Source organism: Candidatus Hydrogenedentota bacterium (genome assembly GCA_012730045.1).
Taxonomy (GTDB): Bacteria; Hydrogenedentota; Hydrogenedentia; order Hydrogenedentales; family CAITNO01; genus JAAYBR01.
The window spans coordinates 1-44746 of record JAAYBR010000147.1 but is presented as its reverse complement, the minus strand read 5'-3'; the positions used below and the strand labels follow the sequence as shown (position 1 = coordinate 44746).

Sequence of the window (44746 nt, the reverse complement as noted above, 5' to 3'; positions counted from 1 at the left end):
GCGAACGGGTACGCTGACACCATTCGAGCTCCGGCCACTCTGTGGGACCCGCGACATCATCATGCAGGGAGCCAACTTTCTTATGCGAATTCCCGCCTCACGGCGGTCAGGGGCTCGCAATGACGTGCCTGACGTGGGCCTCCTCGCAGTGACGTGCCTGGCGTGGGCCTCCTCGCAGTGACGTGCCTGACGTGGGCCTCCTCGCAGCGACAGGTCAGGCGGCGGTCTCCTCGCAGTGACGTGCCTGGCGTGGGCCTCCCAGCGGCGAGGCGCCCCCCCCGTCATTGCGAACGCGCGGAGCGCGTGAAGCAATCTCGTGCAGGCAGGGCTACGGCGGGCACGAGATGGCTTCGCGGCGCTGCTGATGAAGTAAGTCGGCGAGAACGCCCGCAATGTAGACGCGCCTTCCAGGCGCGTTCTTTGGGCCAACGAAAATCACAAGAACGCGCCAAGATGGCGCGTCTACGTTTCCGGCGGGGACGCAACCCGCCGTCAGCGGTTGAGGACGGCGTGGACCTCTTCGGGGGTGTGGCAGGAGAGGAGCGAGGCGTAGAGGTTGCGGTTGCGCAGGACGAGCATGACCTTGGCGAGCATGGCGAGGTAGGTCTTCTCGGAGCCGACGGGGGTGGCGAAGAGGACCAGGATGTGGGCGGGCCGGTTGTCGAGGGCCTGGAAGTCCACGCCCTCCGCGGAGACGGCCAGCCCGAGGGTGGGCACGGTCACCTCGGCGATGCGGACATGGGGCACGGCGACGCCGTTGCCGATGCCGGTGCTCATGACGGCTTCGCGCTCGAAGACGGCCCTGCGGAAGGCCGCGCCGTCCGTGATGACCGGGTTTCCGGCCATGGCGTCCACGAGCCGGTCAAGGGCGGCGCTCTTGTCCAGGCCGGGGGGCAGGATCACGATCTGCTCTTTGGGGATGACGATGTCGAGTTGGGCCATGGTGTCCTTGGGCTCAGTCGAACTTCAGACCGGTGAGGTTTTTCCGCATCCGCGCGAGGGCCTCGTCGAGGCGGTCGTCGGCGACGGTGAGGGAGAAGCGGACAAAGCCCTCGCCGTTCACACCGTAGGCGGCGCCCGGCGCCAGCACGACGGCGCAGGTCTCCAGCATGTGGTCGCAGAAGGAGGCGGATGTGTGGCCGGCGGGCACGGGCACCCACAGGTAGAAGGTGCCCCTGGGCGGGTCGTAGGTCCAGCCCAGGCCGCGGAGGGCGGCCAGCACCTTGTCGCGCCGCGCGCCGTAGATTTCCAGCATCCGGGCGGTGCAGGCGTCGCCGTTGTCCAGCGCCTCGATGCCCGCGTACTGGACGGCGTTGAAAACGCCGCTGTCCGTGTTGGCCTTCACCGTGGCGATGGCCTTCACGATGTCCGGGTTGCCGCAGGCCATGCCGATGCGCCAGCCGGTCATGTTGAAGGGCTTCGACAGGGAGTTCAGCTCGACGCCCACGTCCTTCGCGCCGGGGGCGTTCAGGAAGCTCAGGCGCTCCACGCCGAAAACCATCTCGCTGTACGGGTTGTCGTAGCAGACGGCGATGTCGTAGGTCTTGGCGAACTCCACCAGCTCCGCGAGGAACGCGCGCGTGGCCACGGCGCCCGTGGGGTTGTTCGGATAGTTGAGGTAAAAGGCACGGGCTTTCCGGGCCACGTCCGACGGGATGTCCGCCAGCCGGGGGAGGAACCCGTCCTCGGGGCGCATGGCGACGGGGACCGGCTCGCCGCCGGCGAACCAGATGCTGGGCTTGTAGCCGGGGTAGCCGGGGTCGGTGACAAGGACGGTTTCGCCGGGGTTGACCATGCCGAGGGCGAAGTGGTGGCAGCCCTCCTTCGAGCCGATGAGGGCGACGATCTCGCGGGCGGGGTCCAGGGCGGCGTCGTAGCGGCGGGCGTACCAGCGGGCGACGGCCTCGCGGAAGGCACGCATGCCCCACTCCTCGTCCGTGGGGTAGCGGTGGTTCTCGGGGTCCTTCGCCGCCGTGTACAGGGCCTCAATGACCGGGTCGGGCGTCGGCTCGACGGGGTCGCCGATGGCGAGACTGATGACGTCCACGCCGCGCGCGCGCGCCTCGGCGATCCTGTTGCGCAGGGTCATGAAGAGGTACGGCGGTATTTTCCCGAGCCTTTCGGCGGTGTCCATGCGTCAGCCCTCAAAACAGAGAATGAAGCCCCGAAAACAATGCGGATAGTGTACCTGTTGCGGGCCCCTTCCCGCAACCGGAGCGGGACTCCCCAAAGGGGTAAGACGGTCATGCCGTGGAGGAAGAGGGCGCGGCAAGCGGCGCCCCTACGGCTCCGTGCGCCGTGCTTCTGCGAAAGCCCCGGATTCTCGCCCGTAGGGGCGCCGCTTGCCGCGCCCCGGTGCGAACGCGAAGACGCCAGGGCGGGGGGAAGCGGCAAAAAGAAGGCGGCCGCCGGGGGATCCCGGCGGCCGCCGAAACGGTCGGAGAGGGGCTACTTGCGGCGGCGCAGGGCGCCGACGCCGGTCAGGGCCGCGGCCACAGCCGCCAGGGCCAGGCCCAGGCCGCCCGCGGCCGGCACGCCTGACGCCACGGTGACGTTGATCTCGGGCGACTGCACGGCGTACATGTCGTCGGAGACCTCGCACACGTAGACGCCGGAGTCGGCCGGGGTCACGTCCGTGAGGGTCAGGACCGGGTCATCGGCCGCACTGGGCAGGGAGACGAGGGCCTTGCTGCCGTCGTCCTTCTTCCAGTCGTAGTGGATGTCGCCAATGGCGCAGTTGGCGGCGCCGAGGGTGACTTCCAGAACAACCGTGTCGCCCGGGGAGGCGTCAATGTCCGTCGCGACGGCGTTGACCACGAGGGCGCAGGCCACGCGCTGGACGGTGACGGTGCGGGTGGCGACCGCCTCGTTGCCCGCGGCGTCGGACACGGTGTAGGTCACCGTGTAGACGCCGGGGGCGCGGTCATTGACCGTGTCGCCGCCGATGACCAGGGCACCGGTCAGGTCGCCGTCGCACCCGTCAAGCGCCGTGGCACTCAGCTCGGTGTACGTTTCGCCGTTGTCCAGCACCACCGCCGCGTCGCCGGTGAGCGTGATCTCCGGGGCGGTCCCGTCCACCACCGTGACGGTGGCGGAGCAGGTGTCGCTGTTGCCGTTGGCGTCCAGCACCGTCAGGGTGACCGTGTGGTCGCCCAGGTCGGCGCAGGTGTAGGTCACCGATGCCGCGCCGTCAATCAGACGGTCGAACACCACGCAGTTGTCCGTGCTGCCGCCGTCAATGTCGGCACCCGTCACGATGCCGTCGGCCGCGTCCACGGTGAAGTCCTGGCAGGCCGCGACCGGGGCCTCGGTGTCCACCAAGCTCACGAGGGTCTCGCAGGTGCCCGTGTTGCCGGAGTTGTCCGTGGCCGTGAAGACCACCGTGACCGCACCGGTGAAGGACGTGCCCGCGATCGGATCCTGGACGATGCCGACCACCGTGCCGCCGCACGGGTCATCAATCGCGGTCACCTCGGACAGCATGTCGGGCACCGTGCCCGTGCAGCCGGGGCCGGGGGTCAGCGCGCGGTCGGGCGCGCAGACCGAGAAGGTCGGGCCGGTCAGGTCGGCGACCGTCACGATGGTGTCGCAGGTGTTTGTGTTGCCGGCCAGGTCGGTCACGGTGAGCGTCACCGTGTGGTCACCCATCGCAACGACCGTGCCCGCAGGCGGGCTCTGCGTCACGCCCAGCGTGCCGGGCACGTTGTCCGCCGCAACCACGTCGCCCGTCAGGTCCGGAATCGCGCCCTGGCAGGTGCCGTCGGCGGCGACTTCGCGGTCCGCCGCGCAGGCCGTGATCGTCGGCGGCGTCTGGTCCACGATCACGATGCGCTCTGAGGACCACGCGCTCGGGGTGCCGCAGTTGTTCACGGTCTGGAAGACCAGGTAGTACGTGGCCGGGTCAATGTCCGTCAGCGGCACGGCGAAGAGGCCGCCCGCCGTCGGGATGTTCTCCCACTGGGCCATGAAGGTGTCCGGCAGCAGGCCCGAAAGCCCATGAACGCGGATGTTCAGCAGCGTGCCGGGCTCGGCCGATCCGACCGTGCCCTGGAACTGGAAGTCCGAGGCGCTGGTGATGAAGTCGCCGGCCACGCCCGTGTCCGGAAGCATCTGGACCAGCGCCGGGGCCGCCGGGGGCGCGTCCACGACCGTCACGGTCGCGGCGCAGGTGTTCGTGTTGCCCGCCACATCGGTCACCGTCATGGTCACCGTGGTGTCACCCAGGCCGACCGGGGTGCCCGCGACCGGGTCCTGGGTCACGGCGAGGGTGCCGGCCACGTTGTCCGTGGCGGTTACATCGCCCGTCAGGTCCGGAATCACGCCCAGGCAGGCCGTGTCCGCGGCCACCTCGACCGGGGCCGGGCAGGCCGCCGTCGGCGCGGTCCGGTCCACGATCACCGTGTACTCGGACGACCAGGCGCCCTGCGTGCCGCAGGCGGTCTCGGTCTGGAACACCAGGTAGTAGGTCGCCGCGGCCACACCGTTGACCGGCACCGCGAAGTCGCCGCCCAACGTGGGCAGGCCGCTGGCGAGGGGACCGTACGGGCCGCCGGAGGCAGTACTCACCTCCACGTTCAACTTCGTGCCCGGGAGGGCCGAGCCGACCGTGCCCTGAAGCACGATGTCGTCCGCGTTGGTGATGAAGTCGCTGTCCGACACGCCGGTGTCGGGGGTCACAGACAGCAGCGCCGTGGCGCCCGCGTCCGGATCCGCGTCCGTCACCGTCACGCTTGCCGTGCAGGTGTCGCTGTTGCCGGCCGTGTCGAAGACCACCAGGGTCACCGTCACCGGGCTCGCCGCGAGGTCCGCGCAGGTGAAGGTCTTGTCCGCCGCGCCGTCAATGGTCATCAAGGCGATGCCGCCGGAGTTGTCCGTGCTGCCGCCGTCAATGGCCGCCGCCAGGATGGTCGGGCTCGCCAGGTTCACCGCGATGTCCTGGCAGACCGCCACGGGGTTCTCGATGTCCGCGAAGTTCGCCGTCACCGACTTGTCGCCGTCCACCAGCAGGGAGAGCGGGTCGTCCGTGCCGGACGCGTCGCCGCTCCAGCCGGTGAAGCCGAAGCCGGCATTCGCCGTCGGGTCCAGGATGGCCGTCGCGCCGGCATTATAGACGCCGCCGCCGGTGATGCTGCCGCCCGCCGCCGGGTCGGCCGACACCGACACGGTCCACACCTTCTGGAACGACGCCGCAATGGTGTGATCCACCGTCACGTTGGTGAAGGTGTAGTTCGCCACCGCGCCGACGCTCGAACCGTCCACCAGCACGTCCAGGATCCGGTAGCCCGGGTCCGCCGCGATGCCAAAGGTCTGGTCGTCGCCGTAGGTCACCACCACCACGCCCGAAGGCGTGATGGTGCCGCCGACGCCCGCAGACGCCGTGATCGTCTTGTCCAGGGAGATGAAGTTCGCCGTCACCGACTTGTCACCGTCCACCAGCAGAGAGAGCGGGTCGTCGGAGCCCGACGCGTCGCCGCTCCAACTGTCAAAGCCGTAGCCCGCGTTTGCCGTCGGGTCCAGCACGGCCGTCGCGCCGTCGTCATAGACGCCGCCGCCGGTAACGCTGCCGGCCCCCGCCGGATTGACGGACACCGACACGGTCCACGTCTTCTGGAACGACGCCGCGATGGTGTTGCCGTTCCCCGTCACGTTGGTGAAGGTGTAGTCGGACACCGGGCCCTGGGCCACGCCGTTCACCAGCACCTCCAGAATCCGGTAGCCCGCATTCGCCGCGATGGTGAAAGCCTGGTCCGAGCCGTGGTTGACCGGCACCGCGCCCGAGGGCGTGATGCTGCCGCCGACGCCCGCCGACGCCGTGATCGTGTACGTGTTGATGGCGAAGTTCGCCGTCGCGGTGATATTCGCCGTCACATTTGTGTCCGTGCGCGCCGCCGTCAGCACGCCGTCGCTCCAGTCAACGAAGTGGTACCCCGTGTTCGGGACCGCCGTCACCGGCGCGCCGTTCGCGCCGTTGTCCACGGTCTGCGGCGATGTGCCGCTGACGGTGCCACCCGCGCCCGGCGTATAGGTCAGCGTCCACGTCTTGATGAAGTTCGCCGTGACCGCGACGTTCGCCGTCACATTCGTGTCCGTGCGCGCCGCCGTCATCACGCCGTCGCTCCAGCTGCCGAAGCGGTACCCCGCGCTCGCAACCGCCGTCACCGGCGTGCCGCTACCGCCGTTGTCCACGGTCTGCGGCGTCGTGCCCGAGATGGAGCCACCCGCGCCCGGCGTGTAGGTCAGCGTCCAGGTCTTGATGAAGTTCGCCGTGACGGTGATGTTCCCCGTCACATTCGTGTCGGTGCGCGCCGCCGTCAGCACGCCGTCGCTCCAACTGCCGAAGCGGTACCCCGCGCTCGGAACCGCCGTCACCGGCGTGCCGCTCCCGCCGTTGTCCACCGTCTGCGGCGATATGCCGCTGATGGTGCCGCCCGCGCCCGGCGTGTACGTCAACGTCCAGGTCTGGATGAAGTTCGCCACCAGCGAACGGTCATCCGTCGCTGTGAAGGCATATGTGGCGTTGGTGGAAACCGGAGCCCCCCCAACGGTCCAGTTCAAGAACCGATACCCTGCGTTCGGGGTTGCGATCACCGTCGCTGTCAGCCCGTGGTCATATTGCCCCCCGCCGGACGCGCTTCCGTTGCCACCCGAAGTCGCGTTGATCGTGTACCTTGGGCGGATGGCCACCCCCAATCCTGCCATGTTGGCGCCGGCCGCATAGTTCATAATGCGGGGATCAGCAGAATCCGTGGCTCTGGTCAAGTCCATGCGCGCGGAACTACGGCGACGACCCGATATAATTGTTCCTCCTTGAGGGAAACCCATGTAAATACCGCTGAACAGCGTCAGGTTTGTGCGGGTGCCATCTGGGGGGCTCTGATCTGCATTCGCTGTTCTAGCAGTAACGAACGCCCAGTTCTTGGGCAGTTGCGCTGCGGTCAGCGTGAGCGCAATCGGGTTTCCGTACTCGTTGCCACCAGATGAATAGACGTGATAAGGGCCTATACGGGTGGCTGTGTTGGCTGCCACCCCGGTCAGTGCCGCCATGCCGATGTTTCTTTCACGGACATTCCCGGCAAACCGAGCCCTGAACTGAATTTGGCCCTGAGGAATGGCTGCTGGGTTGTTGAGATAGAACAGCGAGGTGCGCTCGTTGCCCGTGCCCGCCGTCGCTCCCATCCGGGTCAGCCCAATCCATGTCGCGGAACCATTCTGCCTTATGGACACCGCATTGCAGTGCTGGTCGCGCATATCGCAAACAGCAATAACAAGCAGCTCTGTTCCCGCCGGGATGGTGTTCCGAGATCCCGTGTTGTCAGTGTTAAATAAATCCTGCCAGTCGTCTGTATTATCGGTTGCCTCTTTGTGTCCGACAGACACCACATTGATGGCGGCGTCCGCCGTTCCGCCCCCCACGGCGACCGCGAGGGCGAGCGCCCACAGGACCGCAAACGCAACGGCCCCCTTTCTGACCCGACAAGTGCTTTCTGTCATGGAAGGATTCCTTCTTGAAGTTTGGACCACATGTCCCTTGTTGCGCCCTGGCGGGCCCTGCCTGTCCCAAGTGTCACCAAAATATTACCAGCCCGCAGGCGGGGCCCGACGGGCAAAAAACCCTGCAACCAGGCGGTATCCCGGCATACCCGCCGGGGGAGACGCAAAAACCCGCGCGACCGGGGAGAATATCCCGTCCGCGCACAAGACACCGCCGTGAAACTGCGTCACTAATGTCATGATAGCACCTTCCGGCCGTCCTGTCAAGGGTAATTTTCATCAGGGCAATCGCACCAAAATCCGTGGACACTTTCTGGATGGAGTGCGTTCATTACCCTTTATCCGACCTCTTCAACGCTGAAAGCGTTGCCGAATATAGCCCAGGGCAGGCCGCCGCCCGAAGGGCCAGGTCTGCCCTGGGTTGCCCGCGCAGAACAGGCATGCCCCAACGGGGCAGCCGAAATTGCGGCGGGGAGTGCCGCGCCGGCCTTGGGGAAACGCGCGGACACGGTCGTTTTTCGTGTGCCCCCGCGCGGGCAAGCCCACGCGAAGAAAGGCGGCAGCAAGCTGCCGCACTCCAAGGCGCTGCGCGCTGTGCGGACCCGGGGCTGTGGGGATGGGCGGCGGCCTGCTTGGGCTATATGCGGATGTCCCGTTGGGACAACAAAGACAGAATCGCATCCCCTGGGGACGTTCATGCCGCCCGCAGGCGTTTCTTGAGGGGCATTTTAGTGCGATTGCCCCGGGTAATTTTCATCCCCTGACCGCCGGATAAGACGTTGCGAGAGCCGAAGCCGGAGCGGGAACGAGGTTGCTTCAGGCGCTGCGCGCCTTCGCAATGACTCGCATTTCCGCAGTCATGGCGAGCCCCGGACCGCCCAGGGGCGGGAATGTCGTTGAAGAAAGGGCTTCCCTGGGAACGCCACTCTCCCGATTGGCCTCTTTAAAGCAGACAAAGGCAAACTGTGGCCGACGTCGCGAGTCCTCCGATGGTGCTGACGAGGGTTCGATGCCCGTCCGCGAGGCTTTTCGGGGCAAACGTCCCCGAAGGGGACAAATGTGAATAGCCGGAGGTGACCGAAGGGAACCTCCGGTGCGCGAGGCCCAAACAACCCAACCCCGCAAGGGGGTGAATGTGAACGGGTTCGCAGACCGGGCCGCCGGAAGCGCACATTCAACCCCCTCGGGGTTGCGGTTCTCCGGACTTCTGTCCGGAGGTTCCCTTCGGTCACCTCCGGCTATTCACATTCTTCCCCTCCGGGGAAGCAGAATCCGAACATACAAGCGCGGCCATGGTTCATTTTAAACTGCTCTAAACACGTGCCACTCAGGAGAGTGGCGTTCCCAGGGGGGGAGGCCCCGGCCATGCCTCCTGCCCGGGCGGGGCAGAAACTGTGGCGGGCACCCAAAGACCAGGCCGGCGGGACGGGAAAAAAGCCCTCCCGGCCCGCTTCATTGGCGGCGCATTTAACCGGGTGAGCCGCCCTAGAAATTCACCGCCGCGACGGCCAGCATGACCAGCCCCAGCCCCAGCTTCACCGCGAGGCCGCCGATGCGGCCCAGCGCCGCCCCGGCGCCCGTCCGCGCCGAGTCGGCCGCCGTCTTCCCCCGGACCAGCAGCTCATAGAGCGCCGCCCCCCCAAAAGCCCCCGCGCACGCCCCGGCCAGGGTCCCCACGACCGGGAACAGCGGCGAGCCCAACAGGGCCACTACCGTTGTCATGCGCGCTCCCGGGGGCTCCCCGCCCTTCCGGGGGGGCGGATGCCCCCGCGTAAACACTCAATCGGAAAGGCGTTGCGAAATGTTACCCCTTAAAGAACCCGGCGCGGTTCCGCACGCGGAGCCGCAGGGCGTTCAGCCGGATGAACCCGGTGGCGTCGGACTGGTTGTAGGCCCCCTCGTCCTCCTCGAAGGTGCTGATCTTGGGGTCGTAGAGGGTCTTCTCGGCGCGGCGTCCCACGATGTCGCAGTTCCCCTTGTACAGGCGGACGCGCGCGGTGCCGGTGACATTCTCCTGGCTCTTGTCCACAAAGGCCGTCAGGGCCTCCATTTCCGGCGAGTACCAGAAACCGTTGTAAACAAGCTGGGCGATCTTGGGAGACAACTGGTCGCGCTGGAGCATCACCTCGCGGTCCATGGTCAGCGACTCCACGGCCCGGTGCGCGGCGTAGAGGATCGTGCCGCCCGGGGTCTCGTACACGCCGCGGGACTTCATGCCCACGAAGCGGTTCTCAACCAGGTCCACCCGGCCGACGCCGTTCGCGCCGCCCAGGGCGTTCAGCTTCGCCAGCAGCGCGGCGGGGCTCAGGCGCTCGCCGTTCACGGCGACGGGCCAGCCGGCCTCGAAGTCCACCTCGACGAAGGTGGGCGTGTCGGGGGCCTGCATGGGGGAGACGCTCAGGACGAACATGTCGTCCGGCGGCGCGCTCCACGGGTCCTCGAGGATGCCGCCCTCGAAGGAGATGTGCAGGAGGTTGCGGTCGGAGGAGTAGGGCTTCTTCGCCGTGACGGGCACGGGGATGCCGTTTTCTTTGGCGTAGGCCACCATCTTCTCGCGCGTGTTGAGCGTCCACAGCGGGTCGCGCCAGGGCGCGATGATCTTCACGCCGGGCTCCATGGCCATGCAGGTCATCTCGAAGCGGACCTGGTCGTTGCCCTTGCCCGTGGCGCCGTGGGCGACGGCGTCGCCGCCGGTCTGGCGCATGACCTGGATGTGGCCCTTGGCGATGATGGGCCGGGCCACGCTGGTGCCCAGGAGGTAGGACCCCTCGTAGATCGCGTTGGCGCGCATGGCGGGGAACACGAAGTCGCGGGTGAACTCCTCCTTGAGGTCGAGGACCACGGCCTCGCAGGCGCCGGTCTTCATGGCCTTCACGCGGGCCTCCTCCAGCTCCTCGCCCTGGCCCACGTCGGCGATGTAGGCGACCACCTCGGCCTTGTAGGTCTCCTTGAGCCATTTCAGGATGACCGAGGTGTCGAGCCCCCCGGAATACGCCAGCACGATCTTGTTGACCTTGTCGCTCATGTCGGGTGTCCTTTGTGGTCTGTGGCGGCCGCGGGGCCGCCGGGTTCTAGTTTCCCGGGCCGCCGAGCAGGGTGGCGAGCACGGCCTTCTGGGCGTGCAGCCGGTTCTCGGCCTCGTCGAAGACGACGGACTGGGGTCCGTCTATGACGTCATCAGTCACTTCCAGCCCGCGGTGGGCGGGCAGGCAGTGCATGAACAGGGCGTCGGGCTTCGCCAGCGCCATGAGCGCGGCGTTCACCTGGTAGGGGGCGAAGGCGCGCTCGCGGGTCTCGGCCTCCTCCTCCTGGCCCATGCTGGCCCACACGTCCGTGTAGACCGCGTCGGCGTCGCGCAGGCCCGCCTCCACGTCGTGGGTGATGACGAATTCGCCCTTCGCCTCGCGGCGGACGCGTCCGGTGATTTCGGCGTCGCCCTCGTAGCCCGGCGGGCACACGAGGGTCAGGTTGAGGGGCACCCGGGCGGCGAAGTTGGCCCAGGAGTGGAAGACGTTGTTGCCGTCGCCGACGAAGGCGACCTTGAGGCTGCCGAGGTCGCGTCCCTTGTGCTCGCGCAGGGCCTGCACGTCCGCCAGAATCTGGCAGGGGTGCAGGAGGTCCGTGAGCGCGTTGATGACGGGGATGCGGGCGCAGCGCGCCAGCTCCACGACGTGGGCGTGTCGGTAGGTCCGCGCCATGATGCCGTCCACCCAGCGCTCCAGGTTGCGGGCCACGTCGGGCACCGACTCGCGGCGGCCGAGGATGTCGTCAATGAGGACCGTGTGGCCGCCGAGCTGGAACATGCCGATCTGGAAGGTGAGCCGCGTGCGCAGGCTGGGCTTCTCGAAGATGAGCGCCAGGGTCTTTCCCTGGAGCAGGGGATGCGGCGTGCCCGCGCGCACCTCGGCCTTCAGCCGGTCGGCGAAGTCCAGAAACGCCAGGATCTCTTCGCCCGTGTAGTCCGCGAGGGAAAGGAAGTCTTTTACCATCCCAGGTCTCCCAGACACCGGTCCAGCGCCGCCGTGACCGTGTCAATGTCCGCCTCCGTGACCACCAGCGGGGGCAGGAACCGCAGCACGTTGGGGCCCGCGGGCCCGCAGATGACGCCCGCGCCGCGCATGGCCTCGACGAGCGGACCCACGGCACCGGCGCACTCGACCCCCGCCATGAGGCCCATGCCGCGCACCTCGCGCACGCCGGGGTGGCGCGCCGCCAGGTCCCGGAGCGCCGCGTGCAGGTAGTCGCCGCGCCGCGCGGCGGTCTCGATGAATCCGGGCGCCGTCAGGACGTCCATCGTGGCCACGCCCGCCGCCGCGCTCAGGGGGTTGCCGCCGAAGGTGCAGGCGTGGCTGCCGGGGGTGAAGCCCGCGGACACCTTCTCCGTGCAGCCCATGGCGCCGATGGGCACGCCGTTGCCGAGGCCCTTGGCCAGGGTCATGATGTCCGGCGTGATCCCGCTGTGCTCGTGGCAGAAGAGGCGGCCCGTGCGGCCGAGGCCCGTCTGCACCTCGTCGAGGGCCAGCAGGACGTTGTGCCTGTCGCACAGCGCGCGCACGCCGCGCAGGTAGTCCGGCGACGGCACGCGCACGCCGCCCTCGCCCTGCACCGGCTCCAGCAGCACCAGCCCCACCGAGGGGTTCAGCGCGGCCTCCAGCGCGTCCAGGTTGTCGTAGTCCACATAGGTGAACCCGGGCACCAGCGGCTCAAAGCCCTCCTGGTACTTCGGCTGGCCCGTCGCCGTGAGGGTGCACAGGGTCCGCCCGTGAAAGGAGTGGTTCGCCGTCACCACGCCGGGGCGCGGCGTGCCCTGGGCGACGGCCCAGTAGCGCCGCGCCAGCTTGATGGCCGCCTCGTTCGCCTCGGCGCCGCCGTTGCAGAAGAACCAGCGGCCGGCGAAGCTGTGCGCCGCGAGGCGCTTCGCCAGCTCCGCCTGCGTCTCAATGTGGTAGAGGTTGGACACGTGGACCAGCGTGGCGGCCTGGCGGCACACGGCCTCCGTCACCTTCGGGTGGCAGTGGCCCAGGTTGCACACGGCGATGCCCGCGAAGAAGTCCAGGTATTCCCGGCCGTCGGCGTCCCACAGGCGCGCGCCCTCGCCGCGCACGATCGCGATCGGCAGCCGGCCGTAGGTGTTCATCACATGGGCTTCCGTGAGCGTCTTGATCGAGAGATTGCTCATCCTGTCGCCTTTCCCGCCGGTGCGAATCCGGGTCCGCCCGTCAGTCCTTCTTCTTGCCGCCCCCCTCCGGGGTCTTGGCCGCCGGGGCCGCCTTGGCGCTGTCCGCCTTCGCCCCGTCCGTCTTCGCGGCGGAGACCGCCGCCCCGTCCCTCGCCGGGCCTCCGCCGGACTTCTTCTTGTAGTCGGTCTCGTAGAAGCCGCTGCCCTTGAAGATGATGCCCGAGCCGGTGCCCAGCTGTTTCACGCACGCGCCCCCGCATTCCGGGCACGCGACTTTCGGCGCGGCGGACATGGCGTGGAAGACGTCATGGTCGGCGCCGCACTTCTTGCATTTATAGGTGTACGTCGGCATGCGAGAAAAACCTCCGGTTCCCGCCGCAACAATCCGAAAAAAGAAAACGCCCGGCGCCATGCTGGGCGGGGGTCGGCGGGAACACTTTGACCCGTTAACTCTACCACGGCCCCCCGCGCAATGCAATAAAACGGGCGGGGACGCAACGCGGCATCCTGCCGCGTTCCTGGAGCCTTCCGTTGTCCCGAAGAACGCGGCTGGAAGCCGCGTCTACGATTTCGGCCCCTCCGCGCATGTCATGCCATGGACAGAATTCCCGCCCTGGGCCGCCGCCCGTCAGGACTTGCCCAAATCGCGGTAATAAAGGTCCTTCGCCTCGATGGTCATCTGGTCGTTGTGGCATTGCAGGGCGAACAGGCCGGTCTTGTACTCGCGGTCCCGGTGGCGGGTCACCTCGGTGTCGTTCACCCAGATCGTGATCTCGTCGCCCACGGCGCGCACCCGCAGGGAGAACCACTCCGCGTCCTTCGTCAGCAGCGCGGACGCCTTGCCCGTCGGCGTGCCGGGCTTCCACAGCCACCCGGTGAACGCGTCCTGGGAGTTGCATATCTGCGCCTCGTAGCCGTTCGGATACCCGTCCGGATTGTCCGCCGGCGGGTTGGCGCGGAAATAGAGCCCGCTGTTCGCGTCCTTGCCCTGGCTGGTGACGCGGAACGTCCCCTTGACCTCCAGGTCCTGGAGGACCGGCGCCGCGTAGAGGTGCCCCTGCCCGCCCGGCGACTGCCCGATGATCACGCCGTCCTCCATGCGCCATTTGGCGCTGCCGCGGGCTGTCCACCCGTCCAGACTGTTTCCCGTCACCAGCGGGACCCAGGCCGCCTCCTTCTCCGGGGCGGGCGCAGGCGCCGTGGTCTGGCACGCGGCCAGCAGCACGGTCACGGCAACGGCGACAAGCAGGTTTCTCATCGTGGACATGGCAAAGTTCCTCTCTGGGGTCGGCAGGCCAATGATCTGTTCTCAAACCGCAGTCCCAGCACTATACCACCGGGGGCGGCGGACAGAAAAACGCGCATCTCCCTGGGAACGCCAAGCTCCAAACGGGGAGGTGTAGGAAGATGAGCGCTTCTTGCATCCCGGAGGGATGCAGGACATTAGCCGGTGGTTGAGCGTCAGCGATACCACCGGACAGCAGGCCCTCTCCCCTCTTTCAAGAACCCCGGCAGGGGTTCAGGACGCGCCGCTCCCTCTTGCGTTGGTGTCCCGCACCCCTGCCGGGGTGCCAGTAAAAAGGGGGGGGCGGCACCCGTTTCCGGTGGTATCGCTGACGCTCAACCACCGGCTAATGTCCCTCACCCCTTCGGGGTGAAGGGGGGCCGGGTGTCCCTATTCTCCGCAGCGATTTGATCCGCGCCTCCGTTCAGTCAAACGCGACCAGCACCTTTCCCAGCGGGCCCTCGGCGAGGTGGGCGAAGGCTTCCTGCGGCTGGTCGGGGGAGAAGACGCTGTCCACGAGGGGGCGTTTCTCCTTTGCATGCAGCAGGCGGACGATTTCCCGCCAGGCTTCGGCGGCCTCGGCGGGAGTGTAGGCGCTCACGCTGAGGCCCTCCACGCGGAGGTTCTTGTGGATGAGCAGGCCGATGGTGAGTTCGGCGTCGAGCCCCGCGAGGAGGCCGACGACCATGACGCGCCCGCCGGGGGCGGCGAGCCGCGCGGCGCGGTTGAGCCAGGGGCCGCCGAGGTTCTCGACGACCAGGCCGATGCGCTCTTTGCCCAAAGCCTCCCTCACCCCCGCCTCCACGTTGTCCGCCGCCGCGTCCACCACGATGTCCGCGCCGAGGGCCGTGAGGGCGGCGCGTTTCCCGGCGCTGCGGGACAACGCGGCCACGCGCGCGCCGAGGGCGCCGCAGAGCAGGACCGCCGCCGAGCCGACGCCGCCGGACGCGCCGGTGACGAGCACGGTCTCCCCGGCCTTCAGCCCGCCGCGCACCACGAGGGCGCGCCAGGCGGTCAGCAGGGTGAGCGGCCCGGCCGCGGCCTCCTCCGGGGACCAGCCGTCGGGCACGGGGGCCAGCCATTCCTCGGGGATCGCGGCGCAGTCGGCGAAGGTGCCGGGGGTCGAGATGCCCGTGAGCCCGCCGAGGAGGCACACGGCGTCACCCTCTTTAAACCGTCCGCCCGCCGCCGCGCGCAGGATGCGGCCTGCGCCGTCGCGGCCGGGGGTGAAGGGCGGCGCGCCCGCGCGCGGGTACTGCCCCTGCACCAGATACCGGTCGGCGGGGTTGAGGGCCGCGTACTGGACGCGGACCAGGGCCTCGCCCGGTCCGGGCACGGGCTCGGGCGCCTCCTCCAGGCGCAGGTTTCGGATGTCCCCCGTCTCGTGGAAGCGCCAGGCGCGCATGACCCGTCCTCCTGTGGTGGCGCGGGCGCGGAACAGGCCCCGCAGGCTGGTGTACAATGGAACCGCGGAAAACGTCCGCGTTCATTGTACACAAGAGGGAGAACGGCATGCGCGTGCTGGTGTTCGGCGCGGGGGCGATGGGCTCGGCGGTGGGGGGCTTCCTCGCCGGGGCGGGCCACGACGTCACCCTGGTCGGGCGCGGCCCGCACATGGACGCCGTCGCGCGGGACGGCCTGCGGGTCACGGGCATCTGGGGAGACCGGGTTTTCCGGGGCCTGCGCGCGCTGACGGCCGCGCCGGACGCGCCCCCGGCGGGGGGCTACGACGCCGTGTTCATCACGGTGAAGTCCTACGACACCGAGGCGGCGCTGGAGGCGGTGGCGCCGTGCGTGGGGCCGGACACGCCGGTCTGCGCCTACCAGAACGGCCTCGGCAACGCCGAGAAGACGGCGGCGCGCTTTGGCTGGGAGCGCACCGTGGGCGTGCGGGCCATCTACGGCGTGCGCGTCACGGCGCCGGGGGCTATCACCATCACCGTGATCGCCGCGCCCACGGCCCTGGGCGCGCTCCGTCCGGAGGGGCCGGCGGCGGCGGCGCGGCGGCTGGCGGAGGCGATGGACGCCGCGGGCCTGCCGACGGTTTACTCCGGGCGCATCGAGTCCCTGATCTGGGGCAAGGCGGCGTACAACGCCGCGCTGAACCCCCTGTCGGCGCTGCTCGACGTGCCCTACGGGCGGCTGCCGGAGATTCCCGAGGCGCGGGAGATGATGGACGCCGTCATCGGGGAGCTGTACGCCGTGGGCCGCGCGCGCGGCGCGGACCTCGACCCGCCGACGGCGGACGAATACCGCGCCCTGTTCTATGAGAAACTGGTGCCGCCGACGGCGGCGCACTACGCCAGCATGCACGAGGACTTCGCGCGCCGCCGGCGCACCGAGGTGGACGCCATGAACGGCGCCCTCGCGGCCTTTGGCGAGGCGGCGGGCGTGCCCGCGCCGGTGAACGCCCTCCTGGCGCGGATGGTCCACGCGCGCGAGCGGGCACTGGGCATCCCGCCACAGGGCGGATGAGCGAAAGACAACCGTTCGGAGCAGCCATGCCGAAATTCACAGCGACCGAGATTCCCGGGGTGGTCATCATCGAGCCGGAGGTGTTCCGCGACGCGCGGGGCTTCTTCCTCGAAACCCACCACGCGGAGAAATACCGCAACGGCGGGATTGACGCCGTGTTCGTGCAGGACAACCACTCCCTGTCGTCCCGGGGCACCCTGCGCGGGCTCCACGGGCAGACCCGGCACCCCCAGGGCAAGCTCCTGCGCGTGGTGGAGGGCGAAATCTACGACGTCGCTGTGGACCTGCGGCCCGGCTCCCCCACCTTCTGCCGCCACGTCGCCGTCACCCTGTCGGCGGAAAACTTCCGCCAGTTCTACATCCCCCCCGGATTCGCCCACGGCTTCTGCGTCCTCAGCGACCGCGCCCAGCTTGAGTACAAATGCACCGACTTCTACCGTCCCGGCGACGAGTTTGCCCTCCGCTGGGACGACCCCGGCCTCGCCATCCCCTGGCCCGTGACCGACCCCGTGCTCTCCCCCCGCGACGCCGCCGCCCAGCCGCTGAAGGACTATCTGGCGTCGCTGTGAGCGCGGGGAACCGGGGTCGCACCGGGAACGAGATTGCCGCGCTGCGCTCGCAATGACGCGAAAACACACGTCATTGCGAGCCCCAAACCGCGCGCCCCCTGGGATCGCCAAGCTCCAGCTTGGCCTCTTGGGTTCTTCCGCGCGGGCCTAGTCGCTCCGTGTTTCCCCGAAAGCCAAGGGGAAGCTTGGCGATCCCAGGGGCGCGGCCTCTCCAGCGAACGCGGTACTTTCTTGGCAGCGCAGCGCGGCAATCTCGTTCCCGCCAACTCCCCGGTCGGCAACGACACCCTTCTCCGCCCTCAGGACTCCACCTCGAAGGGCGGCAGCTCCTGGACCTTCTGCTCCGGGGCGCGGAAGGAGTCGTCCTGTTCCAGCAGCCACTGGAGGGCGTCGCGGAGGACCAGCTTGGTGTTCTCGATGTCGAGGCCGATGTGGTCGGACTCGTACCAGGTGACCTTTTTCGGCTCGCCCGCGGCGGCGATGAGGGCCTCGGAGGACGGCACGGAGACGAGCTGGTCGTGTCTCCCGTTCTGGAAGTAGACGGGGGTGGGGGAGATGCCCTTGACGTAGTTGATGGGGTCGGCGGGCTGGAGGATGTACGATGCGAGGGGCTTGAGCAGGGCGACGGTGGTGGCGCCCGCCTCTTTCTTGATGAGGGGGGCGTCGAGCATCTTGGGGATGTTGCCGCCGCCGTAGACCAGCACGCCGGCGCGGATGCGCTTGTCGAAGGAGAGGACCGTGCTGCCCGTGATGGCGCCGTAGCTCGCGCCGACCAGGTAGATGCGCCGCGTGTCCACCTGCGGGTGCGTCATGAGGTAGTCCACGAGCCGCCGCGTCTCGTTGATGGTCTTGGAGGGCCGCTGGCGGAAGGCGCGGGCCTGCGCGAGCATGGAGGCGTCCTTGGGCAGCTTGCGCTCCCCCTGCATGTACTGGTCAAACGACACGAAGGCGAAGCCCGTCGCGCTGAAGGGCGCGGTGATCTCCTTCAGGAAGTTCTTGTTCTGGCCGATGCCGTGGAGGAAGATGATCACGGGGACCTTCTCGGCGGGCATGGGCGACGGGAAGGTCATGAGCGTGGGCACGTCCTCGCCGTTCACGCCGTCGAAGGTGAAGTTGATGAGCTGGTAGCTGACGGGCAGGCTCGTCGAGGCCACCTCCGTCACCTCGCGCACCTGCGTGTTGAACGGCGCGGCCGCGTTGTAGGCGCTGAAGTAGGCGGCGTCGGCCCGGGACTTGGCGACGGCCCCGAGGACCAGAATGGCCAGAAAGACTCCGGCAGCGATGAGCAGTGCGCGTTTCATGGCGATAATGTCCCGTGTGGTGGTGGAATGACGGCGGGCGGCCGGACCGGCCGCAGCCTTCATGATAGTCAGACCCCCGCCGCCGCGCGCAAGTTTCCCCCGCCGGCGCCTCCGCCAAGAGCATGCTTCGGCTGGCGCGGGGTCGGGCCCGGGGGGAGGGAGGAGAAGAGAAGATGGACAGAATGGACGACATGGACACCATGGACAAGGCGCAATCAACCCTTCCTGTCCATCCCGTCCATATCGTCCATTTCAGAAAACCAGCCCGAGCGCCAGCGACACCAGATTGACCCCGAACACCAGATGCACGCTGGCGATGACCGTCAGCACGAAGATGACCCAGTTGAAGGCGCGCTCGGAGACGGTGTGGTGCATCCATTTGCCGATCCAGGAGCCGAGGGGGATCAGCGGCAGGAGGAGCAGGTCGAATTTGAGCACGCTGTAGTCTATGAGCCCGAGTCCCGCGTAGGAGGGCAGCTTGCTCAGGTTGATGCAGGCGAAGGTCCACGCGACGGTGCCGGTGAAGAAGCTCTTGCCGAGATTCTGGGAGAACATGTAGAGGCTGACGATGGGGCCGGCGGAGTGGTTGATGGTGGAGGTGAAGCCCGCGGCCACGCCCGCCACGACGCCGAGCCCCGGGCCGGCCTTCCGCCCGCTCACCCACTTCATGGAGGTCTCCTTGGCGAAGATGTAGGCGGCGAAGAGGATGGCGATGACGCCGGTGAACTGCTTGATGTAGCCGCCGTACTCGCCGACGCCCTCCTTGCCCACCTTGTACCAGACCCAGGTGGCCAGCGCGGTGCCCAGCAGGGAGGGGTAGAAGATGGTCCTGACGAGGCGCAGGTCCTTGTTGGTCCGGTGGTGGTACACGGCGTTCATGTCGAACAGGATGAGCAGCGGCAGGAGCACGGCGGGCACGCGGTCCACCGGCATGACGAGCATCATCATCGGCAGTGACAAAATGCCCGCGCCGCCCGCAAACCCGGACTTGCTGATGCCCTGGATGATGACCCCCGTGAGCACGAAGGGCCAGAACAGCCAGGGGCTGGTGCCGGGAAGGATGAACTCGTCCAAAAAACCGAGCATGCGCGCCTCAGGTGCCGGTGTGGCCGAAGCCGCCGTCGCCGCGCGCCGTGGGGGGCAGTTCGGCGGCGGGCCGCCACACCGCCCGCGCCACCGGCGCGACCACAAGCTGGGCGATGCGGTCGCCCCGCCGGATGACAAAGGGCTCGTCCCCCGCGTTCATCAGGATGACCTTCACCTCGCCGCGGTAGTCCGCGTCAATGGTCCCGGGGCTGTTGGGCAGGGTGATCCCGCGCTTCAGGGCGAGGCCGCTGCGCGGGCGCACCTGGGCCTCGAAGCCCGGCGGCACGGCGACGCGCAGGCCCGTGGGCACGAGGGCGCGCCCGCCCGGCGGGACGGTCAGCGGCTCCGTGACCGCCGCCCGCAGGTCCATGCCCGCGGCGTGGTCCGTCTCGTAGCGCGGCAGGGGGAGGTCCTCCGTGCCCGGATCGCGCGCGATGTCCACCACAACCTCCCGCGGCTCGCTCATGACAGGTCCACCTCCGGCGGTTTCATGCCCCGGGGCAGCAGCGCCATGAAGGCGCAGCGGTCCGGGGTGAAGGTTTCCGCGGCCATTTCCAGCAGGGCCTCCGGCGTGACGGCGTCGAAGCCCGCCATGACCTCGCCGACATCCAGCACGCGGCCCAGAAAGAGCAGGTTTTTCGCCGCGCGCGCGGCGCGGGACAGGGAGCTCTCCAGGGACATGAGCATGGATCCCTTGATCTCCTCGCGGTTGGTGGCCACCTCCTCCGCCGGGGCGGGCTCGGTGCGCGCGCGCCGCAGCTCGGCGCAGGCGAGGGCGAGCGCGCGGCGGGTGTGCTTCCGCGCGACCGCCTCGTACACGTCGAAGACGCCCGCCCGCGCGTAGCAGTTGTGGGAGGCGTAGACGCTGTAGGCCAGGCCCTCCTCCTCGCGGATGCGCTCGAAGAGCCGCGAGGTGGACCCGCCGCCCAGCAGGTTCGCCAGGAGCGACGCCGTGTAGTACCGGGGGTCCGACACGGACACACCGGGGAAGGTCAGCACCAGGTGCGCCTGCGACACGGGGCGGGCGGCCGCGGACGCCCCGGCGCGGAAGGCGGGCTCCGACACAAAGGGCGGCGGCGCCGCCGCGGGCCAGTCGCCGAAGAGCCTTTCCGCCCGGGCCATCACATCCGCCTCGTCGAAGCCGCCGGAAACGGAGAACACCATGTTCTCCGGCGTGTACCAGGCGCGGTAGAAGTTCACGATGTCGTCGCGCGTGAGGGCGGAGACGGACGCGGCCGTGCCCGCGACGGGGCGGCCCAGGGGGTGGTCCGGCCAGTGGGCCTCGGCGGACAGGTCGAAGACGAGGTCCTCGGGGCTGTCCTCGATGGAGGCGATCTCCTCCAGAATGACGCCGCGCTCCTTCTCCATGTCGCAGAAGAGGGACTCGCGGGCGATCTCGGCGAGGATGTCCATGCCGGCGGCCACATGGTGCGACGGGATGCGCAGGTACAGCTCGGTGTACTCGCGGCCCGTGGACGCGTTGATGTACCCGCCCCGGCCCTCCACGGCGGCCATCAGCTCGTGGACCGAGCGGCGCGCGGTGCCCTTGAAGAACAGGTGCTCCAGGAAGTGGGCGGCCCCGGCGGTGCGGGCGTCCTCGGACGAGGAGCCCGCCCGGACCCACAGGCCGAAAGAGGCCGTGCGCAGGTAGGGAAGCGGCTCCAGCGCGACGGTGAACCCGTTGCCGAGCCGCCGCACCCGCACCTCCTCCCGGGGGGATGACGCTGCGTTCATGCTTGCTCCGTTCAGGAAAAACCGGGGCGACGCTGTTCGGTCGGAACGGCGCCGCCCCGGGGCAAAACCTCAGGAAGGGGCTTCTCCAGGCTTACCGCCTGCGGTCCCCCCCGCGTCCGCCGCGGTCGCCGCCGCGTCCGCCGCGGTCACCGCCGCGCCCGCGGTCACCGCCGCGCCCGCCGCGGTCCCGGTCGCCGCCGCGTCCGCCGCGGTCGCCGCCCCGGTCGCCGCCGCCGCGGTTCTCGACCTCGGACGGGTCCACCCGGCCGAGTTCGATGTCCGCCGCCAGCTTGGACAGGTTGACGCGGCCCATCTTGTCAATCTCGATGACCTTCACGTCCACCTCGTCGCCGACGTTGAGCACGTCGGTGACCTCGTTGACGCGGTGCGGGGCCATCTCGGAGATGTGGATCAGGCCCTCCTTGTTTCCGAAGACGGAGCAGAAGGCGCCGAAGTTCATGAGGCGCGTGATGGTGCCGTGGTAGATCTTCCCGACCTCGACCTCGGCGACGATCCCGCGGATCATCTCGATGGCCGCGTCGGCGCTGGCCTTGTCCACGGCCGCCACATGGATCCGCCCGTCGTCCTCGATCTCGATCTCGGCGCCGCTGGCGCTCTGGATCTCGCGGATGACCTTGCCGCCGGGTCCAATCACCTCGCGGATCTTGTCCGGATCAATCGTGATGGTGTATATCCGCGGCGCGTACGGGGAGATGTCGGAGCGCGGCTTGTCGAGCGCCTCGTTCATCTTGCCCAGGATGTGGTCGCGGCCCGCGCGGGCCTGCGCCAGCGCCCGCTCCATCACGTCGCGCGAGAGGCCCTTCACCTTGGTGTCCATCTGGAACGCCGTGATGCCCTTCGCCGTGCCGCACACCTTGAAGTCCATGTCGCCGAGGTGGTCCTCGTCGCCCAGGATGTCGGACAGGATGCGGATCTCGTCACCCTCCTTGATCATCCCCATGGCGATGCCCGCCACCGGGGCCGACACCGGCACGCCGGCGTCCATCAGGCTGAGCGACCCGCCGCACACCGTGGCCATGGAGCTGGAGCCGTTGCTCTCGGTCACCTCGGACACGATGCGCAGGGTGTAGGGGAAGTCGTCCTCGGGGGCCGGGGCGTTCTCGCCCTCCTCCAGGAAGGTCATGACCGACTGGAGCGCCCGCTCGGCCAGCTTGCCGTGGCCCACCTCGCGGCGGCCCGGGCCGGTGATCCGGCGCACCTCGCCGACCGACCAGGACGGGAAGTTATAGTGCAGGAAAAAGCGCTGGAAGCTGTCGCCCGTGAGCTCGTCCAGCCGCATCTCGTCGCGGCTCGTGCCCAGCGTGGTCGCCACAAGCGCCTGCGTCTCGCCGCGCGTGAACAGCGCGGAGCCGTGGGCCCGGGGCAGCACCCCCACCTCGATGGTGATGGGGCGCACCTCGTCCAGCCGGCGGCCGTCCATGCGCACGCTGGTCTCGATGACCGCGCCGCGCATGGTGCGCTTCTTCAGGTCGGAGAAGGCCGCGCCGATGCCGGCCTCCCGCGCCGCGTACAGCTCCTCGCCGTACTTTGCCTGGAGGGCCGCAAGGGTCTCCGCCTTCACGGCGTCAATCGTGTCGAGGCGCAGGATCTTCTCGCGGATGGCCAGGGCCTCCTTGAGGCGCGCCTCGGCGAGGGCGGCGACGTCCGCCACCACCTCCTCCTCAACCACGGGCGGCGTGAAAACCATCTTCTCGACGCCGACGCGGGTGCGCAGCTCCTCGATCGCCGCCACGATGTTCCTGATGTGGCCGTGGGCAAACTCAAGCGCGTCGGCCATCACGCCCTCTGAGACCTCCTTCGCCAGGCCCTCGACCATGCACAGGGCCCCCGCGGTGCCCGCGACAACGATGTCGAGGGTGCTGGCGGGCATCTGGTCCATGGGCGGGTTCACGACAAACTCCCCCTCGACGCACCCGACGCGCACGGCGCCGATGGGCTCGGAAAGGGGGATTTTGGAGATGTGCAGGGCCGCCGACGCCGCGTTGATGGACAGCACGTCGGGGTTGTGGAGGTTGTCCGCCGACAGGACCGTCTGGCAGACCAGGGTCTCGTTGGTGAAGCCCTTGGGGAAGAGGGGCCGCAGGGGGCGGTCCGTCAGGCGGCACACGAGGATCTCACGCTCCGAGGGGCGCGCCTCGCGCCGGAAGAAGTTCCCCGGAATCTGGCCCACCGAGTAAAACTTCTCCCGGTAGTCCACGGTCATGGGGAAGAAATCCTGCCCCGGTTTGGATTCGGGCGCCACCACGACGGCCGAAAGGACCATCGTGTCGCCGCTCCGGCAGATGACGGCGCCGTGCGCCTGTTTGGCGATTCGGCCGGTCTCGAATTCGACGGAATCGGAGCCGACCATCACTGAAATGCGTTCTACCATGTTCGCTGTTGCTCCCTTGACAATGGAACAGCATGCATGGGGTTCCATAATGTCATTGTTTTTTCTCTCTCTTCTTCTTTCCTGTCCGGATGCCGGTGTCCGGGGCCCCGTTCCCGCGCGTTTCGCGGGGGGCGCCGGAGGGTTCCGGAAAACGCCCGGGGCGGCGGTGCCGCCCCGGGCGCCGTGGTCACTTGCGCAGGCCCAGCGCCTTCACCAGCTCGCGGTACCGCTCGACGTCGCACTTGCGGACGTAGTCCAGCAGGTGGCGGCGGCGTCCGACCAGCTTCAGCAGGCCGCGCCGCGTGGCATGGTCCTTGGGGTGGGCCTTGGAATGCTCGGTCAGGTGGAGGATGCGCTCCGTCAGGAGCGCCGCCTGCACCTCCGGCGAGCCCGTGTCGCCCTCGGCCTTGCCGTACTTCTTGATCAGTTCCTCTTTCTTCTCTTTCGTCAGGGGCATCTTCTTCACCTTTTCCTTCTGGTTCGCCCGGGGCCAGGCGCGCCGTCGGTGTGTCGAACGGCCGGGCCGCGGGTAGGGGTTTTCGGGCGCTCAGCCGCCGCAGCAGCAGCAGCCGCAGCCGCCCGGTTTGTCCGTCAGGGCCACCAGGCCCGGAAGCTCCTTGCCCTCAAGCATCTCCAGCGACGCGCCGCCGCCGGTGGACACGTGGGACATCCTGTCGGCCAGGCCGAACTGGATCACCGCCGCGGCCGTGTCGCCGCCGCCGATGATCGTCACGCCCCTGCACGACGCCATGGCGTCCGCCAGGGCGCGCGTGCCCACGGCGAAATTCGGCATCTCAAACACGCCCACGGGGCCGTTCCACACGATCATGGCCGCGCGGTTGACCTCGTCCGTGAACAGCCTGACGGTCTCGGGGCCGATGTCGAGGCCCTCCCACCCCGCCGGGATGGCGTCCGCCGCCACAATCTGCGTGTTCGCGCTGTTGTCGAACGCGTCCGCGATCTTGAAGTCCACCGGCAGCATCAGCTTCACGCCCTGCGCCGCGGCCTTCTCCATCGCCTTCGCCGCCACCTCGACGCCGTCCTTGTCCAGCAGCGAGTTCCCGATCTCCATGCCCTTCGCCTTCATGAAGGTGTAGGCCATGCCGCCGCCGATCACCAGCGTGTCCACCAGGTTCAGCAGGTTGTCAATCACCAAAATCTTGTCCGACACCTTCGCGCCGCCCAGGATCGCCACCAGCGGCCGCTCCGGCGACTGGAGCACCTTGCCGAAATACTCCATCTCCTTCGCCACAAGGAAGCCCGCCGCGCTCTGCGCGACATACCGCGTCACGCCCTCGGTGGACGCGTGGGCCCGGTGCACCGTGCCGAACGCGTCGCTCACATACACGTCGCCCAGCTTCGCCAGCTGCTGCGACAGTTCGGGGTCGTTCTTCTCCTCGCCCGGATGGAAGCGCGTGTTCTCCAGCAGGATGATGTCGCCCGGCTGCATGGCGGCCACGGCGGCCTCCACGGCCGGCCCGGCCACCTCGTCCAGCTTCGTCACGTTGCCGCCCACCAGCGACCGAAGGTGGTCCGCCACGGGGTCCATCCTCAGCAGCGCCAGCTTTGCCGGGTCGTCCTTCACCTTCTTCGGGCGGCCCAGGTGCGACATGAGCACCAGCTTCCCGCCGTGGTCGCGGACGTAGTTGATGCTCTTCAGCGCGGCCCGGATGCGCATGTCGTCGCGCACCGTCCCGTCCGCGTGCTGCGGCACGTTGAAGTCCACGCGCATGAGCACGGTCTTGCCCGCAAGGTCCAGATCCTCGATGCCCAACTTCTTCATCGTCATGTCGTTCACCCGTCGTTCAAAGGCCGGTCTGTTTTTGGAAAGGGGCCGCGCCCTGCGGCGCGGCCCCGGAATTCACGCGCAATCCGCTCAGGCCATCTTCTTGAAGAGGTCCACGCAGCGGTTGGAGTAGCCGAACTCGTTGTCGTACCACGACACGACCTTGGCGAAGTTCCCGTCCATGACCATCGTCATCAGGGAGTCGAACACGCTGGAGTGCGGGTTGCCGATGATGTCGCGGGACACGACCGGGTCGGCGCAGTACGCCAGCACGCCCTTCAGCGCGCCCTCGGACGCCGCCTTCATCGCCGCGTTGATCTCCTCCTTCGTCACGTTCTTGTTCAGCTCGACCGTCAGGTCCACCACGGAGCCGTCAATGACCGGCACGCGCATGGAGAAGCCGTCCAGCTTGCCCGCAAGCTCCGGAAGCACCTTGCCGACGGCGCGCGCGGCGCCCGTCGTGGTGGGGATGATCGCGTTCGCGGCGGCGCGGGCGCGGCGCAGGTCCTTGTGGGGCACGTCCAGCACGGCCTGGTCGTTCGTGTACGCGTGGATCGTGTTCATCATGCCGCGCTTGATCCCGAAGGCCTCGTGGAGGACCTTCGCGACCGGGGCCAGGCAGTTCGTCGTGCACGAGGCGTTCGACACGATCTGGTCGGTCGCCTTCAGCGTCCCGCAGTTCACGCCGACCACGATGATCGCGTCCACCGCGTCCTTCGGCGGCACGCTCAGCAGCACCTTCTTGGCGCCGCCCGCGATGTGCTTCATGCAGTCCGCCTTGGTCGAGAAGCGGCCCGTGGACTCCAGCACCATCTCCACGCCCCGGGCGCCCCACCCGATCTCCGCCGGGTCCTTGATCGCCGTGATCTTCACTTCCTTGCCGTTCACGATGATCGCGTCGTCCGTGTGCGAGACCTCCGCGTCGTACACGCCGAACACGCTGTCATACTTCAGCAGGTGCGCCAGCGTCTTGGCGTCCGTCAGGTCGTTGATGCTCACCACATCAAAGGCCGGATCCTTCATGAGGATCTTGAAAACGTTGCGGCCGATGCGCCCGAACCCGTTGATACCGATCTTTGTCGCCATGATGCTCTGTTCCTTTCGTGAACTGTTTCGTTGCGCCCGGGGCTACCATCACCCGGGTCGTCCTTTTGGCCAAACGTCCCCTGCCCCCCGCCCGGAACCCTGTGTCCCCGGGAACCCGGAAGGCAAAAGCGGAAAAACACGTACCCCGACGCGGAAATACACCGCAACCCCGAAGGTGCTGAGAGAGGGGTTGGGGCGGCATCAACCCTGAAAAACGCCCCATTAGACTCGTCCCGCGCTCCCGCCACTGACCGGAAACGCCCTTTCACACCATTCAGAATTGCCGGAAGTATCGCACGCCGCCCAATTAAATGTCAACTTTCGGGCCAACAGCGGGCCGTACCGCCAGCGTCCCGCTGGCCCTGTCTTCCTTTCCAAGCACCGGTCTGGCGCGAGCCCGAAGACAAGGCCGCCGGGACGGCGGCGCTACGCAACAGCCCAGCCTGCCCGCCCCCGTACCGCCAGCGTCCCGCTGGCCCTGTCTTCTCCCCCCCGTACCGCCAGCGTCCCGCTGGCCTCGTCTTTCGTTCCGGACGCCGGTCTGGCGCGAGGCCCGAAGACAAGGCCGCCGGGACGGCGGCGGTACGCAACAGCCCCCGCCTGCCCACCCCCGTACCGCCAGCGTCTCGCTGGCCTTGTCCGGGGCCAGGAAGAGGGAACATGGATAAACAGGATGGACAGGATGAGACAAACAATCCTGCGCATCCTGTTCATCCATGTTCGCTCTTCTTGTGCGCGGGGAATCTGCCGGCTGTCACGGCTTCCAGGCGAGGATTTGGCCGTCCTGTTCGAGGCGGGCGCGGAGGGCGGGGTAGTCTATGTCCTGGACGGGGACGCCGGCGTCGAGGGCCTGGCAGGCGGCCGTGGCGGCGGACTGGCCGAGGACCATGAACACGGGCTCCATGCGGATGGAGCCGTAGGCGATGTGGGAGGCGGACAGGCACACGGGCACGAGGAGGTTCTCGCATTCCGCCCGGCGCGGGCGCAGGGACTTGTAGGAAATCGGGTAGGGCGGGAACTTGCCGACCTGCACGTCGCCCTCGTTCTGCACGTCGCCGTCGGCGGTGACGTAGCGCTGGACGTGGTGGGAGTCCATGGTGTAGGCGGCCAGGCCGACGGGGTCGTCGGCCGTCTCCCGGCCCTGGCAGTTGTGCTGGGTCATGACGTACTCCGACCGCATGCGGCGCGCCTCGCGCACGTAGAGCTGGTGCGGCCAGCCGCCGTGCTCGGGGAACTCGTCGCGGCAGGGGCCCCACTGGGAGACCTTTTCCCGGATGTCCGCGGGCACGCGCGGGTCGTTGGCGAGGGTCCACATGAGCCCGCGCTGGTACAGCAGGTGCTCCTGGAACATCGCCTCGCGCGCGGCGTAGTCCGCCCCGGGCCAGCCATAGTTCATGCCGATGTTGTCGGTGGAGAACCCGAAATTGTTGTTCACGTCCGTCTTGCGGTTGGGCATGAGGATGGGGTTCCAGGGGGCGCGGGTCTCGCCGGCCTCGAAGTTGCGCAGGAGCACCTCGTAGCGCAGGGGGTCGTAGCCTTCGGGCTTCGCCCAGGGCAGGCGGTTTTCGGGAAGGTCGGTCAGGCACATGCGGAAGTTGTAGGCCTGCACGCGGCGGTCGCCGGACCCCTCCTCCCCGGGGCCGCCGGGCTGGATGCCGGGCAGGAGCCCGCTGGACGGGTCGCCCTTCACGCGCCAGGGGTCTATGCCGCGCATGAGCTGGTGGTATTTGGCCTGGGCCGTGCGCACGCCGTTGAGGTCCTCGCCGTAGTCCGCCCCGGCCTCGCGGCCCACGGTGAAGTCCACCCCGGCGTCGGCCATCAGGTCGCCCTCGTAGGTGGCGTCAATGAAGCACCGGCCCCGCACCGTGAGGCCGCTCTCCATGACCACCGCCGTGAGCCGCGCGCCCTCTTTCACCGCGCCGCCCGGGCGCCTCATGCGCTCGCCGCAGACAACCTCCACCCCCGCCTCGCGGAGCATGTCGCGCAGGATCGCCTCGGCCACCTTCGGCTCAAAGGTCCACATGGCGTCTTCGTTCGGGGTCTTCCGGGGGTTTTGGTAGTCCCCAGGCTTCTCATGGGTCCACGCCTCCGGCGTCTCGTAGTGCGCCCTCACGCGGCGGTAGAACTCGCGGGAGACGCCGCCGATGGCCCCCTTGTTCCCGATGTCCGTGGCGCCGAGGCCGCCGCTGGTGAGGCCGCCGATGTGCGCGCCCGGCTCCACGAGCACCGCCGTCTTTCCCATGCGCCGCGCCTGCACGGCGGCCGCCGCGCCGCCGGCCGTGCCGCCGTAGACAACGACATCGGCGGAGACCGTTTTGTCCTCCGCACGGGCGTCCCCGGGGGACACGCAGGCGGACAGGCACAGGAACAGGCCGGCAAAAGACAGGGCTGCGGCGCGGGAAACAGTCATCTTGGTCTCCTTGCTGCGGGCGGGTCCGGGGAAGCCGCCGGATCAGGGGTTGTTCGGCTCGAAATCCACGTCGAAGATGAGCCCCGGAATCTTGATGTACTCGAAGCGCACCTGCTTGTTGCGGCCGAGCACCTTGAGCATCCGCAGGCCGTTGAACTCCTCGCCCTCGCGGGCCTGCACCTTTTTCACCTCTCCGGTGCGGCGGTCCACGATGTCCATGAAGACATAAAGGGTCTTGTCCACCCCGTCCTCCAGAAAACCGCGCACGCGCACGGTGGGCTGCTCCAGCATTTTCTCGGCCCGGTCGCTGATCCGGGACAGCAGGGCGCTTTCCATGGAGAGCGTGTCAAAGGCGTCCACGCAGAACAGCGCCAGCTTCCAGCGCTCGTCGGCGCTGGCCTCCTTGCCGAGTTCGGCGATGTCATAGCCGACCTCGCGCAGGGCCTCGCGGCCGAAGTCCTTGCCGCCGTGCTCCATGACGGCCTGGCGGAGATTCTGCAGTATGGTGGCGCTTTCCTGGATCCCCAGAAAGGTGCCCGTGTCAACGGACGCGCGGATGGGGGCGATGATGGGCCGCACCATCGCCAGCACCTCCTCCTTGGTCTGGGGCCCCGTGGGCGGGGGCGGCGGGGGCGGCGGCGGCTCCACCTTGCAGGAGGCGGCCATCGCCGCCAGCACGGACAGGGCCAGCAGATTTCGGAGAACGCGCATACTTCTCTCCCTTCTTCCCTTGTCGGCGCGCTGCGGGCGCCGGGATTCGCTGCCCGAATGGTACCACACGCCGCGCCGGCCGGTCAGGACAGCAGGCGCAGCGCCTCCGCCGGATCCGCCTCCGGGCGCAGGCCCTTCACGGGGACGCCCGGCCGCGCGCGGCGGCCCGCCTCGGCGTAGAAGGCCTTGCGCGCCCCGGCGTCCGGCAGGTGGTGCGCCGCCCACCCGCTGACAAAGCCCATGCCCGCCGCCGCCTCCAGCACCGTGTGCCCGTGGAGCACGAAGGCCCCCTCGAGGAACAGCCCGTGCAGGGGGGCCATCTCGGGCACGTTGAAGTCGTCCACGAACTTCTGGCCGTGGGCGTTCATCTCCGTGCCCACGAACACCGGCAGATTGCGCCGCCGCGCGTTCTCGGCGAAGGCGTGGAAATGGGCCACCTTGACCCGGCGGACCTCCGGGTCGGACAGGTTCCAGTTGCGGTCGGGGATGATGTTCACCGCCGCCACGCCCTCCGCCGTCATCAGGTCCAGCAGCTCGTCAATGCACTGCTCGCCGTCCGAGGTGCCGTCGAGCCAGGTCATCGTGGGGATCGCGCCGTTCGCCAGCGTGAAGCGGTTGATGTCCGCCCCCAGCGGAAAGGCCTCGCCCTTCTCGCAGACATAGCCGACCCCGCCGGCCTTCATGGTCTTCGCCCGGATCACGCCATGGAACGCGGGCGGGTTGTCCAGCGACTTTTCGATCTGCTCCACGGTCATCCCCAGCTTCCCCGCCCACCACGCCGCGCGCCGGTCCCGGTCGGGGAACACGGCCGCCGCCTTGTCGTAATACGCCGCGCAGACATGGCGCTCCGTGGCGTTGCCCGCCGGCGTCAGGGGAATCACCTCGGCGTCGTAGTCCAGCGCGATGTCGTCCAGCAGGGTGTTCACCCGCCCCACGAGCTGGCGCGTGCGCCGCTGGGCGGTCTCCTTCAGCCCGGCAAGGCACGCCGCCTCCGCCACCGGGCGCCCGGCCGTGAAGCCCATGCCCATGTGGTAGGTGATGCCCGGCTCGCCCGGCGAGGTGATCACGCGCTCGGAAAAGGACGGCACGTACACCCGCGTCTCCAGCCCCGCGCCCCCGCGCATGCCCAGCAGCGCGCACGCGTCCAGAAACTCCGCCACGCCGTCCAGCACGTCGAAGTCCACCAGCCCCATGGCGGTCAGCCCGCGCAGGCGCCCCCGCGCCGCGAGCCCCGACGGCGAATAGCCGTAGCCGTTGAAGGAGAAGGTGGAGTGGCAGTGCATGTTGACCGCGTCGTGCTCCGGCGCGGCGGCGGCCTCCCCCGCGCGCAGCATCGCCGCGAGGCGGTTCAGGGCGTCCCGGCGCGCGGCGGGGTCGCGGTCGTCCAGTTGGCGCTCCAGCGCCTCCAGGGTCTCACTCATCGTGCGGATCCTTTGCTAGTTCTTTCCGGCGATGACGCCGGCCACCGGCGGGGCCGCTTCGGGCACCGCCGACAGGTAATCCTTCCCCAGGAAGGCCGCCAGGGTGGCGGCCATCTGGCCCGCCGTGACCCGGCCCGTGTCGGCGCGCACGCCGAGGGCGGGGGTGTCGGGCCCCATAAAGGCCATCCAGACGTTCTCCGAGTTGGGCAGGTCCCTGCCGTGGCCCTGCCAGCCGTCCGGCCCCAGGCCGCGGCCGTGGTCCGTGGACAGCATCAGCGTGGTCTTCCCGCGGTACTTCGACATGGACTGGAGGGTGTTCCACAGCGTCTCGATGTAGCCGTCGGCCAGCCGGGCCGACTCCAGGTACAGGTCGTAGCGGTTGTCGTGCGCCCACTCGTCGGTCTCGCCGAGGGACAGGAACAGCACGCGGGGCTTGCGGGTCTTGAGATACTCCATCGCCGTCTCATAGGGCAGCGCGTCGAAGGGCTCGCCCTTCCAGTAGCGGGTCATCTCGTCCTTGAGGCGGTTGATCGTGGCGATCGTGGGGGTGACCTTGCCCTCCGTGAAGGGCGTGTAGCCCGCGTTCACCACCATGCCCGACCGGGGCTGGTTCAGGATGTAGGGAAACAGGTCCCACGCGCCGAAGGCCGCCACCCGCCCCGCGTAGGGCTTCTGGCCGTGCAGCCACTCCAGCACGTTCAGGTTCTTGTTGTGGATTTTCTTGTTGCTGTCCACCCCGGGGTCCGCCACGCCGCACAGCGTCTCGCTGTACCCCGGATACGAGAACTTGTGCGGATTCGCCACCTGCGCAATGCTGCCGTGGTCCTGATCGCCGAACACCTGCCCCTCCTTCGCCACCACCTTCCAGAAGAACGGCATCAGGGCCTCGCGCCGCGCCTCCGGCGTCGCCCGCCAGAACCGCATCCGCGCCAGTTCCAGGTTGCCCCCCTCCCCCTGGATCAAGGGCTCCTCCGCCCCCGAGAACAGCTCCTGGTGGCGGAACCCGTCCAGCATCACATAGACCACGTTCTCCGTCCGCAGGTCCGCCGCCGACGCGCACAGCGGCGCAGCCACGGTTCCGGCAAGCAGGATGCAGCAAAGGACGGTGGGATGCTGTTTCACGGCGCGCTCTCCTATGGTTGGTCTTCCCCCCGGGGAAGATTATGCGCAATCCGGCGCGCGCGCGCAAGCGGACGGGAAAAGTGTCTGGTCCGGTCTCCTGCCCGGGAGAGAACCTGCCGCCCTTGCTGCATGGTTCCGCGCGGCGGAGATGCGGGGAAATTTGCACCGTGCCAGGAGTTGCCTATAGGCTGACTTGGGGCGTCTGCGGTGGCGCTCTGCCATCGCAACGTGCGGCCGCAGGCCGTTCTTTGTTGCGGCCATGGGTTTTCGCAGGCCGGCATCCGAACAGGCGTGCAGTTGGAAAGGACGTTGCAGAATGACACATGAGAAGAGCGGCGCCGGCACGCGCACGGCCATGGCCGTCGAGGCGGCGCTCGTTTCCGCCCTGCTCGTGTTTGCCTTCCTCCTCCGATTGCCGGGGATGGGCCGTCCGGCCTGGATGGACGAGGTGATCACCCTGGGATGGGCGCAAAAGGGCTATTTGGAGATATTCCGGAACAACACAACCCCCTTCATGCCCGCCACCGCCAAGACGATGCTGCTGTTCTTCCGCTCCGATGCCATCGCCAACGAAACCCTGCTGCGGATGCCCCATCTGGTCTTCGGCCTGGCGGGCATCGCCGTTCTGTACATTGGTCTGCGCAGGCGGCTGGGGATTCTTCCCGCATTCGCGTCATCGCTCTTCCTGGCCACCCTTCCCCTGCATGTCGGATGCAGCCAGGAAAGCCGGTACTATGCCGTTGCGGTGCTCTCAAGCGCCCTGCTCGTGTTCGCCGTCCTGCGATGCGCGGAAAAGATGCGGGCCGCAAACCTCCTGCTTCTGTTCGCCGCAGCCTGGCTGGGTCTCTCGAATCACCTGTCTTTCACGCTTGTGCTGGCGGCGGCCGCGCCCGTGGGGGCGGCCGCGCTGCTGTTCCGCCCAGGCATCCCGCCGCTTCGCCGGGTGCGGCAGTCCGTCATTTTCTCCGTTGTGGCCGCCCTTGGGGCCGGCGCGGCCCTCGCCCCCGTCTTCTTCCTCGCGGACACGGGCCGGATGACCCGGGTCTTCACCCTCCTTTCTCTGGGCGAAGCCGCGCCCGGACAGGACGGTGAGGACGGCCGGCAGGTCAACGACGAGCCTCCCCGCCCCGCAGCGAAGACGCACCGTCTGAACCTGCCTTTGTACACGGACAGGTACCTGAAGACAAACTTTCTCTGCGCACGGGAGCCGCTCTTCTTCCTCGTCTCCCTCCTCCTCGCGTGTGCGGGCCTTCTTTATCTCATTGCCAGGGACCGGCTGCTCGCTTGCCTGATGGCGGCCCTCCTTGCAATCCACGTCCCCTTTCTCCTGATCTACACAAGGCAGCCCTGCTCCCCCCGCTATTTCATTGCCCAGGCCGTCGCGTATGCCATCCTCACCGGGGCGGGGATCGCAGGCATGGCCGCCCTGGCCGGAATGCTCCGAAAGCCGGGAAGAGGGGCCAGGTTAGCGGGCGCGGTCTTGCTGGCCGCCGGTTACGCGTTCTTCCTGTACGAGTCCCGAAGCCTCACCTTCTCCCAGGGGAAGGTTCATCACGTCTACCAGACAGACCTGGGCCAGAAGGCGCTCGCGCGCACCATCGCGGATCAGGCCCGGCCCGGGGACACCATTGTCACAGTCGGCACGCGCTGGGGCTGGCACAGAATCCTTCAGTATTACCTGGGGCAGTTTCTGGGGAACAGCCCCTCCCTCCGGTTCGGCCTTAAGTGGGGGGAATACGAAAGTGTGGACGATTTCCGGGCTGCGGTGCCCGCGCCGGGGGAAAACACCGTCTGGGTGCTGACCTACGGCCAAACCGAATGGAAAACAGGCTTTGAGGAGATGGGCCGCACCGCCGCCGTCCTGCATCACAGCGAGAAGCTGTCCGCGCTGTGGGTCGTTGGCAGAAGGACCGTGAACATGCTGGACGGCGGCGACTTCGAGCATGGACGGGAGGCCGTCGCCCTTCCGGAATTCGGAAAAATCGTCCCCCTTCGGACACCCCACCTTCGCGGGGAGTCCCTGTGCGTCACCCTGCCCGGCGAGGCTTCCCTCGAAATGTCCGACAAGTCAACCGTGTGGTTCGCGCCCGTGCGCACCCCGCTGGGCACTCCCGGTCCCTGTTTCCTGGAGACGCGCAGAGCATACACCCTTTCCTTTCTACTAAAGACGGAGATCGCCGATGCCGATGCGTCCCCCGTGTTCCGCGTGTGGATTGAGGGGAAGGACACACAGGGTGCCGGATTCCAGAGGGCGCTGTTCCAGGTCGCAGAGAACGCCGACTGGGGGCACTACGAGCTGTTCATAGAGCCCGGTGTCAACGCCCCGGAAGACGGCCAGACGTTTCGCATCGGCATGGGGGGCGGAGTCGGGCCGGGCCGCTTCTGGCTGGACAACGTGCAGTTGGAGGCGCGTCCAAATGCGTCGCCGTTCACGGCGTCTATCCGCTGACCTGCACAGGCCATCCCCGCGCCGTTGTCACCCTTTCATGGGCGCCGCGGATGCGCCGCGCCCCCCGCGCATCGTAGAATTGCGGGGAACACCCGGAGGCAGACAGCATGAGACGTTCGGCGGGCATTGCGGCGCTCCTCACACTCCCTCTCCTGTTGGGGACGGCGTTTCCCGCAGGGGCCGGCACGGAGCCCCCCTCCGACGCGGTCCACGTCTTCCATTACACCTGGTACCGCAGCGCCGCCACGGACGGATCCTGGGCGCATTGGGACCATCCGGTGATGCTGCAGGGCGGCGGCACCGGGAAGGGGCACCGGCCGCCGGACGAGATCGGCGCGAATTTCTACCCCGAAGCGGGGCTGTACAGCTCCATGGACCCGGAGGACGCGCTGCGGCAGATGCAGGATATCCGCCGGGCGGGCGCGGGCGTGGCCGCCGTCACCTGGTGGGGAATTAAGGACTCCTCCGACGCCTCCCTGGAAGTCGCGCTGGACGCCGCGCAGAGGGCGGGCGTGAAGATATGCGTCCATCTGGAGCCCTTTCCCGGGCGCAACGCCCAGACGACCCGCGCCGCGCTGGCGTATCTGGCGGACACCTACGGCGCGCATCCGGCGCTGTACCGCCGGGAAGGCCGCCCGATGGTCTACCTCTACGACTCCTACCTTACGCCGCCGGAGGAGTGGGCTGCCGTCTTCGCGCCGGACGGCGCGGACACGGTGCGCGGCACGGCCCTGGACTGCTGGGCCGTCGGCCTGTGGGTCAAGAAGGACGACGGCCCCAAACTGAAGGCCGCGGGCTTCGACGGCTTCTACACCTACTTCGCCACCGACGGGTTCACCTACGGGTCCACGGCGAAGAACTGGCCCGTCCTGAACGCCTTCGCCAAACGCCACAGCATGCTCTTCATCCCCAGCGTCGGCCCGGGCTACAACGACGAGCGCATCCGCCCCTGGAACACAGAGAACACGCGGAGCCGCGAGGACGGCGCGTATTACGACCGCATGTTCGCCGCCGCCCTCGCCCTGAACCCCGCCATCGTCTCCATCACCTCCTACAACGAGTGGCACGAGGGCACCCAGATCGAGCCGGCCGTCCCCAAGGCCGTCGAGGGCGTCCCCTACGAGGACTACGGCGCCCTGCCGCCGGAAGGATATCTGGACCGCACCCGGCACTGGGCGGAAAAGATGGGAAAGACCCCCTGCCCCGTCCTCTCCTGCGTGAACAGCGCGAACTAGGACATTTTCGCGCCGCCGTGCCGCTGACGCCCGCCGAGGATAGGGTAGGGAGAGCCGGTTGTCCGGCCCCCCCTCCCTCCGAACCGTGCGTGCGGATCTCCCGCACACGGGTCTCCGGTTGATGGTCTTACCCCGTAGGGGACTGAACGGCCAGTGCATGCGCTGTCGTCAGGCAGAACAGCCCATGCCCGGCAAAGTAGGCGTTTGGCCATCTCTGGTGGTCGCGTCCCCGGCCCCGGCCTTTGCCGCGGTGACGCTTGCGCAGTATGGAGCGCAGGCGCATGCGGACCCAGCCGTCTATTTCCGGAAACACGGTGTGGTGGGCGTGCATGAAGTACTCATACCAGCCCCGGAGCAGACGGTTGATGTCGGCGATGATTTTCTCAAGGCTGCTGCCGTTGTTTCGACGGGTCAGAGGACGCAGGGCGTCCCGCAGCTTCTTCTCGCTCTTGGGGCGGGGAAACCGGTAGTCACGGCCTTTGCGCCGCACAAACCGGTATCCCAGAAACTCGAACTGGCCGCCGTCCTCGTCCATGGACACCACCCGCGTCTTGTCCGGATGAAGCGTCAGTCCCGCCTCTTCCATCCACGCGCGGACAGCCTCCAGGGCCGATTCCGCCTGCTCCCGGCTCCTGCACAGCATCACAAAGTCGTCCGCGTAGCGCACCATCTCCACCCCCGACCGGGCCATCAGGTGGTCCAGCGGGTTGAGGTAGAGGTTGGCCAGCAGAGGGCTGATCACCGCCCCCTGCGGCGTGCCCGCGTCCGGCGTCCACGTCTTGAGCGGCTCCATCACCGGCTGGCTCAGATACTGCTCCAGCAGGGACAGAACCCGCCCGTCCGAGACCCGTTCGCGCACCCGCGCCATGAGGGCCTGCTTGGGGATGCTGTCAAAATACGCCTTGATGTCCGCGTCCACCACGTGCCGGTGGCCGCCCCTGAGCAGGGTGTCCACCCGGCGGAGCGCGTCTTTCGCGCCCCGGCCCGGACGGAAGCCGTAGCTGTGCTCGGCAAACTCCCGCTCGAAGACCGGCTCCAGCACGTTGCGCAACGCCGTCTGCACCACCCGGTCCCGCACCGTGGGGATGCCCAGAGGGCGCATGGCGCCGTCCCCCTTGGGTATCCACACCCGCCGGACCGCCTGCGGCGCGTAGGCGCCCGTCCGAAGCTGCTCCTGAAGGCGGGTCAACTCCGCCTCCAGGCGCGCCCCGAACATCGCCACGGTCACCCGGTCCACCCCCGCGCCGCCCCGGTTCGACCGCACTTTCGCGAAGGCCGACTCCAGGTTCGCGCGGGACCACACCTTGTCCATCAGACTAAACCACACGCCTCCTTTCACCCCCGTCTCGAGGGCCGTCAGCATCCGGTCCATCCACACGGACGGTTCCGTCCACGCCCACCGGGCGCGGACCTCTCCGCCTTGTTTAGCCCCGGTTTCCCCGGGCACTGGCGGCGGTTTCTCTTCCATCCGCGTGTCCTTTCCGAATCCATCTTCCTGCGCCCCTTCGCTCCACGCCCGTTGCGGCGCTTCATCGCTACTATGGGCGCTCTGACTCCTGCCCGGTGCGGCGCTTCGGGCACTCGCCCTGAACGCCGCGCCCAACCCGGACAGGTCTCCCCGCTTCACGCATCCTGCCTTCCGGCCATTCCGCCTCCAACCACGCCATGGACCCCGCGCATCGCTTTGACACCTTACCCATCAGCGTGCGCGGCGTGTTCCAGGCTTCGCCCTTCGATCGCGGGCTCGCCGGTCCATCACGCCGAATCGAGTTCGTCATCCTGCGGACTGGCCGTTCGCCTTCCGTTGCTCCCCACCCCGCATCACTGCGGCGCAGTTACGGTCGGCTACAGGCCGGAGAAGGTTTACCTGGAGGGGACTCGCACCCCTCCGACAAAATGCGCTCGCGGGCGCACTACCGCAGGCGTCCCGTGTGCCTTGGGGAAGCGCGCGGACACGGTCGTTTCTCGTGTGCCCCCGCGCGGGCAAGCCCACGCGAAGAACGGCGGCAGCAAGCTGCCGCACTCCAAGGCGCTGCGCGCTGTGCGGACCCGGGGCTGCGGGGAGGGGCGGCGGCCTGCCTGCGCTATATGGGGATGTCCCGTTGGGACAACAAAGACGGAATCGCATCACCTGGGGACGTTCATGCCGCCCGCAGGCGTTTCTTGAGGGGAGTTTTAGTGCGACTGCCCTGTCCCCCCCCCGGCCTGAAAAGGGACGCTGGCACTGAAGTCTGGAGTCCGGAGTCTGGAGTCTGGAGGAGTCTTCCCCCCCCGGCCGGAAAAGGGATGCTGGCACTGAAGTCTGGAGTCCGGAGTCTGGAGTCTGGAGGAGTCTTCCCCCCCCTTCGGCTGTGCTATACTGCGGGTCCGTTGTTAATGAACGCCGGGCGCGCGGGTGGAGACGCGGTGTCCGGCTGGAAATGCAAGGGGAGCTCGGGAATCTGGCCTGTGGACGGAAGCAAGAAAATGTGGATCGGCGCGGTGGTCGCGCTGGTGGTGTTTTTGGGGTTCCCCGTCGGCATGCAGGTGGCGCGGATGGCGGGGCCCGCGCCGAAGGTGGACATGCCCACCGTGCTGGAGCCGCCGCTGCTTAATGCGGACAACCTGCCGGGCACGGTGTGGGAGGTGGAGCCCCAGAAGGGGATCAAGGTGGTGGTGACGATGAATGCCGGGGGCACGGCGGTGGCCGTGGCGACGAACCCGCTGGTGCGCCAGATCGTGGGGACGGACACGATGACCGGCTCGTGGTCTGTGAGCGGGGCGAAACTCAACGTGAGCGCAATGTTCCAGGGGAAGAACTACGGGGAGGCCCTGACCATTTCGGGCGACAAGCTTTACGCGCCGAACGGCATCCCCGTGGTCCGTCTGCGCTGAGGGGGGCGGATCACCGGAGCCAGGCGGTGAATTCGGCCCAGCTTGCGAACTCGTGCTCCGCGCTGGTCTGGTCCGCGTAGGCGTCGTTGACGCCGGTGAAGAGCCCCCCTTTTCCGCCCACGCCGTGGATTCCCGCGATGTCCGTCGGCTCCAAATCCCCCAGGTGCAGGATGTCCGACGGGTCCACCCCGAGGGCCTCGGCGGTGCGGGTGAACATGCCGGGGTGGGGCTTGGCCACGCCCATCTCGTCGGAGAAGGTGAGGCGGCGCAGATGGGGGGTGAACCCCTCCCGCTCCAGCAGCACGCGCAGGCTGCGGCCCGGGGTGATGCCCGTGTCGGAGATGACGCCGACGGGCCCGAGCGCGGCGGCCGCGCGCACGGCGTCGAGGGCGCCCTCCACGGGCGCCGGGGGGTGGTCGAGGATCACCGTGGCGAAGCATTCGGCCAGCGCGGGCGCGCGGTCCTCCGGCACCTCCCTCCCGAGGAGTTCGGCGGCCATGGCGACGGCGTCGCGGGGGGTGAGGGTGCGGGCGTCGGCCAGGTGGCGGCGGAAGAACTCGGCCATGACGGCGTGCAGGGTCCGCGAGGCGTCCTCCGGGGCGACCCCGGCGGCGTCGGCGAGGGCGGCGGCGCGGATTTCGTGCCGCCGGCCGCCGTTGTGGTCGCGGAAGAGGGTGCCCCAGAAGTCGAAGGTGACGGCGCGCATGTCAGTCGTCCAGGTAGCGGTCGCGTCCGAGGCCCTGGCGGGCGACGAGCTCGGCCAGCTCGCGGAGCTTGGCCTCGGGCACGCCCTCGGTGCGGTGGCCGATTTTCCGCGCGGGCACGCCGCCCCAGATCTCGTAGGGGCCGACGCTGCGCAGGACCACGCTGTGGTGGGCGATGACGGCCCCCTCGCCGACGGTGACGCCGGGGCCGATGAAGCAGCCGCTGCCGATGAAGCAGTTGTCGCCGATGAAGACGGGGCGGGGCGCCGGCACGGCGTCGCGCCAGGGGGTGGTGTTCCCCATGAGGGTCAGCAGGCTGTCGGTGATGATGCAGTGCTCCGCCGGGGCGCAGTAACTGCCGAACTGGACCAGCTCGCGCGCCTCGACAAAGCAGCCCCAGCTGCACCCGCAGCGGTTGCCGAGGATGATCTTGGCGCCGGGGTGGGCGCGCAGGGTGACATTGTTGCGGAAGCGGCAGCGCGCGCCCACCTCGACATGGCCGGACACGTGCAGGTCCGGCGCCGGAAAGGCGCAGTTGGGCCCCAGGGCGGCGAACTTGCGCCGGTGCCAGAGGGTCAGCGCGAGCCGCGTGAGGGAGTTCATCCGTCCGTCACTTGCCCACGTAAATCCACGGGCCGTAGCTGCGCGGCGTGGCGCAGGGCAGGTCGTTGTTGACCGGGGCGCCCTTGTAGTCATAGGTCAGTTCGCCCTCGCCCGACTGCGTGCGCGCCGTGTAGTCGAAGTCGAGCAGGCCGTTTGCGTTCATGTCGCGCGTGGCCAGGAAATAGGCCCGCAGCGCCAGCAGGTGATAGAGGTTGCGGTTGTTGTTCTCCGTTTCCGCGGCCACGCCCAGGGGCTTCGGCAGCACACCGAAGGAATTGCCGCCCGGGCCCATGCCGATGAGCACGAAGGCGTCGTACTTGGGCGGCGGGAACGTGATGTTCGGGAAGTCCGCGTCCGAGGGGTCCCACCGGTCCGCGAGGAAGGACCCGTGGTTCAGCCAGTACTTCTGCGCCCGAGAGAACTGCGCCCGGTTCACGGGGATGTACACGAAGGGGCGGTTTTCGGCGTCCATCTGGCGCTGGATTTCCGCCGACATCACCGGGTCGTTCACCCCCATGTAGCGGGGCAGCCCGGCGTCGAACTCCCAGGTGTTCGTGGGCAGCTTGCGGCCCCGGGGCAGGAACTCCAGCGGGCTGAGGACCCCGTCGCGGTCCGTGTCGTAGGACTCCGAGAACTCGTCGTACATCTCCTCGTTCCCGTGGTACTTCATCAGCAGCAGGTAGGGGCGGAGGTGGTAGAACTTCTCCTCCAGCGTCGGGTCCGACGGCGGCGTCTGCATGTCCTTGTTGGCAATGCTGACATAACCGTAGGCGGGCGGGTAGCTCTGGTTGTCCGCGAAATAGGCCGTCAGGGCGATGGAGACCTGCCGCAGGGCGGAGTCCATCCGGCGGATTTTCGCGCGCTCGATCAGGCGGGGGCCCACGGTCATCGTGAGGCCCGCCAGAATGGCGATGATGGCGATAACCGTGAGCAGTTCGATCAGGGTGAATCCTGATTTTCTGGAATTTCTCATGGCGGCAGTCTCCGTGGGTTCTCACCTTGGCATTCGATGGTCTAATGATAACATGGACGGGGGGGGACGTCAACCATTTCCCGGGGCGGGGGGCCCGGAAACGGGGGGGAGATACAGGGAGAAGACGCTGCCGGCGCCGGGGGTGCTGGTGACGCCGACGCGTCCGCCGTGGGCGGTGACGACGTGGCTGGCGATGGCGAGGCCGAGGCCGGTGCCGCCGAGACTGCGGCTTCGGGCCTTGTCCACGCGGTAGAAGCGCTCGAAGAGGCGGGGCAGGTGCTCCGGCGCGATGCCGCATCCCTGGTCCTCCACGCGGACGACGATCTCCTCGCCCGCCTGGCCGCGGACCGTGACGCGGCTTCCTGCGGGGCTGAACTTGACGGCGTTTTCCACGAGGTTGGCGACGGCCTGCTCCAGAAGGGGCGCGTTGACGCGGGCGCGCAGGACGGGGTCGCAGTCGAGCTCCACGGCGACCTCCCTGGCGGCGGCCTTCTTTGCGCAGAGTTGCACGGCGTTTTCCAGGATGTCGCGCAGGGCGACGGTTTCCATCTCGATGCTGGCGCGCTCCTCGCCGCCCTCAATGCGGGACAGGGTGAGCAGGTCGTTGAGGATGGCGTTGAGCCGGTCGGACTGTTTTGCGACGATCTCCAGGAAGCGGCGGGCCTCCTCCGGGTCCCCGATCGCGCCGTCGAGGAGGGTCTCCACAAAGCCCTTGATGGAGGTGACGGGGGTGCGCAGCTCGTGGGAGACATTGGCCACGAAGTCGCGGCGGACCTGCTCGAGGCGGCGCAGGCGGGTGACGTCGTTGAGGACGACCACGGCGCCGAGGCGGCTGCCGGCGGCGTCGCGCAGGACGCTGCCGTGGACCTGGAGGATGCGGCCGCCCTGGCTGAGGCTGCCGAACTCGCTCTCGCGCGGGGCGGGGCTGGTGAGGATCTGGGTGACGAACTGGCTCAGGGGGCTGCCCGGGGCGATGCGGGCGAGGTGGGCGTCGGGCCCCGTGGTGAGGGGGATGCCGGTGAGGCGGACCGCCGCCTCGTTGTGGCTGACGACGCGGCCCTCCGTGTCCACGGCGATGACGCCCTCGACCATGCTGGAGAGGATGGCCTCCTGCTGGTTGCGCTCCTTGACCACGGTGCGGATGCGGTCGTCGAGGCGCGCGGCCATGGCGTTCATGGCCTCGCAGAGGGAGGCGATCTCCCCGGGGCGCGACACGCGCACGGGGCGGCTGAAGTCGCCCTGGGCATAGCGGAGCATGCCGGCCTTGACGGCGTTGAGGGGGCCGCTGATCCGGCGGGCGACGAGGGCGCTGGCGAGCACGGCGAGCAGGGCGGCGGAGGCGCCGATGGCGAGGATGAAGAAGCGCAGCCGTCCCAGGGCGGCGCGCATCTCCGTGGCGGGCACGGCCAGCCGCAGCACGGCGGCCGGCATCGCCGGGGGCCGCGGCACGGCCACGGCGGCATAGATCGTCTCGCCGCCCAGGCTGCCGCTCCGCCGCCGGGCGACGCCCGCGCCGCTCTCCATGGCCCCCCGGATTTCCGGCCGGTCCGCGTGGTTGTCGAGGCCCTCCGGGGGGCGGTCCGTGTCCGCCAGCGCCTCTCCGGACGGCAGCACCAGCGTGACCCGCGCGCCGGTTTCGGCGCGCACGCGGGCGCAGAGTTCGGCGGCGGCGGCGGTGTCCGGCGGCCCGCCGGTGTCCGGAAACAGCATGCGGGCGAGTCCCGCCTGGGCCAGGAGTCCCGTCTGGATGCGCTCGGCGTAGAGGTGCTCGACGGTTTTGGAGGTGAGGACCGTCATGGCGGCCAGCGCGGAGAGGAGCACCACGAGGAAGGCGGAGAAGATGAAGCGGCCTATGGTGGACCCGCGGCGCACGCCCTACGCCCTGAGCCGGTAGCCGACGCCGCGCACCGTCTGGATGTGGTCGCCCGCGTCGCCGAGCTTCTTGCGGAGCCCGGCGATCTGCACGTCCACCGAGCGGTCCGTCACGTCGTAGTCCCCGCCGCGCACGGCGTCCACGATCTGGTAGCGCGTGAAGACCCATCCGGGCCGCCGCGCGAGCACATGGAGCACCGAAAACTCCGTGTAGGTGAGGTCCACGGGCGCGCCGTCAAGGAGCACTTCGCGCCGCCCCGGGTGGATCACGAGATTGTGGGCCCGGATCACGGCGTCGGCGCCGGCGTCGCCCTTCTCCTTGCGGCGGAGGACGGCGCGGATGCGCGCCAGCAGCACCTTGGGGCTGAAGGGCTTGGTGATGTAGTCGTCGGCGCCCAGCTCCAGCCCGGCCACGATGTCCGACTCCTCGCCCTTGGCCGTCAGCATGACCACGGGGATGGCGGAGGTGCCCGCGTCCCCCTTGAGCCGCCGGCACACCTCGGTGCCGTCGGTCTCGGGGAGCATCAGGTCGAGGACCACCAGGTCCGGCGGCTCCTCCGCCACGCGGGCGAGGGCCTCGCGGCCCGTGGCCGCCCGGGTCACGCGGTAGCCCGCCTTGACAAGGTTGTACGCGACGAGCTCCAGGATGTCCTCGTCGTCCTCGACCACGAGCAGGTGCCTTTTCTGCATGACCCGGTCTCCCCGGCGGTCCGTTGGGGGCCTAGACCCCGGCCGCCTGGATGCAGGCGCGCATTTTCTCCAGGCCCTTCGCCGCCACCGCCTTCGGGTCCATCTCCCAGTAGTCGCGCTTGAAGATTTCCAGCGAGAGGGCGCGCGTGTAGCCGATTTCCTTCAGATCCCGCAGCCCCTGGCCCAGGGGCAGGATGCCGTCGCCGGGGTACAGGCGGTGCTCGTCGCCCTGCTGCTCCCGGGGCACGTCGCCCGGCACGTCGTTCCAGTGGAAATGGGCGAGGAGGTCGCCCCGGACCTTCTTCACGCCGCTGAACCCCGAGCCGCCCCGGAACAGGTGAAACGTGTCCATGATGATGCAGGCCGCCGGATCGTCCGCGTCCAGCGCGATGGCGCAGGCCTGGCCGAAGCGGTAGACGCCCTTCATGAAGCCGACAAACTCGACGGCCACCTTGATGCCGTAGTCGTCCCGGCCGATCTTCATCAGGTCGCGGTAGCGCTCGGCGCCCCAGCGCAGGTCGAAGTCGGGCCGGTCGGGTGCGGGGATCGCCGCCACAAACTCCGAGCCGACGGCGGCGGACCGGCGCATCCGCTCGCGCGTGGCGGGCAGCGACGCCTCCCAGGCCTCCTGCGTCGCCGGCATGCAGTCCCACAGGCCGATGATGTTCGGCACGAAAAGGCCCCGGTCCTTGATCTCCGCGGCCAGCGCCTTCAGGTCACCGCCCTCCTCCTCATACTGCTCCAGCTCGTTGATCCAGGGCTCGATGGCGTCCCAGCCCGCCTCGGCGGCGATGACAATCTTGTCCTTGAACGGGGTGGGCCGGATGGTGCTCGTGTTCAGCGTCAGCGGCCACGGGCTGATGCCGTCCTGGTAGCGTTTGCCCTGTTTCGCCTCCGTCGCGGCCTCCGCAGTGTGGGGTGCCGCAGCCAGCGCGCCCGCGCCCGCTGCGCCCGCCAAGAACCCGCGCCTGGAAATCCCGGAAATGCTCTTCGACATGGCCTGATACTCCGTGGTGAATTGGAAACCGCCCGACCCCCAGCATGGTACCTGTTCCGGCCCCGCCGAGTAAACCCAGGGAGGCAGGGCAATCGCACTAAGATCCGTCTACCCTTCCTGACAAAGCGTTCTTTCGTTCCCTGTTCCTTGTCCTCTTCAACGCTGAAAGCGTTACCGAATATAGCCCAGGGCAGGCCGCCGCCCAAAGGGCCAGGCCTGCCCTGGGTTGCCCGGACGGAAAGAATCATGCCCCAACGGGGCAGCCGAAATGGGGACGGGCACCCAAAGACAAGGCAGGCGG

General features: G+C 68.6%; 34 protein-coding genes. 5 read left to right on the top strand and 29 right to left on the bottom strand.

Features of this window, described 5'->3' with window-relative positions:
• Positions 1-492: 492 nt before the first annotated feature.
• From GXY15_16280 to GXY15_16235, 10 genes are all read right to left on the bottom strand, one after another.
• Positions 493-942, bottom strand: a complete 450-nt coding sequence (locus GXY15_16280) for a PTS sugar transporter subunit IIA (GenBank protein ID NLV42770.1) — start codon at positions 940-942, stop codon at positions 493-495.
• A 13-nt stretch (positions 943-955) separates the two neighbouring features.
• Entirely contained in the window at positions 956-2134 is a 1179-nt protein-coding gene (locus GXY15_16275) for an LL-diaminopimelate aminotransferase (GenBank protein NLV42769.1), read from the bottom strand.
• A 314-nt stretch (positions 2135-2448) separates the two neighbouring features.
• On the bottom strand, positions 2449-6555 hold the full coding sequence (locus tag GXY15_16270) for an HYR domain-containing protein (GenBank protein NLV42768.1): 4107 nt from the start codon (positions 6553-6555) through the stop codon (positions 2449-2451).
• A 2421-nt stretch (positions 6556-8976) separates the two neighbouring features.
• Positions 8977-9213: a DUF456 family protein gene (locus GXY15_16265; protein NLV42767.1), complete on the bottom strand. Its 237-nt coding sequence runs from the start codon at positions 9211-9213 to the stop codon at positions 8977-8979.
• 82 nt (positions 9214-9295) lie between these two features.
• The gene (locus GXY15_16260) at positions 9296-10516 is read right to left on the bottom strand and encodes an argininosuccinate synthase (GenBank protein NLV42766.1); all 1221 of its coding nucleotides are present in this window, start codon (positions 10514-10516) and stop codon (positions 9296-9298) included.
• Positions 10517-10562: 46 nt separating this feature from the next.
• A complete protein-coding gene (argF, locus tag GXY15_16255) occupies positions 10563-11480 on the bottom strand; it encodes an ornithine carbamoyltransferase (protein ID NLV42765.1) in 918 nt (305 codons plus the stop codon).
• A complete protein-coding gene (locus GXY15_16250; GenBank protein NLV42764.1) occupies positions 11474-12670 on the bottom strand; it encodes an aspartate aminotransferase family protein in 1197 nt (398 codons plus the stop codon). The genes argF and GXY15_16250 overlap by 7 nt, the downstream gene beginning before the upstream one ends.
• Positions 12671-12710: 40 nt before the next feature.
• Complete coding sequence (locus tag GXY15_16245; GenBank protein NLV42763.1) at positions 12711-13022, bottom strand: zinc ribbon domain-containing protein; 312 nt, start codon at positions 13020-13022, stop codon at positions 12711-12713.
• Positions 13023-13298: 276 nt separating this feature from the next.
• On the bottom strand, positions 13299-13937 hold the full coding sequence (locus tag GXY15_16240) for a DUF1080 domain-containing protein (GenBank protein ID NLV42762.1): 639 nt from the start codon (positions 13935-13937) through the stop codon (positions 13299-13301).
• 442 nt (positions 13938-14379) lie between these two features.
• Positions 14380-15360 (bottom strand): zinc-binding alcohol dehydrogenase family protein, encoded by a 981-nt coding sequence (locus GXY15_16235; protein NLV42761.1) that lies wholly within the window; start codon positions 15358-15360, stop codon positions 14380-14382.
• A 107-nt stretch (positions 15361-15467) separates the two neighbouring features.
• On the opposite strand from GXY15_16235, the gene GXY15_16230 reads away from it, so the two are divergent.
• Together GXY15_16230 and rfbC are read left to right on the top strand one after the other, a co-directional pair.
• Positions 15468-16430 carry a 2-dehydropantoate 2-reductase gene (locus tag GXY15_16230; GenBank protein NLV42760.1) on the top strand — a complete coding sequence of 321 codons (963 nt, stop codon included), beginning with the start codon at positions 15468-15470 and terminating at the stop codon, positions 16428-16430.
• A gap of 26 nt (positions 16431-16456) precedes the next feature.
• A complete protein-coding gene (gene rfbC, locus GXY15_16225; GenBank protein ID NLV42759.1) occupies positions 16457-16999 on the top strand; it encodes a dTDP-4-dehydrorhamnose 3,5-epimerase in 543 nt (180 codons plus the stop codon).
• A 299-nt stretch (positions 17000-17298) separates the two neighbouring features.
• Here rfbC and GXY15_16220 read toward each other — a convergent pair whose 3' ends face one another.
• From GXY15_16220 to GXY15_16165, 12 genes are all read right to left on the bottom strand, one after another.
• Entirely contained in the window at positions 17299-18300 is a 1002-nt protein-coding gene (locus GXY15_16220; GenBank protein ID NLV42758.1) for a prolyl oligopeptidase family serine peptidase, read from the bottom strand.
• 252 nt (positions 18301-18552) lie between these two features.
• On the bottom strand, positions 18553-19386 hold the full coding sequence (locus tag GXY15_16215; protein ID NLV42757.1) for a sulfite exporter TauE/SafE family protein: 834 nt from the start codon (positions 19384-19386) through the stop codon (positions 18553-18555).
• Positions 19387-19393: 7 nt separating this feature from the next.
• The gene (dut, locus tag GXY15_16210) at positions 19394-19852 is read right to left on the bottom strand and encodes a dUTP diphosphatase (GenBank protein NLV42756.1); all 459 of its coding nucleotides are present in this window, start codon (positions 19850-19852) and stop codon (positions 19394-19396) included.
• On the bottom strand, positions 19849-21120 hold the full coding sequence (locus GXY15_16205; protein NLV42755.1) for an insulinase family protein: 1272 nt from the start codon (positions 21118-21120) through the stop codon (positions 19849-19851). Before GXY15_16205 ends, dut begins: the two co-directional genes overlap by 4 nt.
• A gap of 91 nt (positions 21121-21211) precedes the next feature.
• A complete protein-coding gene (gene pnp, locus GXY15_16200; protein NLV42754.1) occupies positions 21212-23512 on the bottom strand; it encodes a polyribonucleotide nucleotidyltransferase in 2301 nt (766 codons plus the stop codon).
• A gap of 187 nt (positions 23513-23699) precedes the next feature.
• Positions 23700-23969, bottom strand: a complete 270-nt coding sequence (rpsO, locus tag GXY15_16195; protein NLV42753.1) for a 30S ribosomal protein S15 — start codon at positions 23967-23969, stop codon at positions 23700-23702.
• A gap of 90 nt (positions 23970-24059) precedes the next feature.
• Positions 24060-25295, bottom strand: coding sequence for a phosphoglycerate kinase (locus tag GXY15_16190; protein ID NLV42752.1), 1236 nt, complete (start codon positions 25293-25295; stop codon positions 24060-24062).
• 93 nt (positions 25296-25388) lie between these two features.
• Positions 25389-26384: a type I glyceraldehyde-3-phosphate dehydrogenase gene (gap, locus tag GXY15_16185; protein NLV42751.1), complete on the bottom strand. Its 996-nt coding sequence runs from the start codon at positions 26382-26384 to the stop codon at positions 25389-25391.
• A gap of 754 nt (positions 26385-27138) precedes the next feature.
• Positions 27139-28794, bottom strand: a complete 1656-nt coding sequence (locus GXY15_16180) for an FAD-dependent oxidoreductase (GenBank protein NLV42750.1) — start codon at positions 28792-28794, stop codon at positions 27139-27141.
• Between the two features lie 42 nt (positions 28795-28836).
• A complete protein-coding gene (locus GXY15_16175) occupies positions 28837-29505 on the bottom strand; it encodes a hypothetical protein (GenBank protein ID NLV42749.1) in 669 nt (222 codons plus the stop codon).
• 83 nt (positions 29506-29588) lie between these two features.
• The gene (locus GXY15_16170) at positions 29589-30926 is read right to left on the bottom strand and encodes a hypothetical protein (protein NLV42748.1); all 1338 of its coding nucleotides are present in this window, start codon (positions 30924-30926) and stop codon (positions 29589-29591) included.
• A gap of 15 nt (positions 30927-30941) precedes the next feature.
• On the bottom strand, positions 30942-32018 hold the full coding sequence (locus GXY15_16165; GenBank protein ID NLV42747.1) for an LTA synthase family protein: 1077 nt from the start codon (positions 32016-32018) through the stop codon (positions 30942-30944).
• A 346-nt stretch (positions 32019-32364) separates the two neighbouring features.
• Here GXY15_16165 and GXY15_16160 point away from each other — a divergent pair, with 346 nt between their 5' ends.
• A complete protein-coding gene (locus GXY15_16160; protein ID NLV42746.1) occupies positions 32365-34497 on the top strand; it encodes a hypothetical protein in 2133 nt (710 codons plus the stop codon).
• A gap of 107 nt (positions 34498-34604) precedes the next feature.
• Positions 34605-35732, top strand: a complete 1128-nt coding sequence (locus GXY15_16155; protein NLV42745.1) for an alpha-mannosidase — start codon at positions 34605-34607, stop codon at positions 35730-35732.
• A gap of 127 nt (positions 35733-35859) precedes the next feature.
• Here GXY15_16155 and ltrA read toward each other — a convergent pair whose 3' ends face one another.
• On the bottom strand, positions 35860-37200 hold the full coding sequence (gene ltrA / locus GXY15_16150) for a group II intron reverse transcriptase/maturase (protein NLV42744.1): 1341 nt from the start codon (positions 37198-37200) through the stop codon (positions 35860-35862).
• Positions 37201-38180: 980 nt separating this feature from the next.
• Here ltrA and GXY15_16145 point away from each other — a divergent pair.
• Positions 38181-38606, top strand: coding sequence for a hypothetical protein (locus tag GXY15_16145; protein ID NLV42743.1), 426 nt, complete (start codon positions 38181-38183; stop codon positions 38604-38606).
• Between the two features lie 10 nt (positions 38607-38616).
• Here the strand turns inward: GXY15_16145 and GXY15_16140 are convergent, their stop codons facing one another.
• The 6 genes from GXY15_16140 to GXY15_16115 all read right to left on the bottom strand — a co-directional run bounded on the left by GXY15_16140 (position 38617) and on the right by GXY15_16115 (position 44445).
• The gene (locus GXY15_16140) at positions 38617-39312 is read right to left on the bottom strand and encodes an HAD family hydrolase (protein NLV42742.1); all 696 of its coding nucleotides are present in this window, start codon (positions 39310-39312) and stop codon (positions 38617-38619) included.
• A gap of 1 nt (position 39313) precedes the next feature.
• Entirely contained in the window at positions 39314-39913 is a 600-nt protein-coding gene (locus GXY15_16135) for an acyltransferase (GenBank protein NLV42741.1), read from the bottom strand.
• A gap of 7 nt (positions 39914-39920) precedes the next feature.
• Complete coding sequence (locus GXY15_16130) at positions 39921-40886, bottom strand: type II secretion system protein (GenBank protein NLV42740.1); 966 nt, start codon at positions 40884-40886, stop codon at positions 39921-39923.
• Positions 40887-40955: 69 nt separating this feature from the next.
• Positions 40956-42758, bottom strand: a complete 1803-nt coding sequence (locus GXY15_16125) for a HAMP domain-containing protein (GenBank protein NLV42739.1) — start codon at positions 42756-42758, stop codon at positions 40956-40958.
• 3 nt (positions 42759-42761) lie between these two features.
• A complete protein-coding gene (locus GXY15_16120; protein ID NLV42738.1) occupies positions 42762-43448 on the bottom strand; it encodes a response regulator in 687 nt (228 codons plus the stop codon).
• Between the two features lie 31 nt (positions 43449-43479).
• Entirely contained in the window at positions 43480-44445 is a 966-nt protein-coding gene (locus tag GXY15_16115; GenBank protein ID NLV42737.1) for a sugar phosphate isomerase/epimerase, read from the bottom strand.
• Positions 44446-44746: the final 301 nt, after the last annotated feature.

What these genes read in the sequence shown, in the direction of transcription:
- GXY15_16180 (NLV42750.1), bottom strand. Translation starts at nt 28,794, where the DNA reads ATGACTGTTTCCCGCGCCGCAGCCCTGTCTTTTGCCGGCCTGTTCCTG.
- GXY15_16115 (NLV42737.1), bottom strand. Translation starts at nt 44,445, where the DNA reads ATGTCGAAGAGCATTTCCGGGATTTCCAGGCGCGGGTTCTTGGCGGGC.
- GXY15_16135 (NLV42741.1), bottom strand. Translation starts at nt 39,913, where the DNA reads ATGAACTCCCTCACGCGGCTCGCGCTGACCCTCTGGCACCGGCGCAAG.
- GXY15_16230 (NLV42760.1), top strand. Translation starts at nt 15,468, where the DNA reads ATGCGCGTGCTGGTGTTCGGCGCGGGGGCGATGGGCTCGGCGGTGGGG.
- argF (NLV42765.1), bottom strand. Translation starts at nt 11,480, where the DNA reads ATGGTAAAAGACTTCCTTTCCCTCGCGGACTACACGGGCGAAGAGATC.
- GXY15_16265 (NLV42767.1), bottom strand. Translation starts at nt 9,213, where the DNA reads ATGACAACGGTAGTGGCCCTGTTGGGCTCGCCGCTGTTCCCGGTCGTG.
- GXY15_16140 (NLV42742.1), bottom strand. Translation starts at nt 39,312, where the DNA reads ATGCGCGCCGTCACCTTCGACTTCTGGGGCACCCTCTTCCGCGACCAC.
- pnp (NLV42754.1), bottom strand. Translation starts at nt 23,512, where the DNA reads ATGGTAGAACGCATTTCAGTGATGGTCGGCTCCGATTCCGTCGAATTC.
- ltrA (NLV42744.1), bottom strand. Translation starts at nt 37,200, where the DNA reads ATGGAAGAGAAACCGCCGCCAGTGCCCGGGGAAACCGGGGCTAAACAA.
- gap (NLV42751.1), bottom strand. Translation starts at nt 26,384, where the DNA reads ATGGCGACAAAGATCGGTATCAACGGGTTCGGGCGCATCGGCCGCAAC.
- GXY15_16250 (NLV42764.1), bottom strand. Translation starts at nt 12,670, where the DNA reads ATGAGCAATCTCTCGATCAAGACGCTCACGGAAGCCCATGTGATGAAC.
- GXY15_16120 (NLV42738.1), bottom strand. Translation starts at nt 43,448, where the DNA reads ATGCAGAAAAGGCACCTGCTCGTGGTCGAGGACGACGAGGACATCCTG.
- GXY15_16220 (NLV42758.1), bottom strand. Translation starts at nt 18,300, where the DNA reads ATGAAACGCGCACTGCTCATCGCTGCCGGAGTCTTTCTGGCCATTCTG.
- GXY15_16155 (NLV42745.1), top strand. Translation starts at nt 34,605, where the DNA reads ATGAGACGTTCGGCGGGCATTGCGGCGCTCCTCACACTCCCTCTCCTG.
- GXY15_16280 (NLV42770.1), bottom strand. Translation starts at nt 942, where the DNA reads ATGGCCCAACTCGACATCGTCATCCCCAAAGAGCAGATCGTGATCCTG.
- GXY15_16175 (NLV42749.1), bottom strand. Translation starts at nt 29,505, where the DNA reads ATGCGCGTTCTCCGAAATCTGCTGGCCCTGTCCGTGCTGGCGGCGATG.
- GXY15_16130 (NLV42740.1), bottom strand. Translation starts at nt 40,886, where the DNA reads ATGAGAAATTCCAGAAAATCAGGATTCACCCTGATCGAACTGCTCACG.
- GXY15_16235 (NLV42761.1), bottom strand. Translation starts at nt 15,360, where the DNA reads ATGCGCGCCTGGCGCTTCCACGAGACGGGGGACATCCGAAACCTGCGC.
- GXY15_16205 (NLV42755.1), bottom strand. Translation starts at nt 21,120, where the DNA reads ATGAACGCAGCGTCATCCCCCCGGGAGGAGGTGCGGGTGCGGCGGCTC.
- GXY15_16240 (NLV42762.1), bottom strand. Translation starts at nt 13,937, where the DNA reads ATGTCCACGATGAGAAACCTGCTTGTCGCCGTTGCCGTGACCGTGCTG.
- GXY15_16190 (NLV42752.1), bottom strand. Translation starts at nt 25,295, where the DNA reads ATGAAGAAGTTGGGCATCGAGGATCTGGACCTTGCGGGCAAGACCGTG.
- GXY15_16260 (NLV42766.1), bottom strand. Translation starts at nt 10,516, where the DNA reads ATGAGCGACAAGGTCAACAAGATCGTGCTGGCGTATTCCGGGGGGCTC.
- rpsO (NLV42753.1), bottom strand. Translation starts at nt 23,969, where the DNA reads ATGCCCCTGACGAAAGAGAAGAAAGAGGAACTGATCAAGAAGTACGGC.
- GXY15_16215 (NLV42757.1), bottom strand. Translation starts at nt 19,386, where the DNA reads ATGCTCGGTTTTTTGGACGAGTTCATCCTTCCCGGCACCAGCCCCTGG.
- rfbC (NLV42759.1), top strand. Translation starts at nt 16,457, where the DNA reads ATGCCGAAATTCACAGCGACCGAGATTCCCGGGGTGGTCATCATCGAG.
- GXY15_16245 (NLV42763.1), bottom strand. Translation starts at nt 13,022, where the DNA reads ATGCCGACGTACACCTATAAATGCAAGAAGTGCGGCGCCGACCATGAC.
- dut (NLV42756.1), bottom strand. Translation starts at nt 19,852, where the DNA reads ATGAGCGAGCCGCGGGAGGTTGTGGTGGACATCGCGCGCGATCCGGGC.
- GXY15_16170 (NLV42748.1), bottom strand. Translation starts at nt 30,926, where the DNA reads ATGAGTGAGACCCTGGAGGCGCTGGAGCGCCAACTGGACGACCGCGAC.
- GXY15_16275 (NLV42769.1), bottom strand. Translation starts at nt 2,134, where the DNA reads ATGGACACCGCCGAAAGGCTCGGGAAAATACCGCCGTACCTCTTCATG.
- GXY15_16160 (NLV42746.1), top strand. Translation starts at nt 32,365, where the DNA reads ATGACACATGAGAAGAGCGGCGCCGGCACGCGCACGGCCATGGCCGTC.